Origin of the sequence: Teichococcus vastitatis (assembly GCF_003604215.1) — a bacterium.
In the GTDB taxonomy this organism is placed as follows: Bacteria; Pseudomonadota; Alphaproteobacteria; order Acetobacterales; family Acetobacteraceae; genus Pseudoroseomonas; species Pseudoroseomonas vastitatis.
In genome coordinates, this window is sequence record NZ_QXGS01000010.1 from 1 (window position 1) to 55,954 (window position 55,954).

Genomic DNA, 55,954 nt, shown 5'->3' on the forward strand with positions numbered 1-55,954 from the left:
CGACCGCCGATGGCGTGCGCGAGCCGCAGAACCGCCGCGTCGAGATCGTGCTGCGCTAAGCCGCATCACCTCCTCGCTGGACCTCAAGGAAAGGGCGCCGCAAGGCGCCCTTTCTGCATTCAGGCGGCGGATCGTTCAATCCGCCAGTTCCCGACAGAAGCTTACATCCTGGCGGGAGGCATGCCCGGAGGGTCGCCGATCGGCGGAATGTCGGGCGTATCGGGTGTCGGATCGCCGGGTGACGGAGGGTCCTGGATCGGCGGCTCCGGCAGGTCTGGGCCTGGCGGCTCATGGGGCGGCGGCGGAATCGGCTGGGGCGGATCGCTTGGCGGCAATGGAAGCTGAGCCAGCCATCCTGCAGTCGCCGCATCTGAATCGGGTGGGCTGATCGGGCGCATGGCACATCCTTCGGTTCGGCTCCTGATCCAACGGTACCTTTCCCATCGGGTTGCCGAGATCGGCCGGCATCCCGGGCGTCAATATGGCCCAACTCATGTTGCAGTGCACAATGGATCTGGCTAGGTTGGTTCCAGGAAACAGCTGCTCGCGGCCCAGAGGCATGAGGGTCTGATGCGACGTCGAGAGATCTTGCTTCAACTGTCCACGGGTGTGCTGGCGGCGCCAGCCCTGTTATCCGCACGGCGCGCGAGCGCCATCGAGCCTGTGGACGTGGAACTGGTGCTGGCGGTAGATGTCAGCCGTTCGGTGGATCCCGCGGAACAGGAACTCCAGTTCCGCGGCTATGCGGCGGCTTTTCGTGATCCGAGATTGATCGACGGCATCCGCAACGGTCCGCTGGGTTCCATCGCCGTCAGCTTCTTCACCTGGTCCGACTGGAACATCCAGGAATTACTGGTGCCCTGGATCCGGATTGACGGCACCGCCAGCGCCGCGCGCTTGTCCGATGCGCTGGATGCGGCTCCGCGCCGGACGCACCTCTACACCTCGATCTCGGGTGCCATTGATTACGCAGCCGGGCTGTTCGGTCGGAGCTACGAGGGCACGCGCCAAGTGGTGGATATCTCGGGCGACGGGGTGAACAATTCCGGCCGTCCGGTGGCGCAGGCTCGGGCCGAAGCCCTCCGCCGAGGCATTGTCCTGAACGGTCTGGTTGTGCTGGACCGCACGCCGCCTCCGCCGCAATTCGCCGCTTTGCAGCAGCCGCTCGATGATTACTACATGGACGAGGTTATTGGCGGCCCTGGCTCCTTCCTGATGGTGGCGGAAGGCTTCCAGGCCTTTGAAGGGGCCGTGCGGCGCAAGATCATCCGCGAGATCGCCAGCAAGCCTCCGGCAGGTCCGCCCGCGGAACGCGCCACCGCCTGACGCCATGCGCGGTGCGGGGTGCCACCCCGCTTCAACGCCATAACAAAAATGGCGGGCCGCCCTGGCGCAGCCTGCGTCGACGGCGCAGTTTTCTTCCACGCCGATGGAGGATGCAGCGCAGCATGCAGCAACAGGATCAGGATGGGCTTCCTCCCGGCCAGCGCCGCGGCGCCGTGGCGGCTATCGCGGTCGCCATCGCCCTCGCCGTGATCGACAGTTCGATCGCCAACGTGGCCCTGCCCGCCATCGCCAGCGACCTCCACGTGCCGCCCGCCGATGCCATCCTGGTGGTCAACGCCTACCAGATCGCCGTTATCATGTCCCTGCTGCCCCTGGCCTCGCTGGGGGAGAAGCTGGGCTACGAGCGCATCTACCGCTGCGGCCTGATCCTGTTCATCATCAGTTCGTTCTTTTGCGCCATGGCCGACTCCCTCACCGGCCTCACCCTGGCGCGGATCGCGCAGGGCTTCGGCGCGGCCGGACTGATGAGCGTCAACACGGCGCTGGTGCGGCTGATCTATCCGCAAAGCCTGCTCGGGCGCGGCATGGGCATCAATGCGCTGGTGGTGGCGAGTTCCTCGGTCCTCGGCCCCGGCGTCGCCTCGGCGGTGCTGAGCGTGGCACATTGGCCGTGGATCTTCGCCCTGAATATTCCGGTCGGCCTTCTGGCCCTGGCGCTGGCGTTGCGCTTCCTGCCTTCGACGCCGCGTGCCAGCCGGCGCTTCGATGCGTTCAGCGCGATTCTCAGCGCCGGGACCTTCGGGCTGCTGATGACGGGCGCGGAGCAACTGGCACGCGGCGCGTCCGGTTTGGCTGCCGTGCTGTTGATGGCCGCCGGGCTGGTCTGCGGCGCCCTGCTCTGGCGCCGGCAGAGTGGACGGGCAGCGCCGCTGCTTCCGGTGGACCTGCTCCGCATCCCGATCTTCGCCCTGTCCATCGCCACCTCCGTCGGCTCCTTCGCGGCGCAGATGATGACCTTTGTCGCGCTGCCCTTCTTTTTCCAGCATGACCTGGGTCGCACCCAGGTTGAAACCGGCCTGCTGATGATGCCATGGCCCCTGGCGCTCATCGTGATGTCGCCCCTGGCGGGCCGCGTGTCCGACCGCGTTCCGGCCGGGCTGCTCGGCGGGGTCGGGCTGGCCGGAATGGCGATGGGGTTGGGCTTGTTGGCGTTCCTGCCACCTGCTCCGGATGCCGTTGACATCGGGTGGCGCATGGCGTTGTGCGGCCTGGGCTTCGGCTTGTTCCAGACGCCCAACAACCGGACCCTGCTGACGGCGGCGCCGCGCGAGCGAAGCGGGGGCGCCAGCGGCATGTTGTCGACGGCGCGGCTGACGGGCCAGACGCTCGGTGCCGCCATGGCCGCGCTCTGCCTCAGAACCGTCCAAGGCGGGCCGCAATTCGCGTTGCTCGTCGCCGCCTGCATCGCCGCTGCGGCCGCGCTGATCAGCTTCACCCGACTGCGCGCTGCACCGCGCTGAACCTCATCCCGGCCAACAGGACCTGCTGCATGACCCCGCCTTTCGCGCGCCCCTCCCCCGAGGCGCTGACCGCTGAAATTCTGCGCCGCACCGCCGAGACCGGATCCGACAAATCGATCTGCCCCAGCGAGGTGGCGCGCGCCCTGGCACCCGAGGAACACTGGCGCAGCCTGATGGGCCCGGTGCGGGATGCCGCGCTGGCGCTGCTGCGCGAAGGCCGGATCGAGATCCTGCGAAAGGGCAAGCCCGTGTCCGCGGATGCTGTTCGTGGCGTCATCCGCCTGCGGGCCGCCGGAACCGGCGCGCCCCGGGAGCCTGATGAGGCATGAGCGAGGCGCCGCCGCCGCGCCCGGGCCGCCGCAGCGCCGCACCCTTCCTGAACGAGGCCTGGACGCTGATCCGCCCCTATTGGAACAGCGAGGAGCGCTGGAAAGCACGCGGGCTCCTCGCCGTGGTCGTGGTGCTGAACCTGGCGCTGGTCGGCATGGGCGTGCTGCTCACCTACTGGCAACGCGCATTCTACAACGCCCTGGAGGCGAAGGATTTCCCCGCCTTCACGGGGCTGATCCTGTGGGGCCGCAGCGATGCCGATGGCTTCATGCCAGGCTTCACCCTGGTCGCGGCCATCTACATCCTGGTGGGCGTGTACGCGCTGTATCTGCAGCAGGCGCTGGAGATGCGCTGGCGGAGCTGGCTGACGGAGCGGCTGCTATCCGGCTGGCTGGAAGGCCGCGCCTATTACCGCATTGCCCTGACCGACCGCGGTACCGACAATCCCGACCAGCGCATCGCCGACGATACCCGCTTGTTTGTCCAGGATAGCCTCGGCCTGGGACTCGGCCTGATGAATGCGGCGGTGACGCTGGCTTCCTTTATCGTGGTGCTGTGGGGCCTATCGGGGCCGATGGAGATCCTGGGCGTCTCGATCCCCGGCTACATGGTCTGGGTGGCCCTGATCTACTCGGTTCTCGGAACCTGGCTGGCTCACCTCATCGGACGCAAGCTGATCGGCCTGAACTTCCTCCGCCAACGAGTGGAAGCCGATTTCCGATACGCCCTGGTGCGGTTCCGCGAGAACATGGAAGGAGTCGCCCTGCATGGCGGCGAACCGGAGGAACGGCGCGGGCTGCTCAACCGCTTCGGCGCAGTGATCCAGAACTGGTGGGGCATCATGCGCGCCACCAAGCAGCTGACCTTCTTCACCTACGGCTATGACCAGCTCGCGACGATCTTTCCCCTCGTGGTCGCGGCCCCGGCCTTTTTCGCGGGCCGGATCCAGCTGGGGGGCTTGATCCAGACCACCTCGGCCTTCCGGGAGGTCCAGGGCTCCTTGTCCTGGTTTGTCACCAACTATGCCCGCCTCACCGAATGGCGGGCCACGGTGGAGCGGCTAACAGGCTTCCAGACGGCGCTTGCGGGCGCGCAGGCCGCGTCCGGCGCGGGCGCCCGGCGCCAGGCGGCACCTGACGGGCCGCTCCGTGCCGAGAAGCTGACGATCGCGCTGCCGGACGGGCGTGTCCTGGCGCAGGAGACGGGGCTTGAGCTGCAGCCGGGCGAGGCGGTGGTGATCACCGGCGCATCCGGCAGCGGCAAATCCACCTTGTTCCGGGTGCTGGCCGGCATCTGGCCGTTCGCCACTGGAACCATCGAGGTTCCTGACGGCGAAGCCTTGTTTCTCCCCCAGCGGCCATACCTTCCCCTGGGAACACTTCGGCACGCTCTCGCCTACCCACATGATGCGTCCGAGTTCAGCGATGCGGCACTCCTCTCGGCCCTGGAGAAGGCTGGGCTGACGAGCCTGCACAGCCGGCTGGATGACCAGGACGCCTGGGACAAGCGGCTGTCGGGCGGTGAACAGCAAAGGCTGGCGATTGCGCGCGCCCTGCTGCTCAAGCCGGCCTGGCTGTTTCTGGACGAGGCGACCGCCAGCTTGGATCCGGACAGCGAGGAAGCCGTGTACCGGGCGCTGCGGCAGGAACTGCCTGCCACCGCCATCCTGTCGATCGCCCATCGGCCCGCCGTGGCGCGGTACCATGACCGGGTGTTGCGCTTCGCTGGCGGCAGTCTTCATCCCGCCTGACGATCAGGCGGCGTCGGCCGCGAAATAGCCGGGATAGGCAGCCCGGATCTCGGAAAGATGGGCCAGGGTATCCGTGAGGTGCCGCCGCAGCACCGCCTCGGCATGATCCGCCCGGCCCGCCAGGATCGCTCCGGCCAGGGCCTGGTGGTCCTCCAGGATGGCGGCTGCCTTGCCCGGGCTCGGCAGGTGCAGACGCCGCAGGCGGTCGAGATGGCCGCTGCGGCTGCTCACCAGCGTCCAGAGGCTGCCGATCCCGCCGGCCTGGTAGAGCAGCACATGGAACAGCGCATCGGCATCCACCAGGCCATCATGGTCGCCGGAGGCAACAAGCAGGCCCTGCTGCTCCAGGCTGTCATGCAGGTCGTGCCTCAATGTGGCGGATGGATCCTGCGCGAGGCTGCGCACCAGCTCCAGCTCGACGGCGCGGCGCAGGAACAAGGCTTCCCGTGCGTTGCGCAGGTCGATCAGCGCCACCCGCGTGGAGGCACTCGGCACAACCTCCACGAGGCCTTCCGACTCAAGCCGGATCAGCGCCTCCCGGACCGGCGTCTGGCTGATGCCGAGCCGGGCGGCGAGCAAGGCGCGCGACAATGACGCGCCCGGGCTCAGCTCGAGCGCCAGGATCGCCGCGCGAAGCGCCTCATAGGCGAAGCCGGCGGCACTCTGCCGCCGTCCGATCGGCTGCAGCAGCGAGGTGGCCTTGGACGACAGGGGCACGGTCATACCCCACCCTAGCACCACACCGCGAAATCCGAAATATCGGTCGCTTGTCAGATGACGCGACATGGCCTAGCGTCGCTCCACAGCCAGCCCAAGAGCTGCGGCAAGGGAGGAACGATCAAGGCCGCGTTGGCCTGCTCTCCCGCCGCCCGGAGAGTCCATTGAACGCTTCCCCGCCGCGCATCCTTGTTGCCCGTCGCCTCACGCCCGCTGCCACGGAACGCGCCCGCCGCGACTTCGACGCGCAGATCGTCGAGCATGACCTCGACACGGCGGAGGTCATGGATGCGCTACGACAGCGCCCGGTTGAGGCCATCCTGATCGGCCCCAAGGTGCGGCTCGACGCCGCCGCCGTGGCCGCATTGCCCGATGGTCTGAAACTCATTGCCAATTCCTCCGTCGGTTACGACCACATGGATGCCGAGGCTGCCAGGGCGCGCGGACTGATCGTCACCAACACGCCCGACGTGCTGACGGATTGCACCGCCGACCTCGCCTTTCTGCTGCTGCTCGGGGCCTGCCGCAGGGCCCATGAATACGAGGCGATCATGCGCAAGGGCTGGCGGCAGGGCTTCGGCATGCCGGACATGCTGGGCGTCCGGCCCAGCGGCAAGACCCTCGGCATCGTCGGGATGGGCCGCATCGGGCGAGCCATGGCGGAGCGCGCCCGCGGGTTCGGAATGCGCATCCTCTATCACAACCGTTCGCGCCTGCCGGCCGATCTGGAGCAGGGTGCCGAATACTTTGCGGACCTGCACAGCATGTTGCCGCATTGCCAGATCCTGTCGCTGCACCTGCCGGGCGGCCAGGCCGGGACGCTGATGGATGCGGCGGCGTTCGCTGCGCTGCCCAAGGGGGCAGTGTTTGTCAACACGGCGCGCGGTTCCCTGGTGGATGAGGACGCATTGATCGAGGCGCTGACCCATGGGCAGCTCTTCGCCGCCGGTCACGATGTGTTCCGCAAGGAACCCGATTACGACATGCGCTTCGCGGCCCTGCCCAATGTCTTCATGGCACCGCACATGGCCAGCGCGACCCGTGAAACGCGCGACGCGATGGCGATGCGCGCCCTCGACAACATCGCCGCCGTTGCTGCCGGCCGCGGCCCCATCGACCCCGTCTGATCCGAAGGTCCCATCATGTCAGCTTCACCCCTGCCCCGCGTCAAAACGGTTGAGGAGTTCCGCAGCCGCCGCTGGTTCGGACCCGCGGATCTGCGCTCCTTCGGCCACCGCTCCCGTGCCATGCAGATGGGCTACGCGCCGGAGGAATGGACCGGCAAGCCGGTCATCGCCATCATCAACACTTGGTCCGACCTCAACCCGTGCCACACGCATTTCAAGCAGCGCGTGGAGGATGTGAAGCGCGGCATCCTGATGGCCGGCGGCTTCCCGGTCGAGCTGCCGGCGATCTCGGTCTCGGAAAGCTTCGTCAAGCCCACCACCATGATGTATCGCAACATGCTGGCCATGGAGACGGAGGAGCTGCTGCGCTCCCACCCCATCGACGGCGCGGTGCTGATGGGCGGCTGCGACAAGACCACGCCGGGCCTGCTGCTGGGCGCCACCAGCATGAACATCCCCGCCATCTTTCTGCCCGCCGGCCCGATGCTGCGCGGCAACTGGCAGGGCAAGTTCCTCGGCTCCGGCTCGGATTCGTGGAAGTACTGGGATGAGCTGCGCGCCGGCAAGATCACGGACCAGGACTGGCTGGCGGTGGAAGGCGGCATCGCGCGCTCCTACGGCACCTGCATGACCATGGGAACGGCCTCCACCATGACGGCCATCGCCGAGGCGGTGGGCATGGTGCTTCCGGGCGGGTCCTCGATGCTGGCGGCCGATGCCGGGCACATCCGCCTCGCGTCTGAAAGCGGGCGGCGCATTGTGGACATGGTCTGGGAAGACCTGACGCCGCAGAAGATCCAGACGCGCCCGGCCTTCGAGAACGCGATTGCCGTCGCCATGGCGATGGGCTGCTCCACCAACGCCATCATCCACCTGATCGCCATGGCCCGCCGCGCCGGCCAGGATATTGGTCTGGAGGATTTCGAGCACTACAGCCGCAAGGTTCCCGTCATCGGCAATGTCCGGCCCTCCGGCAATGCCTATCTGATGGAGGATTTCTATTACGCCGGCGGCATCAAGGCGCTGATGAACCAGATCACGGAACATCTCGACCTGTCCTGTCTGACCTGCACCGGCCGCACGCTCGGCGAGAACATCGAAGGCGCCAAGGTCCACAACGACGACGTCATCCGCACCACAAGCAATCCGATCTACGGCGAAGGCTCGCTCGCCGTGCTGAAGGGCAACCTCGCGCCGGATGGTTGCGTCATCAAGCCCGCCGCCATGGACCAGCGCTTCCTGAAGCATTCCGGCCCGGCCGTGGTGTTCGACGATTACCCGTCCATGAAGAAGGCGGTGGACGACGAAAGCTTCCCCTTCACTCCGGACACGGTGATGGTGCTGCGCAATGCCGGCCCGCAGGGCGGCCCGGGCATGCCAGAATGGGGCATGCTCCCGATGCCGAAGAAGCTGCTGAAGATGGGCCTGCGCGACATGCTGCGCATCTCCGATGCCCGCATGAGCGGCACCTCCTACGGCGCCTGCGTGCTGCATGTCGCGCCGGAAAGCTGGATCGGCGGCGCGCTGGCACTGCTCAGGACGGGCGACGTCGTCGACCTCGACGTGGATGCGCGCACCATCAACATGCGCGTCTCCGACGAGGAGCTGGCGGCGCGCCGGGCCGAGTGGAAGGCGCCGCCGGAGCGTTTCGGCCGCGGCTATGGCTGGATGTTCACCAAGCACATCCAGCAGGCCCATGAAGGCTGCGACTTCGACTTCCTGAAAACCGAATTCGGCCGCCCGGTCGAAGAACCCGTCATCTACTGAGCCGGAGCGACCCATGAGCCTGTCTCCCGAGACCTGCGCCAAGCTGAAGACCATCAGCACCGCCACCCTGGCCACCGCGCTCTACAAGCGCGGCTTCCGCAGCCAGATGATCCAGGGCGTGCAGCCCGTGGGCGGCCGGATCAGGGCTGAGTCCATGGTCGGCGAGGCCTTCACCCTGCGCTACATGCCCGCGCGCGAGGATCTGAACCAGCTGACGGTGTTCCGCGACCGCGGCCATCCACAGCGCAAGGCGGTGGAGGAATGCCCGCCCGGCGCCGTGATGGTGATGGACAGCCGCAAGGACGCGCGCGCCGCATCGGCCGGCGGCATCCTGATCACCCGCCTGCAACAGCGCGGCGTTGCCGGCGTGGTTACCGACGGGGGCTTCCGGGACAGCGCCGAGATCGGCCAGCTGGACATGCCGGCCTATCACGCGCGCCCCTCAGCACCGACCAATCTGACGCTGCACCAGGCTATCGACATCAATGTGCCGATCGGTTGCGGTGACGCGCCGGTGTTTCCCGGAGACGTCATCGTCGGCGATGCCGATGGCGTCATCGTCATCCCGGCGCATCTGGCCGACGAGATCGCGGCGGAAGCGGTGGAGATGACCGCGTTCGAGGATTTCGTCACGGAGGAAGTGCGCGGAGGTCGCTCGATCCTCGGCCTCTACCCGGCGACGGACGAGCAGACCCTGACCGATTTCGCCGCCTGGCGGCAGCGCAACGGGCGCTGACCGGGCTTCCGGTTCATCAATGCATGGGGCGGCGCCGGATGGTGCCGCCTCCAGAGGAACGCACAAGAATGAAGCTGACCAAGACCGCCGCGGTGGCCTGCGCGCTGTCGCTCACCGCCCTGCCCGCGCTGGCACAGAACACCTACCCCACCCAGCCGATCCGCCTCATCGTGCCGTTCTCAGCCGGCACGTCCGACACGGTTGCCCGGCTCGTCGGCCAGGAGATGAGCAAGGCGCTGGGCCAGCCCATCGTGGTCGAGAACCGCGCCGGCGCCGGCGGCAACATCGGCAGCGAGGCCTGCGCCCGCGCACCGGCGGATGGCTACACCCTGTGCCTCGGCACGATCAGCAGCCACGCCATCAACCCGGCCATCTACCCGAAGATTCCCTACAACAACCTGCGTGACTTCGCGCCGGTCTCGCAACTCGCGTCGCAGCCCAACGCGCTGGTGGTGACGCAGGACTTCCCGGCGAAGGACGTCAAGGGGCTGGTCGAGACTTTGAAGGCGAAGCCCGGCACCTACAATTATGGCAGTTCCGGCGTCGGCACCTCGATTCACTTGGCAGGATCTCTGTTCGCGCAGCTGACCGGCACAGAGATGGAGCATGTCCCCTATCGCGGCAGCGGACAGGTGATGACGGCGTTGCTGACCGGCGAATTGCCGGTCGCGTTTGACAATTTCTCCTCTGCCTGGCCGTTCGCTCGCGAAGGCAAGATGCGCATCCTGGGCGTCACCTCGCTGACGCGCAGCGCGACGGCACCCGACATCCCGACGGTGGCGGAAACCGTGCCGGGCTTCGAAAGCCTGTCCTGGCATGGCTTGTTCGTCCCGGCCGGCACGCCGCCCGCGATCGTGGAGCGCCTGCACAAGGAGGCGGTGGCGGCGCTCGCACAGCCTTCCGTGCAGTCACGCTTCAAGGATCTGGGCATCACTCCCGTCGGCAACACGCCTGAGCAGTTCAGCGCCTTCATCGCCAGCGAAACCAAGCGCTGGGGCGAGGTCGCACAGAAGGCCAAGATCGAGATCGACTAACTAGCGCCGGCCGAGTGTTGCACCCCCGAGGAGACAACCGCATGAAGCGACGCATTCTGTTGCAGGCCGGTGCGCTAAGCATGCCGGCGCTGGCGCTGGGCCGCATGGCCCTGGCGCAGTCCTGGCCAAGCCGGCCGGTCACCATGATGGTGCCCTTTGCGCCGGGTGGCTCCTCCGATATCATCGGGCGGGCCGTGGCTCAGCGGATGAGCTTGACCTTGCCGAAGCCGGTGGTGGTGGAGAATCGCCCCGGCGCCGCCGGCGAGGTCGGCGCGCGGCTGCTGGCACGGGCGGAGCCGGATGGCCACCTGCTTATGGCCGCACCGATCAGCACCTTTGCCATCAACAAGGCGCTGCGGCCGCAGCTGGGCTATGATCCGGTGACCGACTTCACCAACCTGACCCTCTCGGTCACCACGCCCAACGTGCTGGTGGTCAATCCGGCCCAGGTGAAGGCCGGCACGCTGCAGGAATTCATCGCCTGGCTGAAGCGCACAGGCGCGCAGGATTCGTATTCGTCCAGCGGCGTTGGCTCCTCGGACCACCTGACGGCGGAGCTGTTCAACCAGCGCACCGGATCGCGCGTGGCGCATATTCCCTATGCGGGTGGAGCGCCGGCCACCACGGACCTGATCTCCGGCACGGTGCAGATGTCGTTCCAGAACCTCGGCTTCATCACGCCCTTCATCCGCGACAAGCAGGTGAAGCCGCTGATCGTTACTTCCGAGGAGCGGCACCCCCTGCTGCCTGACGTACCAACAGCCGCCGAGGCAGGGCTGGAGGATTTCGTGGTGTATTCCTGGCAGGCCATGGCGGCGCCGCCGAAGATGAACCCCGCTCTGGTGCAGCAGATCCATGGCTCGATCATCGAGGCCCTGCGGCAGCCGGAGGTGGTGAAGCAGATGGATCTCATCGGTTTCAGCATCGTCGGCAACAGCCCGGAAGAATTCCAGGCCTTCCAGACGAAGGAGATCGAGCGCTGGACGCAGGTTGTGCGGGCCGGAAACATCCGGCCTGAATAAAGCGGAACGGCGGGCGCGCCGGCCGGCGCGCCCGCCTTCACGGTCAGTCGAAGCTGAGAAAGCCGGGCATGCCGCTGATCGGCCCGGCCGCACGGAGTTTCGCCAGATCCGGCACCGGCCGCGCCAGGGTGGCGTCGCCGGCCACCGCAGCCTCGATGGCGCCGGCCACCGCGATCACCAGCGCATCGCCGCCGCGGGGCCCGACGATCTGCAGGCCGAACGGCATCCCGGCGCGGTCGACGCCCAGCGGCAGGCTGATGGCAGGATGCCCCGGCAGGGTGACCGCATAAGCGAGCGCTAGCCAATGGAAGTAGCTCTTGGTCGGCTGGCCGTCGATCTCGGCCGGGTACAGCTCGCTCCATGGACGCGGCGACAGGGTGATGGCGGGCGAGATCACCACGTCGACGCCCGCCTCGAAGAAGGCCTGCCAGCGGCGGTAGATCTGTGTCTGCAGCACCGAGGCACGCGCCACGTCGGAGGCGCTGTAGTTCAACCCCTCCTCCACGTTGGCGCGTACGTTCGGACCGACCATGTCCGGGCTGCGGCGAACCTTCTCCTCGTGCGACGCCAGGAAACTCAGGGCTCGAAGGATGGCGAAAGCCTCATCGGCGCCGCTGCAATCCGGGTGCTTCTCCTCCACGCCGCCGAACAACGACATCAGCGCCGCGACGCGCTCGGCGAACACCTCGCGGATGTGGCGCTCGGTCGGCGCGAAGCCGAAATCCGCCGTCGCCGCGACGCGCAGGGTCGACAGGTCGATGCTTTCGTTGAACGCCAGGCCGTGCCGCACATCGGTGTCCGGCAGGGTATAGGCCAGCGGGTCCAGCGCATGGTCCGCCGCCATGGCCGCCATCATCAGCGACAGATCGCCGACGTCGCGGGCCATCGGGCCGAGCACCGGCAGGTTCGACCAGCCGAGCAGGCGACGCTCTGCCGGCACCAGGCCGGGGCTGGGCCGAAAGCCGACGATGCCATTGAACGCGGCCGGATTGCGCAGGCTGCCGCCCGTGTCGGAGCCACTGGCCAGAGGCACCATGGAGCAGGCCAGCGCCACCCCGGAACCGCCGGAGGACCCGGCGGCCGACCGGCTCGGGTCGAACGGATTGCCGGTGGCGCCGTAAACGGCATTCCGCGTGTTGGCTCCGGCGCCAAATTCCGGCGTGTTGGTCTTGCCCAGCACGATGCCGCCCGAGGCACGAAGATCGGCCACCATGCGGCTGTCGCTCGCCGCGACGTTGTCGCGGAACAGCGGACTGCCGAAGGTGGTCTTCAGCCCCGCCGCATCGTCGAGATCCTTGATGCCGAGGGGAAGGCCGTGCAGCAGGCCGAGCGTCTCCCCCGCCATCACGTCCGCTTCAGCCTGCCGCGCGGCGGCGCGCGCACCCTCCTCATCCAGCGCCACCATGGCGTTGACGGCGTGGTTCACCTCGCCGATCCGCCTGAGACAGGAGTCGAGCAGCTCGACCGGCGACAGCTTCTTGGTGCCGATCAGGCGGCGCGCCTCGACGGCGGACAGGTCGCAGGCTTCAGTCACGGAAGAAGATCCTTTCAACACGGCTCAGTAGCCCAACGCACAGCCATCCTTGCGCGGATCGGAGCCGCCGATGAGCACTCCGCGCGCATGGTCGATGAGAATGGCCTGGCCGCCGCCATGGGGCTTGTCGATCAGCTCGCAATCGTGGCCCATGCGGTTCAGGCGGTCCACCACGGCGGAGGGGATGCCGCGCTCCACCTGCAGCTTGCCGCCGTAGGGGAACAGGCGCGGAAAATCGAGGGCCGCCTGCACATCCATGCCGAACTCGAAATGGTTGCTCAGAACCAGCGTCTGGCCCATTGGCTGGAAGTGCCCGCCCATCACACCGTAGGGCATGATGGCGCGGCCATCCTTCACCACCATGCCGGGGATGATGGTGTGCATCGGCCGCTTGTTGGGGGCGATGCAGTTCGGATGGCCTTCCTGCAGCCGGAAGCCGAAACCGCGGTTCTGCAGCATCACGCCGCTCTTCTCGGCCAGGATGCCGGAACCGAAACCCTCGAATAGCGAGTTGATGAAGGAGCATGCGTTGCCATCCGCGTCGACGACGCAGAGATAGACCGTGTCCTTGTGCCGTACCCAGTCCGCCGTGCCTGCTTCCGGCAGCTGCTTCATCGCAACATCGTCACGGATGATCCCGCGCAGCGCGGTGGCGTATTCGGCGCTGGTCAGCCGCGCGACCGGAACGTCGACCAGCGCGGGATCGGCCAGGAACGCGTCACGGTCGCGATACGCCAGGCGGGCTGTCTCGACGTGGCGATGCAGGCGTTCCACCGAGAGCGGCCCGGCTTCCGGCGTTTCGAAACCGCCGAGGACCCCCAGCATGGACAGCACCAGCAGGCCGGAGCCATTGGGCGGGCACTGAAAGATGTCCAGGCCGCGCCACCGGCTCTGGATGGGCGTCACGAACTCGGCGACATCCAGGCCGGCGGCGAAATCCGCCTCGGTGTGGCTGCCCCCGGCCGCCTGCAGGGCGGCCACCATGTCGGCCGCGATCTCGCCCTCATAGAAGGCCTTGGCCCCGCGCTCACCGATCGCCCGCAAGGTGCGGCCCAGCGCTGGCTGGCGGAACATGTCGCTCGCGGCGAAAGCTTGGCCGTCCTTCAGGAAATGGCGCGCCGTGGCTTCCTGGAGGGACAGCTTGTGGACGCTGGCCGCCCAGTCGCTGGCCACGCGGGCATGCACCGGGTGCCCTTCCTCGGCCACTTTGGCGGCAGGCGCCAGGATCTCGGCCAGCGACAACTTGCCATGCGCCTCATTCAGCTTGGCCCAGGCGGAAATGGCGCCCGGAACCGTCACCGAATGGGCGGAGGTGCTGACCATGGCCGTCAGGCCATCGGCACGGAGGCGCTCCGGCGTGGCACCCGCGGGTGCGCGGCCGGAGCCGTTCATCGCCACCACCTGGCCACTGCCGGCGGGTGCGTAGAGGCAGAAGCAGTCGCCGCCGATGCCGGTGGATTGCGGCTCCACCACCGCCAGCATGGCAGCCGCCGCGATGGCGGCATCCATCGCATTGCCGCCCTGGCGCAGGATGTCGATGGCCGTCAGCGTGGCGATCGGCATGGATGTCGCCGCCATGGCATGGGTGGCATGAACGGCGCTGCGGCCGGGAATATGGAAGTCGCGCATGGTATGAAGCCCTCCGCAGGCTGAGTCGGATTGGGAACGCTGCCACGGACCGGCCCCGGCATCAATGCGGCCACTTCCGCATCGGCCCGGGCTGCGCTATCCGGAACCGATGCAAGGCACCGCAACGATCGACGATTTCGACCGCCTCGACATCCGTGTCGGCACCGTGCTCGATGCGGAGCCGCTGGAAGGCGCCCGGAAACCCGCCCTCAAGCTGGTGATCGATTTGGGCCAGGAGATCGGTACCCGCCACTCCTCCGCCCAGCTTACGGCACATTATACGCCGGACAAGCTGATCGGGCGGCAGGTGCTTTGCGTGGTGAATTTCCCGCCCCGCCGCATCGCCGGCTTCCAGAGCGAGGTCCTGACCTTGGGCCTGCCGGATGCCGATGGCGCGGTGGTTCTGCTTCGACCCGATTTCGCCGTCCCCAATGGCGGCAGGATGTTCTGACGCCATGGCGCAGCGCTACTACACCGTGAGCTGGGACCAGCTTCATCGCGACAGCAAGGCCCTGGCCTGGCGGCTGGTCGAGAAAGGCCCCTGGAGGGGCATCGTCGCCATCACGCGCGGCGGGCTGATCCCGGCGGCGATCATCGCGCGCGAGCTGGATTGCCGCATGATCGAGAGCGTATCGGTCATCACCTATGACGAGGAAAAGCTCGGCAAGCCGGAGGTGGCCAAGCCTCCGACGGCGGCCGGCGACGGCGAAGGCTGGCTGGTGCTGGACGATCTGGTGGACACCGGCAGCACGGCCAAGGTGGTGCGCGCCATGCTGCCCAAGGCCCACATGGCCACCGTCTACGCCAAGCCGGCCGGCAAGCCGCTGGTTGATACCTTCGTCATGGAAGTGAGCCAGGACACCTGGATCCTGTTCCCCTGGGACACGGAACAGCAATTCGTGCCGCCGATCGCCCGTTCCGCCCAGCCCAAATAGGGTTCAGCCCGGCGCTGCCGCGCCGGGCGCCTCCTCAATAGCCGCGGTCCGGACGAATCAGGTTCGGCAGTTCCTGCCCTGCCCGCTCCGCACGGATATTCTCCAGCAGGATGTCCAGGCTGCGGTCGTTATAGGTGCCCGGGTCGTCGGCCGACATGTGCGGCGTGACCAGCAGGTTGGGCGTGCGCCAGGCGCGATGGTCCGGCGGCAGCGGTTCCGGCACGGTGACATCCGTGACCGCGGCGCCGAGATGCCCCGCTTCCAGCAGGTCGCACAGCGCGTCCTGGTCCCACAGCGGCCCGCGTCCGATGTTGAACAGCTTGGCGTCTTTCGGCAGCAATCCGAAGCGGCGGCGATCCATCAGGTTCTGGGTCTCCGGCGTCAGCGGGCAGGCCAGAACCAGAAACTCGGCCTCCGGCAGGATGCTGTCCAGCTCCTGCTGCGGAACCACCTTCTCGCAGGCCGGGTGCGGCGTGTTGCCGTGGCGCACGCCGATCACCCGCATGCCGAAGTGCCGCGCGTGCTCGGCGATGGCGCCGCCGAGCGAGCCCAGCCCGACCACCACCGCCGTTCGCCCTGCCAGGACGCTGCCGAAGCGGGGTTGCCACTGCGCCTCGCGCTGGCGGTCGGCGAAGAAGGGCACATGATTGGCCAGCATCAGCAGCGCCATGATGCCGAACTCGCCCGCCTTGCGGGCATGGGTACCGCGATTGTTCAGCAGCACCACCCCGGGCGGCAACCAGTCCAGCGGCAGCAGGCGGTCGATGCCGGCGGAGGTGCAGAACACCATGCGCAGCTTCGGAGCCCGGCCGCCCAGATCGCCGCCCATCATCTGGGCATGAACGATTTTGGTCCAGGTGACGACCACCTCGGCCTCGGCCAGTGCCGGATCCAGCCCGGCCGGATCGCTGCTGAAGCTGACCTGGAGGTCATCCAGGTCGGGATACCGCGACAGGGCGGCGTCCCACTGCTCGGGCGTGATGGGAAACAGGACTTCATCCGGGGGATTCTGCACATGGATACGCATGCGCGGACCCTCGCATGGCGGGCCGCGTCGTCAAGCCCGCATGCGCGTCAACGCGGCCTCAGCCCTGGCTCTTTTTCCGTTCGCCGTTGCGGTGCAGCAGGAATTCGCGACCCAGCTTGACCCGCGCCACGCCATCATAGGCCACGATATCGGCGGTGGCGTAGGTTTCGCTCCAGGTGTTGGGGATGAAGCTGCCGGTGCCGACCACGTCGATCGGCGCCTTGGCCTCGGCCATCACGCGGCACTTGCTGACGCCGAAGCCCGAGGAGGCGACGATGCGCACCTTGGGGAAACCGGCCTCGTTCAGCGCCTCGCGCATGCGCCAGATGGCAGCGGCGGACACGCCGGTACCGACCAGGTGGCGCAGCTCGGTTTCCGAGCGGTAGCGCCGGATGGCCCCCGGCACGTGGCGCTCCAGCACGGCGTAGGATTCGGCCGGATCGAGCCCCTGCAGGAAGCGGCCGCCATGGGTGTCCAGCCGCACCCCCAGCTTGCCGGCGGCGGCCAGTTCCGGGAAGCGCTCGCACACGGCCAGGCTGTCCGTCACCTCCCGGCCGAAATAATCCACTAGAACGGTCAGCGGCTCGTCCGGATAGGTCTCGTGAAACATCTCGGCGGCCCGGACCGTGCTGCCGGCATAGCCGATCAGGGCATGCGGCATGGTGCCGTAGCCATGGTCCTTGCCGAACCAATGGGCCGTGGCGTCATTGGCGCCGCCGGTGAAACCCTTGGCCCCTTCCCGCTGCGCGGCCGCACCGCCGACCGCCGCCGCGTAGGACATCATCTCCTGCATCTCGGCGCCAGCGCAGTGCCGCGCCTCCATGGCCAGGAAGGCCGATTGCGGCAGCTCCACGCACATCTGGAAGGCGTTGTGCGCCGCGACACAGGGCGGCCCGAGCTTCTGCAGGTACAGGGTTTCGAGGTCGGTCAGCTGCGTAAAGGAACCGGTCAGGTAGACGATCGGATCGCCCGCACCCACCCACTCGCCTTCCTGGTGCATCAATTCGACCTCGAATCGCGTGTTCCGTGCTTCGGCAACGCGAGCCAGCCAGTCCAGCATCAGGCGCGGCGCGGACACCACGGGCCGGCGCATGAACACGGCGTAGGTCACAGTGGCATCGCCGAACCGGCTGACGATCGCCTTGGTGCGGTTGAAATACGCGTCCGTCCGGGCAGCAATGAACGAATCGGCGTCCGGGCGGTCTCCTTCCACGCCCCCACTCATTGCGCGGCGATCAGCGGGGCGGCGACGGGCTGGCGACGGGCCTTCAGCTCCTCGGCCACCAGGAAGGCCAGTTCCAGCGCCTGCTCGGCGTTCAGCCGCGGATCGCAGAAGGTGGCATAGTTGGCGGACAGGTCGGCCTCGGTCAGCTGATGGGCGCCGCCGACGCATTCCGTCACGTCGGTGCCGGTCATCTCCACATGCACGCCGCCGGGCCAGGTTCCCTCGGCGGCATGGGCATCGAAGAAGCCGCGCAGCTCGGCGAGGATGGCATCGAAGGAGCGGGTCTTGTAACCGCCCGCCGTGTGGGTGTTGCCGTGCATCGGGTCGGAGATCCAGACCACCTCGCGTCCCGCCTGCTTCACCGCGCGCAACAAGGGCGGCAGCTTCTCGGCAATCTTCTGGGCACCCATGCGGCTGATCAGTGTCAGCCGGCCGGGCTGGTTCTGCGGGTTCAGGATCTCGGTCAGGCGCACCAGTTCATCAGGGTCGGTGGTCGGGCCGACCTTGAGGCCCAGCGGGTTCTTCACGCCGCGCAGGAATTCCACATGCGCGCCGTCGGGCTGCCGCGTGCGGTCCCCGATCCACAGGAAGTGGGCGGAACAGGCGTACCACTCCCCCGTGGTCGAATCGACGCGGGTCAGCGCCTGCTCATAGGGGAGCAGCAACGCTTCGTGGCTGGTGTAGAACTCGGTTTCGCGGACCTGCGGCAGGTTGGACATGCCACAGGCGCCCATAAAGCGCAGGGTCTCGTCAATGCGGGCAGCCAAGTCCTGGTAACGGTCCGCCAGGGGCGAGCGCGCCACGAAGCCGAGGTTCCATCGATGCACCTCGTGCAGGTCGGCATAGCCGCCAGTGGCGAAGGCGCGCAGCAGGTTCAGCGTTCCCGCCGACTGCATGTAGGCGAATTCCATCCGCGCCGGATCGGCCAGCCGGGCCTCGGGCGTGAAATCCGATCCGTTGATGATGTCACCACGGTAGGATGGCAGCGTCACCTCGCCCTGCGTTTCGGTGTCCGAGGAGCGCGGCTTGGCGAACTGGCCCGCCATGCGTCCCAGCTTCACCACCGGGAGGGAGGAACCGAAGGTCAGCACCACCGCCATCTGCAGCAGTACCCGGAAGGTGTCGCGGATCGGATTGGCGCGGAAATCGGCAAAGCTCTCGGCGCAGTCACCGCCCTGCAGGACGAAGCCCTGCCCTTGCCCGGCCTGTGCCAGCGACTGCTGCAACCGGCGTGCCTCGCCGGCGAAGACCAGCGGCGGATAGCTTGCGAGCCGCGCTTCCATGGCCTCCAGCTTGGCCTGTTCGGGATAATCCGGCACCTGCCGGACCGGCATCTCCCGCCAGCTTCCCGGCTGCCAACCACGCACCGTCATGACACTCAGCGTCCTCAACACAGTTCCTAGCCGGCCACACTAGACCGAGGCCGGGGCGCAGGGCTACGCCCCATCCGCCCCGAAGCCGCATGGCAGCCCAAGGCTGGGGGCTGGCGGTGTTCCGGTGGACCGGAGCAACACGCGCCTCCCCGTCAGCGGTTGCGCGTCACCAGGCGGCCGGGCTTCTCGCCGGTTTCCTTGCCGCCGGCGAAGGTTGCCACCCCATTGGCCCAGACCTGCTCGATGCCGACGCTCATCTGGATCGGGTCCTCGAAGGTGGCATTGTCGATCACCGTGGCCGGATCGAACAGCACCAGGTCGGCATAGGCGCCTTCGCGGATCACGCCGCGATCCACCATGCCGAAGATCTGCGCCGCTCGGCCGGTCATCTTGTGCACCGCCGTTTCCATGTCGAACAGGCCAAGCTGCCGGGCATAGAAACCCAGCACGCGCGGAAAGGTGCCCCAGAGCCGCGGATGCGGCTTGGCATCGTGCGGAATGCCGTCCGAGCCGATGATCGACAGCGGGTGGCGCATGATGCGGCGCACATCCTCCTCGTCCATCTGGAACATCACGCATCCCGCCGGCAGCAGCCGCTCGGCCGCGGCGCGCACATCCGTGTTCCAGCCCCGCGCGATCTCCGACAGGTCGCGCCCGGCCATCTCCGGATACGGTACCGACCAGGTGATCACGGTGCGGATGTCGTCGCGCATTCGGTCCGGCATCAGCACGGTGGAGCCGGCCGGATAGGGATACATGTCGAAGGCCACTTCCTGCATCGAGGCAGCCGCCTCGATCAGCGCCAGCGTCTGCACGCTGCGGCCATAATTCTCCGGCATCGAGCATTTGTGGTGGCTGATGTGCACCGGCATGCCAAGCCGCGTGCCGATGCGCAGCGTTTCCTCGATCGAGGCCAGGACGTGATCCGCTTCGTCGCGCATGTGGCTGGTGTAGAGGCCGTCGGTGGTGCGCAGCGCCTCGCCTACCGCGATTACCTCCTCCGTCGTGGCCGCCTTGTTGAGAGGGTAGAACAGCCCCGTGGAGAAGCCCGAGGCACCTTCCAGCAGCGACTGCTTCAGCCGCGCGTGCATGCGGTGGATCTCATGGTCCCGGGCCGGGCGGTGAACGTCGCCCGCCATGGCCTCGACACGCAGCGTCTGGTGGCCGACCAGGGCGTAGGTGTTGACCTCGCTGCCCCGCGTCTTGAGGGCGTGGGCGTAGTCGCCGAAGCTGTCGAAAGTCCACCACTGCTCGTCGCCCAGCAGATCGAGCGGCGCCGGCGGGCGCTTGTCCGTGTGGCGCATCGGCGCCAGCGACACGCCGCAATTGCCAACCACCACCGTGGTGACGCCCTGGCTGATCTTGCACAGGGTGCATTGCGGGCCGCAGAGCACGGCGCGGTCATCATGGGTGTGAGCATCGATGAAGCCGGGCGCGATCGCCTTGCCGGTACCGATCACCTCCCGGTCGGCACTGGCACCGCCGAGGTCGCCGACCCCGACGATTCGGTCCCCGGTGACGCCCACATCGCCGATGCGGCGCGGCATGCCGGTGCCGTCGAAAATGGTGGCATCACGGATGATCAGGTCGCAGCGCAGCGCCATGGGCTTGTCCTTCGGTCATGCAGCCTCAGCTCGGGCGTGATCATGCGCCCGGTCCGCCCGGTGTTCCAGGGCAAGCCGGAGGTTTTCTGCGCGGCACCAGACGCGGCAACAGAGAGGCCCGGCCGCATTGCCGTGCGACCGCACCGCTTCTAGCTTCCAAAGCCAGCCAAAGCAGAAAGACCCCCCGATGACCCAGACCGCGCCCCGCGACGAGTTTCTCACGGTGGAAGGGCTGCGGCAGCCCGCCTCCATCTCGGTCGATCGTTGGGGAGTCGCGCATCTGCGGGCGGAGGGCGAGCACGACCTGTTCTTCACCCAGGGCTTCAACGCGGCGCGGGACCGGCTGTGGCAGATCGACCTCTGGAGGAAGCGGGGCCTCGGCCAGCTCGCCGCCGATTTCGGACCGGGCTATCTGGCGCAGGACTACGCATCGCGCCTGTTCCTTTATCGCGGCGACATGCAGGCGGAATTCGAGAGCTACGCGCCCGATGCACGGGCCATCTGCGAGGCCTTCGTTGCCGGCATCAACGCCTATGTGGCGCTGGTGGAGGCGGATCCCCGCCGGATGCCGCCGGAGTTCACCGCCCTTGGCACGCATCCGGCGCGGTGGGCGGCGGACGATGTGGTGCGCATCCGCAGCCATTGCCTGACCCGGAACGCCTTGTCGGAGATCCTTCGCGCCGCCGTGCTGTCGCGCGCCGACCTGGCCACCGACCTGCTGCGGAAGAACCTGGAGCCGATGCGCCAGCCGGTGCGGCCGGACGGGCTGGACCTGTCAGCCCTCGGGACCGAATGCCTCGAAACCTTCAAGCTGGCCACCGCCGCCGTGACCTTCTCGCGCGCGCGGCTGCAGGCGCCGCTCGACGAATGGCGGCGCTGGTCGCGGCTGGACGACCAGGGCGCCGTGATCGAAGGGGCTGAGATGGAAGGCTCCAACAACTGGGCCATCCATGGCAGCCGCACGGAAAGCGGGCGGCCGATCCTGGCCAGCGACCCGCACCGGGCCCATGCCGCACCCTCCCTGCGCTACCTGGTGCACCTGGACAGCCCCGGCTTCAACGCCGTCGGCGCCGGCGAGCCGGCGGTTCCCGGCATCTCGATCGGGCACAATGGCACCGCTGCCTTCGCCCTGACCATCCATGGCGCGGACCAGGAGGACGTCTACGTCTACGAGAGCACCGGCGATTCCTACCGCTACGGCAACGGTTCTGAGGCGATGCAGGTGATCGAGGAATCCTTCGCGGTGAAGGGGCATGCGTCGCAAACGCTGAGCCTGCGCTTCACCCGGCACGGGCCGGTGGTCGCGCGGGACGTAACGGGCGGCCGGGCGGTCGCCATCCGCACCGTCTGGTCACTCCCCGGCGCGGCGCCTTACCTGGCCAGCCTTTCCGCGATGCGGTCCCGCTCATTGGATGAGTTCCGGGCCGCGCTGCGGCGCTGGGGCACGCCCTCGGTGAACATGGTCTACGCGGACTTGGCCGGCACCGTGGCCTGGAGTCCGGCCGGCTACGCGCCGCAGCGGCCGAACTGGGACGGGCTGCTGCCGGTGCCGGGCGATGGGCGCTACGAATGGTCGGGGGTGCTCGACCCGGCCGAGCATCCCTGGCGCGTCGACCCCCTCCAGGGCTTCGTGCACAGCGCCAACGAGCAGAACCTGCCGGAGGATTGGCCGCACGAGCACAAGACCTATGGCTACGAATGGACCGAAGCTTCCCGCGCCCGTCGGATCCGGGAAGCACTGACCCGCGGGCCGCTGCTGACACTGGAGGACTGCACCGCGCTGCAGACCGACGTCACCTCCCTGCCCGCGCGGCGCCTTTGCAGGCTCATTGAGGCGTTGCCGCGTGGAACCGAGCCGGAACTCTGGGCCGCCCAGACGCTGCTGGAAGATTGGAACCATCGCCTGGAGGCCGGCAGCGCCGCCGCCGCGCTGTTCGAGGTGTTCCTGGCCAAGCACCTGAAGCCACAGCTGCTGGCGGCGCTGGTGCGGGACGCGGCGCTGCGCCCGCTGCTGTTGCCGCAGGATACCGAGAGCCTGCTGCGGGCCGTGGAACAACCCGATCCACGCCTCGGCGTGGATCCTGCGGCGGCCCGGGACTCGCTGCTGGCGCGGTGCCTGGTGGCGGCATTCCGCGACTGCGGGGAGCGCATGGGGCTGTCGCCATCGGAATGGTCCTGGGGGCGCCTGCATCACGGCCACTTCAGCCATGCCTTGAGCGGGTTGAGCCCGGAGAATGCGCATCTGGATGTCGGCGAGTTCCCGATCGGCGGCAGTGCCAATACCCCCATGCACACGGGCTACCGCCCTTCCGACTTCCGCTGCAACTGGGGCGCCTCGGTGCGGATGGTGATGGATGTGGGGGAGTGGGACAACAGCCTATGCATCAACGCGCCCGGCCAGTCGGGCGATCCCGGCTCTCCGCATTACGCGGATCTGGCGCCGCACTGGGCCCGCGGCGAATACGTTCCCCTGCTCTACTCGCGGGCGGCGGTCGATGCCGGTGTGACCCATCGCATCCTGCTGCGCCCGGCCGGCTGAGACAGGCAGCCCGGCGCCCCGCCCGCGCGTTCACCGCGCACCGGCATCACAAGGAGACAGGCATGCCAGAGCAACGTTTCGCACCACCCGGCCCGCTGGGCTTCGGCGGCGCGCCCCTCGGCGACATGTTCCAGAAGGTCAGCGAGGCCGAGGCCGCCGCCACGCTGCAGGCCGCATGGGACAGCGGCGTGCGCTACTACGACACCGCGCCGCATTACGGCGCCGGCCTGTCCGAGCACCGCTTCGGCGCCGTGCTGCGCGACAAGCCGCGCGACGAATACGTGATCTCCACCAAGGTCGGCCGCACCCTGGTGCCGGACCTGCCGGGCGAAATCGCCCATCCCTTTCTCAGCGCCCTGCCGTTCCGCCGGGTGCAGGATTATTCCGCCGCCGCAGCGCGCCGCTCAGTGGAGGACAGCCTGCAGCGCATGGCGATCGGCCGCATCGATATCGTCTACGTCCACGATGTGGCCGCCGACCACCTGGGCGACGCCTGGGAGGAAGCCTTCGCCACGGCCCGCGACGGCGCCTTCCGCGAGTTGATCAGGATGCGCGAGGAAGGGCTGATCCGCGGCTGGGGCCTCGGCGTCAATCTGACCGAGCCCTGCATCCGCGCCCTCAGGCAATCCGATCCGGACGTGTTCCTGCTCGCCGGGCGTTACAGCCTGCTCGACCTCGCCGGGCTGGAGGAGTTGTTTCCGCTCTGCGCCCAGCGAGGCGCCCATGTGGTGATCGGCGGGCCGTACAATTCCGGTCTGCTGGCCGGCGGCAACACCTTCAACTACGTGGACGCACCGTCCGAGCTGGTGGCGCGACGCGATGCCATGGCGGCCATCGCGCAGCGGCACCAGGTGGACCTGAAGGCGGCGGCGCTGCAATTCTGTGCCGCGCACCCGGTGGTGGCCTCGGTGATCCCTGGTGCCAAGCATCCCGACCGCGTCCGCCAGAACGTGGCGCTGATGGCGCAGCCCATTCCGGCTGACTTCTGGCAGGAACTGAAATCCGCGGGCCACCTGCCGGCGGATGTGCCGGTCCCGGCCTAATCTTCGTCCAGCGGCCGCCACAGCCGGATCACCGGCGTGGTGGCGGCCCGCAGGGCGGCCTGCACCTCCGCCTCCAGCGCCGACAGGAAGCGCGATCGGTCGGAGCCACCCATCGGCGCCGGGCCGCGCGTAGTGGCGCCGATTTCCCGCAGGTGGCGCGCTACCTCCCGCCCGGCCAGCGCGCTGCCGATGTTGTCGGTGGTCCAGACGCGCCCGTTCGGCGCCAGGGCACGTGCGCCCTGTTGCAGGCAGCGCGACGCCAGCGGGATGTCGGCGGTGATGCACACGTCGTGGCGCCGGATGTGCTCGGCGATCCAGTCATCGGCGGCATCTGGCCCTTCCGGCACGATGACGCGGCGGATCCAGTTGGCCTCCGGCAGGCGGATGCCTCGGGCGCCATTGGACACCACATGCACCACGAGGGACATGCGTCCCGCAACGCGGAACACCTCCTCCCGCACGGGGCAGGCATCGGCATCGATCCAAAGCTCGGGGCGGCTCTCGGTCTGTCTCATCCCGGCGGAATAGTTCATCCGCCGGGCCCTGCCCAGCAGCGGCACCGTTCTTGCAACCGTTGGTGCATCCCAACGGAGACCAACATGCGGATTTCCACTTTCCGGCTGGCACTCGCCACCCTCATGGTTCTCGCGCCTGCCTGGTCCATCCGGGCGCAGCCTGCTCCGCCGGGCCCGACGCTCGCGGCCGTGAAGCAGAAGGGATTGCTGGATTGCAGCGCCAATCAGGGCAGCCCGGGCTTCGGAGTTCCGGACAGCCGTGGCGAGCAGCAGGGCCTCGACCCCGATATCTGCCGTGCCATCGCCGCCGCCGTGCTCGGGCCGGATGCGCGCATCCGCTGGACCGTGCTGACCAGCCAGGCACGTATTCCGGCGCTGCAATCCGGGCAGGTGGATCTGGTCGCGCGCACCTTTACCTGGACCCACTCGCGCGAGATCAACGCCGGACTGCAGTTCGGCCCGGTGGCCTTTTATGACGGCCAGGGCTTCCTGGTGCATAAATCGAGTGGCGTCACCGCCGCCGCACAGCTGGAGGGCGCGGCGATCTGCGTCACCGCCGGCTCCACCAACGAGCTGAACCTCGCCGACTGGGCCCGCACCAACAGAATGGATGTCCGCCCCGTGGTGTTCGAGAACAATGAGGACACCCGCAAGGCCTACATCTCCAGCCGCTGCGACGCCTATACGCTGGATGCCAGCCAGCTGGCCGGCTTCATCACCAGTCTGCCGAGAGGCGAGAACGTCATCCTGCCCGACATCATCAGCAAGGAGCCGCTGACGCCCGCCGTGCGCAAGGGCGATCCGCAATGGTTCGACATCGTGCGCTGGACCTTCCACGCCCTGGTGCTGGCCGAGGAACTGGGCGTCACCCGCTCCAATGTGGACAGCATGCTGGGCAGCGCCAACCCGGATGTGCGCCGGCTGCTGGGTGTCAGCGGCGATCACGGGCCGGCCATGGGCCTCGACAAGCGCTGGGCGTACAACGCCATCAAGGCCGTCGGCAATTATGGCGAAATCTTCCGGCGCCACCTGGGCGAGGATTCCGCCCTGGGCCTGCCGCGCGGGCTGAATGCGCTGTGGAACAAGGGCGGACTGATGTACGCGCCGCCGATGCGGTGAGAACGGGCGGGGGAGGCTGCCTCCCCCGCCCGGATCAGCCCGCCACCCGGGAAAGCCAGCGGGTCACCACGGCGCAGCCGGCGGCGAAATCCTCCATCCGCATCGCCTCATGCGGATTGTGGCTGCCGTTCTGGTTGCGCACGAACAGCATGGCGGAAGGAATGCCGGCGGCGGCGAAGGCCGCCGCATCATGCCCGCCCCCCGAGGCCATCTCCAGGTAAGGAATGCCGAGCGCGGTCGCCGCCTCGGCGAGGCTGTGGCGGATTCCGGCGTCCATGGGCGATGCGAGGGAGCCGGTTTCCGGGCCAAGCTCGAACCGCACGCCGCGCCTTGCCTCGATCGCCGGCACCTGCCGGGCGATTTCGGCGAACACCGCATCCACGCTGGCCGGGTTCACGCTGCGCACGTCCAGCATGAAGGTCGCCTCGCCCGGGATCTTGGTGAAGCCAGCTTCGGCCGTGGTGGCCAGGGTGCAGAAGGTGCAGACCAGCCGGTGACCAAGGGTTTCCAGCCGCGCCCATTCCTCGTCCAGCGCCACGGCCAGCTCGGCCAGGGCCATGGCGGCATCGCGGCGGAAGCGGCGCGGCGTGCCGCCGGAATGGTTGTATTCTCCGAGTACCCGCCCCTGCCGCAAGCGGCGGCTGCCAGGAATGCCGGTGACGATGCCGACCGGTACCGCCTCCGCATCCAGCACGGGCCCCTGCTCGATATGCAGTTCCAGAAAGGCAGCGGTGTTGGCCGGCGTCACCACCGCTTCGCCCCGCGCCGCGAAGTTGGGATCGAACCCTTCTTCCCGCATGTGCTCCGCCAAGCTACGGCCGGTATCCTGGCGGAGAACCTGCAATTCCTCCGGCTTCAGCCGCCCCAATGCGCCACGGCTGCCGGGATAGGAGGTCGGGAACCAGGCGCCCGCCTCCTCGGCCCGTGTCGCGATCACGGTGATGTCGCGCGCCGGGGCGAAGCCCGCCCGGCGCAGACCCGCCACCGCCGCGAGACCGGCCAGCACGCCGGCGGCGCCGTCGAAATTGCCGCCATTTGGCACCGAATCGAGATGGCTGCCCAGCAGCACCCGCTTCGCCGTCCGGTCGGCACCCGGCAGGGTCATGTGCAGATTGCCCACCGGGTCGACACTGACCTCCAGCCCCAGCGCCTCCGCTTCCCGCCGGGCGAGCGCATGGGCCATGCGCTCACCGGGGCCGTAAGCCTCCCGGGTGATGCCGACGCCGTCGAAGCTCCGCTCCCGCAACTCGCCGAACAGGCGCCCGGCGAGCGCCACATCCGGCTGCAGGTTGGGCCGCAGCCCGGCGGCGTCAGACGCCACGAACCACTCCGCCGTCGATCAGGTGCACGCGGCCGGTGGTGTAGGCCGCCTTGTCGGAGGCCAGGAAGGCGCCCATCGGCCCGAATTCGCGCGGCTCGCCGTAGCGGCCGACCGGGATGGTGGCGGAGCGCTCGGCCACCAGCGCCTCAATGCTCTTGCCGCTCTTCTGCGAGACGGCAGCCAAGGTTTCCTTGGTGCGGTCGGTGTTGAAGGCGCCCGGGCCGATGATGTTGCAGGTGATGCCGTCGCCGGCGACCTCGCTGGCGAGGGTCTTGTTCCAGCCCACGATGGCCGAGCGCAGCGTGTTCGACAGTGCCAAGCCCGGCAGCGGCTGCGCCACGCCGGTGGAGGCGATGGTGATCAGCCGGCCCCATTTCTGCTGCTGCATGGCTGGCAACAGCCGGTTGGCGATGCGAATCGGCGACAGCACGATGCGCTGGAACCAGGTGACGAGGTCTTCCTGCTTCATCTCCAGCGCCGTGCAGGTCGGCGGGCCACCATGGTTCAGCACCAGGATGTCCACGCCGCCGAGCGCCGCGACGGCGGCATCGGCCAGGCGGTCCATCTGCGTGCCTTCCGCCACGTCGGCTACGATGCCGATGGCCTTGGGCGCTCCCAGCGCCTGCAATTCACCGGCAGCGCGGTCGAGGCTGTCCTGGTTGCGGCCGGAGATGGCCAATGCCACGCCTTCCTCGGCCAGCGCATCGGCGACCGAGCGCCCCAGCCCCTTGGAGGCTCCCATCACCAGGGCGCGGCGCCCCTTCAGACCCAGATCCATTCGCGTATTCCCCTTGGCCGGATTTATTGCCGGAAGGTGATCCGAACCAACGGCCGTGGCAACCTCCCCCGGCCGACCTTCGGCCGGATACTGGCCCTGGCACCCGGGCCGGGAGCAGCTAAGCTGGCGGATGGCTGAGGAGGACAGCCAGGCCCGGCGCGGCGCGCCGGCATGCCTCCGCGCCACCGATGTCCCTTCCCGGCCCCGGAGTTGTTGCATGCCGAAGCCCACCCTGCTGCTGACCCGCCGCTTCCCCGACGCCGTCGAGGCCCGGGCGCAACGTGACTACATCACCGTGCCGAATCCGGCTGACACGCCACTGGACGGCCCCGCCCTCGCGGCGGCAGCGGCCGACGGCACGGTTCAGGGCATCCTCTGCGCCGCCGGTGACGCGCTGGACGGCGACACCATCGGGGCGCTGCCGGACAGCGTGCGGATCATCGCCACCTTCAGCGTTGGCACCGACCATATCGATCTCGCCGCCGCCCGGGCGCGCGGCATCGTTGTCACCAACACGCCGGATGTGCTCAGCGTCGCCACCGCCGAGATCGCCATGCTGCTGATCCTCACCGCGGCCCGCCGCGGCGGCGAGGCGGAGCGCATGCTGCGGGCCCGTGAATGGACCGGCTGGGCGCCAACCCAGCTGATGGGCGTCACGCTGGAGAACAAGGTACTGGGCATCCTGGGGATGGGACGCATCGGGCAGGCGCTGGCGCGCATGGCGCGCGGCTTCGGCATGCAGGTGCATTACCGCAACCGCAATCGCCTTCCGGAAGCCGAGGAAGCTGGCGCCACCTACCACCAGGATGACACCACGTTTCTTGGGGCCATCGACGTGCTGTCGATGCACATCCCCGGTGGTGCCGCCACCCGGCACTGGCTGGATACGCGCCGCATCGCGCAGCTGCGACCCGGCGCCATCGTGGTGAACACCGGGCGCGGCACCACAGTGGATGATGCCGCGCTCTGCGCGGCGTTGCAGAATGGCCACCTGCGCGCGGCCGGACTTGACGTGTTCGCCGGCGAGCCGACGATCTTCGAGGGCTACTACACGACGCCGAACCTGGTGCTGCTGCCGCATCTCGGCAGTGCCACGGTGGAAACCCGGGACGCGATGGGCTTCCGCTGCCTGGACAACCTCGATGCCGTGCTGATCCGCGGCGCAGCGCCGCTGCATCCGGTGGGCTGAACCCGGACTTCAGCCAGGCTGCCGATGGGCCCGGATCAGGCGGCGGGCCGCATCGGCCACCTGCCGGGCCGGGCCGTCGGCACCGAAGATTTGACCGGAGGCGAAACAGCCTTCGATCAGCAGCAGCAGGGCATCGGCCAGCGCTTCCGGCTCCAGCACGTCCATGCCGGCCGCCATATCCCACAGCCGCATCCTCAGCGCGCGCTTGTGGTCTTCCGAGACCCGGCGGGCCGGGTGTCCTGGCGCCGGATACTCGACCACGGCATTGGTCAGGCCACAGCCGCGATAGCCCTCCCGCTCGGCCCGCTCGCCCAGCCTCGACAGAAACAACAGCAGCTGCGCCTCCGAATCGCCCGGGTGCGCCGCCACTGCCTCCTCAAAGCGGGACCAGAACAGCGCTTCGTAGTCGCGCAGATAGCAGGCGGCTAGCTCATCCTTGGACGAGAAGCTGCGGTACAGGCTGGGCTTCGTGACCCCGGCCTTGGCCACGATCTCATCGACGCCCACGGCGCGGATACCCCGCTTGTAGAACAGGTCACGCGCCGTTTCCCGGATGCGGGCGGCGGCACGGGGTGGCTTGATGCCGTCCGCATCGTCCATGGATTGCTTCTTGACCCTGTTACAGATCGGTACGTAAGGTGCCGATGAAACGTACCGGTCAGTAACATGAACATAGTCCGTCCGAGGCTGTTTGGCCAGAACTATGCCTTCGTCGTGGTGGCGGCGATCTTTCTCACCTTGCTGGCGGCGGCCGGAGCGCGCTCGGCACCCGGAGTGCTGATCCTGCCGCTGGAGGAGCATTTCGGCTGGGGCCGCAGCACCACCGCCCTTTCGGCCGGCATCGGTATCTTCCTGTACGGCATGGTCGGGCCGTTTGCGGCGGCGCTGATGAACACGCTGGGCCTGCGGCGCACCGTGCTCGGCGCATTAGCACTGATGTCCGCGTCGGCGGCGGTCAGCGCCTTCATGAGCGAGCCCTGGCACCTGATACTGAGCTGGGGCGTGTTTTCGGGCCTGGGCTCCGGCGCCGTGGCGCTGGTGCTCGCGGCCACCATCGTGAATCGCTGGTTTGTCCGCAACCGCAGCCTGATGATGGGCCTGCTGACGGCCAGCACCGCCACCGGGACCCTGGTTTTCCTGCCGGTGCTGGCTTGGCTGTCGCAGACTGGCGGCTGGCAACCGGTGGTGATCGCCGTAGCCTTGGTGTTGGCGGCGATGATCCCGGTGGTCTGGCTGCTGTTGCCGGAACGTCCGGCCGCGGTCGGGCTTCTGCCCTACGGCGCCACCACGGCACCGGTCGAGGCGCCGCACGCCGGCATGGTCTCGGCAGCCATTGGGACGCTGAAGCGGGCGGCACGGACGCGCAGCTTCTGGTACCTGTTCGCAACTTTTTTTATCTGCGGCTTCACCACCAACGGTTTGGTCGGCACGCATCTGATCGCCCTGTGCGGCGACATGGGCATTCCGGCGGTGCAGGCGGCCGGGCTGCTCATGGTGATGGGCATCTTCGACTTGGTGGGCACGACGCTGTCCGGCTGGCTGACCGACCGCTACGATCCCCGCAAGCTGCTGTTCCTGTATTACGCGCTGCGCGGGCTGTCGCTGATCTACCTGCCCTTCTCTGATTTCTCGTATTACAGCCTGGCGGTATTCGCCGTGTTCTACGGACTCGATTGGATTGCCACCGTGCCGCCGACGCTGCGCCTGGCCACAGAGGCCTTCGGCGAGCGCGATGCCCCGGTGGTGTTCGGCTGGATCGCGGCCGGCCACCAGATGGGCGCCGCCAGCGCCGCCTATCTGGGCGGGGCGCTGCGGGACAGCCAGGGCGACTATCTCACCATGTTCCTGCTGGCCGGCAGCACCGGCCTCGTCGCAGCCGGGTTGTCGGTGATGATCCGCCGCGGCCAGACCGCCGGGGCTCCGGCCTGAAGCCATGAAAAAGCCGCCGCCGGCCCGGAGGCCAGCAGCGGCGGAACAGAGCCTGGATCAGCCGGCGACGGCGCGCAGCTGCGGCTTGCCCCTGGCGGCGATCAGGTCCTGGTACACCGACACATAGTCTTCCGCCATGCGGCGGGCGGTGAAGCGCTGCTCGAACCGGGTCCGCACCTGGGCGCGATCCAGGTCCGGGATGCGTGCCACGGCCGCCACGGCCTCATCCTCGTTATTCACCACGAAACCGGTCAGCCCGTCCTCCATGACTTCGGGTACCGAACCGCGCTCAAAGGCGATCACCGGGGTGCCGCAGGCCATCGCCTCTATCATGACCAAGCCGAACGGCTCCGGCCAATCGATCGGGAACAGCAGGCCATGCGCGCCGGACAGGAAGCCGGGCTTCTGGCTGTCATTGATCTCGCCCACATACTCCACATGCCCCTGGCTGATCAGGGGCGCGATCTCGCGGTCGTAATAAGCGCGATCGGCGGCGTCGATCTTGGCCGCGACCTTCAGCTTCACGCCCGCGCGGGCCGCGATGCGGATGGCCTTGTCCAGCCCCTTCTCGGGCGAGACCCGGCCCAGAAAAGCGAAATAGGACTGCTCCACCGGCTGCGGCGTCAGGCGGTCCCTGGGCATCCCGTGCAGCACGGTGCGCACCCAGTTCAGGGAAGGGATCGGCTTGCGCTGATGATCCGAAATCGAGACGAATGGCGTCCGTCCGTAGGTCTCGTAGATCATCTTGAATTCGGGCAGGTCGAGCCGCCCGTGCAGGGTCGTCAGGAATGGCGTGTTCTGCCGCTCCAGCAGACCCAGCGGAAAATAGTCGATGTGGGAGTGGATGATATCGAACTCGCCGGCGCGACGCGCCACCATCTCCACCATCCGGTGGTAATGCGCCACCCAGTCCTTGACCGTGGGATCAAGCCGGAGCGCCTGTTCGCGCATCGCGGCCAGTTTGGCTGCCGTGACGGAATCGCCGCTGGCGAACAACGTCACGTCGTGGCCCATGGCCACCAATTCCTCAGTCAAGGATGAAACAACGCGCTCCGTGCCACCATATAACTTCGGCGGGACGGCTTCAAACAATGGCGCGATTTGCGCGATACGCATCAAAACAATCCCTCTTCACAAGCAAGCTGGTGCCACTACTTGCAAGGAACCGGTCTTGATCACGGCTCAACTTGTTTCCAGCTCTGTCAGTCAACAAGATAGGATTTGAATATGGCGAAAGCGAGGCTGGCATGACTGCGGTTGACACCGCCACGCCATCGCCCTGGCGCTTCCTGCTGCACCATGCCAAGCCGCGCCTCGCCACCCATGCCGCGGTGTTCGCGGGCGTACTGGTCGCCGTGCTGTGCGGCGTGGGTGCGCAATACGGGTTGAAGCAGTTGATCGACCTGATCGCGGCGGGGCCAGCGGCCGCCCCATCGGCGGCGGTATGGCATGCCTTCCTGGTGCTGTGCGGCTTCATCGCCGCCGACAACCTGTTGTGGCGGGCCGCCGGCTACGCAGCCACGCACGGCTTCACCGCCACGGCCGGCCAGATCCGGGAAGCGCTGTTCGCCCATCTGCTCGGCCACAGCCCGGCCTTCTTCGCCGACCGCCTGCCGGGAGCGCTCGCCGCGCGCGTTTCCACCACCGCCGTATCGTCGTTCGGAATCGGCAACATCCTGGCCTGGGGCGTGCTGCCGCCGGCGGCCGCCGGCCTGGGTGCCATCGCCATCACCGCCCATGTGCATGTCGGGCTGGCAGCCTGCCTCGTCGGCAGCGCCCTGTGCATCGGATGGGTGATGTTCCGCATGGCGCGCCGCACCGCGCCGCTGCACCGCCTGCATGCGCAGCGCGCCGCGGCCCTGGACGGCGACACCGTCGATGTGGTCGGCAACATCGCCATGGTGCGCGTCTTCGGCGCCACCATGCGGGAACGGCGGCGCATCGCCGCGGCGGTGGAGGACGAGATCTCGGCGCATCGTCGCAGTCTGTGGTCGATGGAATGGCTGCGCCTGATCCATGCCGTGCTCACCGTCCTGCTGGTGGCCGCAACGCTGGCGGCCGGGCTCTGGCTCTGGCGCCAGGGCCGCGCCTCGGTGGGGGACGTGGCGCTGCTGGCAACGTTGTCCCTGACCATCCTCAACGCGACGCGCGACCTGGCCGTCGCCCTGGTGGAGTTCACACAGCTTTCCGCCCGGCTGGAGGAGGCGTTGCGGGCCCTGCTGGTGCCGCACGGCCTCCGGGACCGTCCTGGTGCCGTTCCGCTGAAGCCCGGGGCCGGCGGCATCCATGTGCAGGGCGTCTGCTTCGCCTATCCGGACCGCATGCCGGTGCTCCGGAACCTTGATCTGGTGGTTCCCTCGGGGCAGAAGCTGGGCATCATCGGCCCCTCCGGCTCGGGCAAATCGACCCTGCTGGCACTGCTGCAGCGCTTTCATGAGCCGACCGGAGGCCGCATCCTGATCGACGGCCAGGATCTCGCCGCCGTCACGCTGGACAGCCTGCACCATGCATTGGCGGTGGTGCCGCAGGACACCGCCCTGTTCCATCGCTCGGTTATCGAGAATATCCGCTATGCCCGGCCGGAGGCCTCCCTCGAGGAGATCCGCCGCGCCGCCCGGCTGGCGCAGTGCGGCGCCATGATCGACGAACTTCCGGACGGGCTGGACACGGTGGTGGGCAATCGCGGCGTCAAGCTGTCGGGCGGGCAGCGCCAGCGCTTGGCCATTGCGCGGGCCCTGCTCAGCCCGGCGCCGATCCTGTTGCTGGACGAGGCCACCAGCGCGCTGGACAGCGACAGCGAGCGGGCGGTGCGCGACGGCTTGGCGGAGCTGGTGCGCGATCGCACCGTGATCGCCGTGGCGCACCGGCTCTCCACCCTGCAAAATTTCGACAGAATCATCGTGCTGGATCAGGGCCGGATCGTGGAGGACGGCACGCCGGCCGAGCTGGCCAGCCGCTGCGGACCGTATCGCGCAATGCTGCGCCAGCAGCAGGGTGGCCTGGAGCCGCACCTGCCGGAGGCAGCCTAGAAGGAACGGCCCCGATGTCGAGACTGGTGGTGGTGTCCAACCGGGTGGCCCCGATCAATGAGGGTGAGGCCACGGCCGGTGGTCTGGCCGCCGGCGTGATGGATGCGCTGCGGCATTCCGGCGGGTTGTGGTTCGGATGGTCCGGGCAAACGGTGCCCGATGCCGTGGTGCCGCCCGACAGCCTGGCGCCCGGCCTGCCCCCCGCGGTGGCGCGCAGCGGACCCGTGACGCTGTACACCACCGATCTCACCCAGCGCGACTACAACGACTATTATCGGGGCTTCGCCAACGGCACGTTGTGGCCCACCCTGCACTACCAGACCGGCCTGGCCCGGTTCGAGCGCCGGGAATTCGAGGGCTACCGGCGGGTCAACCGGCACTTCGCCCGCCATCTTGCGGCGCTGGTGACACCGGGCGACGTGATCTGGGCGCATGACTACCACCTGATGGGGCTGGCGGCTGGCCTGCGGGAACTCGGGCTTCGCAACCGCATCGGGTTGTTCCTGCACATTCCCTTTCCGGCGCCTGCCGTGCTGACCACCATCCCGGTGCATGCGGAGTTGATGCGGGCACTGTGCCAATATGACCTGATCGGCTTCCAGACCGAGGCGGACCGCCGCGCCTTCGCGGATTACCTGCGGCAGGAGGCGGAGGGCCAGGAGCTTCCGGACGGTACCCTGCAGGCCTTCGGCCGGAGCCTGCGCACCGGGGTCTATCCCATCGGGGTCGATGTCGACGCCATTCGCGCGGAGGCCGCCCTGGCCGACGCCCCCCACCTGACCGCATTGCGGGCGGGTCTCGGCGGCCGTGCCCTGGTGATGAGCGTCGAGAGGCTGGATTATTCCAAGGGGCTGCGGCAGCGTTTCGCCGCCTATGAGCGCTTCCTGGCGGAGCAGCCGGATTGGCACCGCCGCGTCGAATACCTGCAGATCGCGCCGCCATCCCGGTCCGATGTCGAGGCCTACCAAGCCATCCGGCGCGAATTGGAGGGGGAAGCCGGTCGCATCAATGGGCGCTTCGCCGAGCTGGATTGGACGCCGCTGCGCTACCTTAATCGTTCCTTCCCGCGCCGGCAGTTGATGCCGCTCTACGCCGCCGCGCAGGTCGGGCTGGTGACGCCGCTGCGGGACGGCATGAATCTGGTCGCCAAGGAGTATGCGGCGGCGCAGAACCCGGAGGATCCCGGCGTGCTGGTGCTGTCGCAATTCGCCGGCGCCGCCCGCGAACTGGATGCCGCCCTCCTCGTCAACCCGCATGACGAGGCCGGTATGGCCATGGCGCTGAAACAGGCGCTCGGCATGGCGGTGGAGGAGCGACGCGAACGCCACGCCGCCATGCTGCGCGTGATGCGCCACAACAGCCTTGAGCGCTGGCGCGACCGCTTCGTCGGCGATCTGAGGCAGCTTCCCAGCCTGGTCGCCAGCACGGGTTGAACGCCTGAGGCTGGGCTTTCCGGCCGCGTCGGGGCAGATTGCGAAGCATGCGCATCTATCTCGCTGGTCCCGATGTTTTCCTGCCCGACGCCACCGCCATGGCCGCGGCCAAGAAGAAGATTTGCGATCGTCATGGTGCCGTTGGCGTGTTTCCGACCGATCCGGTCGAGGACGCGGCTGCCGATGCCGCCGCGACGCGCTTTCTGGAGATCTCGCTGCGCAACGAGGCCCATATCCGCGGCTGCGACGGCCTGATCGCCAATCTGACGCCATTCCGCGGCCCATCGGCGGATGCCGGAACCATCTATGAGCTCGGTCTGATGCGCGGGTTGGGTCGGCCGATCGCCGGCTACACCAATGATGCCCGCGACTTCGCCGCCCGGACCCGCGAAATCCTGGGAGCCTCTGCGCGCGAAACGGCTGCGGGATGGACCGATGGCGAGGGGCTGAGCCTGGAGGATTTCGGCTGCCACGATAATCTGATGATCGACGGCGGCATCCTGGCGGCAGGCGGCGTGTTCGTGGCCCGGGACCTGCCGCCCACCCTCCGCTGGAGTGACCTGCAGGGCTTCGAGGCCTGCGTCGTGGCCCTGATGCGCGGCTCGGCAACGGGCTACTGATGTCGCGAAGCGCGGCGAAAGTCACGCTTGCGGTGAAACCGCCCGGAAGGCCATGCGCTAATCCAGCAGTTTTCGCGCACCGCCGGGTTGCGGTCTTGCCACCCCACGGTCCGCGATGTCTGGTCACGGTTCCGAGGAGATAGAAGATGGCCCTGCGTCCCACCCGAAATGATTTGGGCGAGAACGCCAAGAAGGTTTCCATCACGGTACTGAACGGCACGCTGGTCGACATGATCGATCTGACCAACGCTGTTCGCATGGCGCACTGGACGCTGCGCGGCCCGAACTTCATCGGCCTGCACGAGATGCTGGAAACCTTCTACAATGACCTCTTCGCCACCGGGGACGAGGTCGCGGAGCGTCTGGTGCAGCTGGGCGGCACGCCGGACGGCACCAGCCAACTGGTCGCCGAGAAGTCGCGCCTGACGCCCTACTCGCAGTCCACCGTCTACACGCTGGACCATGTCCGCGAACTGGCGGACCGCTTCTCCAACCTGGCGAAGTCGGTTCGCGAAGGCATCGACAGCACGGATGATTCCGGCGATGCCGACACGGCGGACCTGCTGACCGGAGTGTCGCGCGACCTGGACAAGAAGCTGTGGATGCTGGAATCGCACCTCGATAAGTAGGCATCCCCCTGCGTCGCACATCTCCGATGGGGTTGCGGCGCAGGCACCGCCTTCGCTAGGTTGCACGGCGAAGGTGTGAACAAGACATGAACGATCTGTTTGGCGGCCGTGGCAGCAAGGCGCAGCCCGGCAAGGCGGAAACCGCCGCATCCTATTCTGCCAAGGACATCGAGGTCCTGGAGGGGCTGGAGCCTGTCCGCCGCCGTCCTGGCATGTATATCGGCGGCACCGACGAGAACGCCCTGCACCATTTGGCCGCGGAAGTCCTGGACAATGCCATGGACGAGGCAGTGGCCGGCCACGCCGATCGGATCGAGGTGACGCTGGAGCCGCAGAACTGGCTCACCATCCGAGACAATGGCCGCGGCATTCCCACCGACCCTCACCCGAAATTTCCCAAGCTTTCGGCGCTGGAGGTGATCCTCACCACCCTCCACTCCGGTGGCAAGTTTTCCGGCAAGGCATACGACACCTCGGGCGGCCTGCACGGCGTCGGCTCCTCGGTGGTGAATGCGCTGTCGGAGCGCCTGGAGGTCGAGGTGGCGCGCGACCGCACGCTGTTCACCCAGGCCTATTCCCGCGGCAAGTCCCTGGGCAAGCTGAAGAACGCTGGCACCATCCACAACCGGCGCGGCACAACCATTCGCTTCCGGCCGGATCCCGAGATCTTCGGCGAGTTGCAGTTCTCCGCCGCCCGGCTGTTCCGGCTTTGTCGCTCCAAGGCCTATCTGTTCCGCGGCGTCGAGATCCGCTGGTCCTGTGACCCTGCCCTGGTGCCCAAGGGTCAGGAAGCCGAAATCCCGTCCCAGGCGGTGCTGCACTTCCCGGGCGGCCTGTCGGACTTCCTGGCCGTGGCGATCGAGGGCCGCAGCGCCGTGATCCCGGCGCCCTGGGCCGGCGAGACCAACTTTCCGCAATCGGCCGGCAGGGCCGAATGGGCGGTCACCTGGCTCGAGCAGGGCGACGGCTTCCTGCACACCTACGCCAACACCATCCCAACGCCCCAGGGCGGCACCCACGAGGCCGGCCTGCGCAGCGCCCTTGTGAAGGGCCTGCGAGCCTATGGCGAGTTGAAGAAGGAGCGCCGCGCGGCCAACATCACCGCCGAGGACGTGTTCGGCGGCCTGGCCGGCATGCTGTCGGTGTTCATCCGTGAGCCGCAGTTCCAGGGCCAGACCAAGGACAAGCTGACCAGCCCCGAAGCGGCACGGCTGGTGGAAACCGGCCTGCGCGATCAATTCGATCATTGGCTCGCCGGGGATCCCGCCAATGCGGACAACCTGCTGGCCTATGCCGTTGAGCGGGCAGAGGACCGCATCCGGCGCCGGGAACAGAAGGACACGCCGCGCAAGACGGCGACGCGGCGCCTTCGCCTGCCGGGCAAATTGGCGGATTGCTCGCGCGAATCGGCCGAAGGCACCGAACTGTTCCTCGTGGAGGGCGATTCGGCTGGCGGCTCCGCCAAACAGGCCCGGGACCGCGAAACCCAGGCCGTACTGCCGCTGCGGGGCAAGATCCTGAACGTCGCCTCGGCTTCCGCCGATAAGCTGCGGCAGAACCAGGAGCTGAAGGATCTGATCGAGGCGCTGGGCTGCGGCGCCGGTGACCGCTTCGAGGCCAAGCGCCTCCGCTACGGCCGGATCGTGATCATGACCGATGCCGACGTCGATGGCGCCCATATCGCCGCCTTGCTGATGACCTTCTTCTACAAGGAATTGCCGGAGCTGGTGCGGCAGGGCCGGGTTTATCTGGCGCAGCCGCCGTTGTACCGCCTCGCGACGGCCGGCAAGACGCTCTACGCCATGGACGATTCGGAGCGGGAGAAGCTGCTGAAACGGGCCTTCAAGCCCAATCAGCGGGTCGAGGTCAGCCGGTTCAAGGGGCTGGGGGAGATGCCGCCCGCCTCCCTCAAGGAAACCACCATGGATCCGCGCAAGCGAACCCTGCTGAGGGTGGTGCTGCCCCCTGAGGAGCGTGCCGCGACCTCGGAGCTCATCGAGGCCCTGATGGGCCGCAAGCCCGAGCTGCGCTTCCGCTTCATCCAGGAGAATGCTGCGCGGCTGGAAGTGGAAGCGCTGGACGCCTGAGCGCGCGTCAGGCGTTGCCGGTGACCAGACTCAGCCGGGGCGGCGCCCCGCCCGCCAGCGGCGCGGGCGCCGCGATACGGGCGGATGGCAGCAGCGCCGGTCGCTTGTGCAGGTGTTCGGTGACCACGGTACGGCCGATGGCATGGGCCAATCGGTGCGCCAGGTAGCGGCCCGACACGCCGGCCCCGGGCAAGCCCAGGATGTGGATGCGCGCCGCATCCGCCAAGCTGGCACCAAGCCTGTGCAGGGCATTGCCGGCAGGCGACAGGGACGTGGCATCCAGCACGCTATGGCCCAGCAGCAGCAAGCCCGGGCTGCCATGGCCAACCAGGGTGATCCCCGTCAAAGGCGCGTAGTTCGCGGCAACGTCGTTCACCTGCTGCAGCCCGTCCCGATTGTGATCCAGGATCAGTACCGCCGCGTTGGGGCCGGCGGCGATCAGGTGGGACGGCCAGCCTGTCACTCGCGGGTCGATCACCAGCAGATGGTCGGGACGCAGGGCGTTGTCGGACATGGAGGGATCGGTTCCTTCTGGATGCCGCATTCTCGTTCCGCACCGTTGAAGAAACCGTTGACGCCCGCCGCTTTCCGCATTGCCGGACGCGGATTACGCTGCGCCGGGAGAAAGCCGCCAGGCTCCTGAGGAGATCCGATCCATGCAACGCCGCCTTTTTCTGGGGGCCGCCGCAGGCGCGCTCGCCATGCCGACCCTGCTTCGCGCCCAGGCAATGCCTAGGATCACCATCGGAATGTCGGGCTGGACCGGCTTCGCGCCGCTCACGCTGGCCGAGCAGGCCGGGCTGTTCAAGGCCAATGGCGTCGAAGTGGAAACCCGCTTTGTGCCGCAGCGCGAGCGCAACCTCGCCCTCGCCGCCGGGGCGCTGAACTGCGTGGTGACCACGGTGGACACCATGATCCTGTGGGGCAGCACCATGCCGCTGGTGCAGGTGCTGGTGCTCGACCGCTCACGCGGCGGCGATGGCGTGGCAGTGCGGCCCTCGATCGCGGACTGGGCCGGGCTGAAGGGCAAGACCGTAGCGGTGGATGGTGCCGGCACCACCCCTTATTTCGTGCTGGCCTACATGTTGCGGGAGAACGGCCTCTCGGTCCGCGATGTTCGAACCGCAGCGCTGGCGCCACAACCGGCGGCCCAGGCCTTCGTGGCCGGCCAGTTCGATGCCTGCTCCACCTACGAGCCTTATCTGTCGCAAGTGCGCAGCATGGGCGCCGACAAAGGCAGGATCCTGGCCACCACCCTCGACCATGCCTGCGTGGTCGATACGCTGGCCTTCTCGCCGGATTTCGTGGCGCAGAACGGCGCGGCCGTGCAGGCGGTGGTGAAGAGCTGGTTCGATGCGCTGGCCATGATCGAGCGCGAACCCGATCGATCCTTTGAGATCATGGGCAAGCGCGTGAACCAGTCCGCCGAGGCGTTCAAGGCCAGCGCAGCCTTTATCGAGTGGATGGATGCCGGCAAGAACCGGTCCTATGTGGCGGAGGGGCTGCCCGCCTTCATGAACAAGGCGCTGGATGTGCAGCGTGAAGCCGGGGTGGTCCGGCAGTCGCCGGATCTCGGCAAGCTGCTGAACCCCGGCTTTCTCGCCTGAACGGCACCTGCCCGGCCGTCCCGCCGGGCAGGCGTGCTTCCGTCAGAAGGCGAAGGACAGGCCGACGTGCAGCGCGTCATACCCGCGCCGGCCATCCAGGTAGGTCAGGGTCAGGCGCGCCGGAGAAGTTGCGCCCATCGTGGCGCTGATGCCGTATTCCTGCCAGGAGCTGACCGCCAGATCATCTCCCGCCAGACGGGTGTCGGTGAAGGACGCACCCAGCAACAGCGGCAGGCCGCCCACCGTGCCGAAGGGGCGTGAGATCCAGGCACCATTGCGGTAATAGGCGTTCTGCAGGTCGTAGCGGAGGTCGTAATCGCCGACCTTCACCGGCTTGGTTTCGTAATAGCCCACCGTGTTGCCGATGCCGAGCACCAGCCCGGCTGGCAGGCCGACGCGCAGGTCGCTGGTCAGCGAAGCACCATAGGCCGACCCGACCGAGCCGACCTCCGAGGAGCCTGCCGCGCCGGCGCGCACCGCCGGAGTCAGCGCCCAACGGAGTTCGGGCGTCACCACTACCGGAATGCGCAGGCCAAGACCGGCGGAGCCGATATAGGACTGGGCGCCGGCGCTGTCGGTCAGCATCAGGGGCACGCTCAAGAACAGTTCAGGTCCGTCCTGGCGGAAAGCGTAGGACACCGCCAGCGGCAGGCTGTAGGCCTGGGTATCGAAATCCTCCGCCTGCTGGTCCGTGAAGCTCAGGCCGGCCGCGAAATGCCAGCCGGCTTCGCGGCTGTCCAACCGGCCGGTATCGCCCGGCAACGCCGTACCAGCGGCGTAATCCGCGATCACCGACTGCCCCTGGAGCGAGGATGGATTGCCGGCCACGGGATCGATCGTGCTGGTGGCCACGATGGCGTCATAGATGCTGCGCAGTTCGTCCGAGGCGACTTCGCCCGTGGCGAAGGCGGCGAGCTGGCCGGCCGCTTCGGCCGCGGTGGCGCCATCGAAGGTCCGCTGCAGCCCGGCGCCCGGCACCGTCAGCACGAGCGCGTTGCTGCCGGCCTGGCGCGTGACGGTGGCCGGCACGCCACGGATGCTGACCTGAGCCGTGACTTGTGAGGCCGCGGTGTAGTTCGGCGCGATGCTGCGGATGTCGCCGCGACGCAGCACATCCAACGCCGCATCGATGCTGGAGAAGCTGCGGGTGTAGGTCTGGCCGTCCACCGTCAGTGTGGCTTAATAAGCCTCTGCGGCCCGCCCTTGTTCGGGCGCCAGGACCGCACCCAGCAGCATCAGGCCAGCAATAGCTCGCTTGTCACGCATTGTCATGCAGAGGAGTTCTTCTTCTCCGGGTAAGGGGTATCTCCTATCATGATTGGTAAGTAATCCACGAGTAATTTCATCTCATAGTTGTATCCTGATCGCGACGGGCTGTGCATGACGGACGAAAGCTTGTCAGGAGGTGGCATGCTCCGCGGGTTACGGCAGAATGGTTGCCGCAATCAGTCGGGCGGCGAATCCTTGGAACCCTTGAAGCCCATCTCTCCCCTTGCCCGCGTCGCACTCGGCATCGCCTTCTTCGTCGTGTTTCTGGGCACCTGGGCGTGGGTCACCGGCAGCGGGTTGGTGCAGCCGCTGTTTCTGGCCTCCCCGTTGCGGGCCCTGTCCGCCGGCTGGTCGCTGTTCGCCGAGTACAACTTCATCGGCGACATCGGCATGACGGTGTGGCGCGTCCTCGGCGGCTTCCTGATCGCGGCAGCCATCGCCGTTCCTCTGGGCCTGTTGATGGGTGCCTACAAAGGCATCGAGGCTTTCTTTGAGCCGTTTATATCCTTCGCCCGGTACCTTCCGGCCTCCGCCTTTATTCCCCTGCTGATCCTGTGGGCGGGCGTCGGCGAGGCGCAGAAACTGGCAGTCATCATCCTCGGCTCGGTGTTTCAGATCGTGATCATGGTCGCGGTGATCGCCGGCGGCACGCGCATGGATCTGGTGGAAGCTGCGTATACACTCGGATCGCGCGGTCGCGGCATTCTGCGGCGGGTCATCATCCCGGCCGCCGCGCCGCAGGTGATGGAGGCGCTTCGCCTCGTGCTCGGATGGGCCTGGACCTACGTTATCGTGGCCGAGTTGATCGGCGCCCAGAGCGGCATCGGCCACATGATCATGGACAGCCAGCGCCTGCTGGACACCGGGCAGATGATCTTCGGCATCGTCGTGATCGGCGTGATCGGACTGGTCACGGATTACCTGTTCAAGAGCCTGAACCGGCGCCTGTTCCGTTGGACGGCGCTGTGAACGGGCTCAGCATCCGGGGACTGACCCGGTCCTTTCCGGGCCAGGGGCGCGCCGCGCCGACGCTGGCGCTGCAGCCTACCGATCTCGACGTGCGGCCGGGTGAGTTCGTGTCGATTCTTGGCCCCTCCGGCTGCGGCAAATCCACCATGCTGCGCATTGTGGCCGGGCTGGACCGCCCCACCACCGGCAGCATCCACTGGAATGGCCAGAGCGTGACCCGTCCCGGTCGTGAGCGCGGCATGGTGTTTCAGTCCTACACGCTGTTTCCCTGGCTGACGGTGGAGCAGAACATCGAGTTCGGCCCGCGCGAGCGCGGCGCTTCGGCCGCCGAGGCGCGCGACATCGCGGCGACCTTTATCGCCCGCACCGGGCTCCGCGGCTTTGAGCGGCACTGGCCCCGGCAATTGTCGGGCGGCATGCAGCAACGCACTGCGCTGGCACGGGCACTGGCCAACGATCCCGAGATCCTGTTGCTGGACGAGCCGTTCGGCGCGCTGGATCACCAGACCCGCGAATTGATGCAGGAGCTGCTTCTGGAAGTTTGGGGCGCGGACCGGCCGGAGCAGCGCAAAACCGTGCTGTTCGTTACGCATGACATCGACGAGGCGGTATTTCTGGCCAACCGCGTGCTGGTGATGTCCGCCCGGCCAGGGCGGATCAAGACGGAACTGTCGGTTCCGCTGTCCTATCCCCGAGACTGGATGGTGAAGACCAGCCCGGAATTCGCCGCCATGAAGGCACGCTTGATGAGCGACATCCGCGAGGAGGTGCGCAGGGCTGCGCTCGGTTGAGCGACCTCAGCCCGGCTCCAGCAGCGCGTGGACGCGCGCCGCCAGATCGTCCATGGCGAAGGGCTTCACCACCATCTCCATGCCTTTCTGCAGGAAGCCCTCGCCGCGCGCAGCGGCCTCGGCATAGCCCGTCATGAACAGGATGCGCGCCTCGGGCTGGCGCTGCCGCACCAGGGCCGCCAGCTGCAGGCCGTCAGGTCCAGGCAAGCCGATATCGGTAACCAGCAGATCCAGCCGCGACAGCTTCTCGATCAGCCGCTGGCCGGCATGGCCATCCTCGGCCTGCAGCACCGCGTAACCCTGCTCGCCCAGCACCTCGACCACGAGCTGCCGCACCACCGGATCATCCTCCACCACCACCACCACCTCGCCCGTGGAACGGCGGGGCGGCTCCGGTGCCGTCATGTCGCGCGGCGGCGCTGTATCCGCCCTGTCATGCCGCGGCAGGTACAACTCCACGGTGGTTCCTTCCCCGGACGCGGAAAGGATGCGCACGGTGCCCTTCGACTGCCGGGCGAAGCCGTAGATCATCGACAGGCCGAGGCCGGTACCCTGGCCGGCCGGCTTGGTGGTGAAAAAGGGCTCGAAGGCGCGTTCCACCACCGAAGCGGGCATGCCATGCCCCGTGTCGCGGACGCGGATCACCACGTAGTCACCGGCGTCCAGATCGCGCAGCGCGGGATCACGGCCGGCATGCCGGAAGCCTGCCGTCGTGATCAACAGCCCGCCGCCATCCGGCATCGCGTCACGGGCATTGATGGCCAGATTCAGCAGCGCGTTCTCGAGCTGGTTCGAATCGCACAACGTGCCCCACAGCCCCTGCTCCAGGCCCAGTTCGAGCTGAACAGCCTCGCCGCAGCTGCGCCGCAGCAGGCTGCGCAGATTCTCGATCAGACCATTCACCTGGACCGGGCGCGGATCGATCGGCTGTCGGCGCGCGAAAGCCAGCAGGCGGTGCGTCAGCGCCGTGGCCCGGGTCGCCGACGCGGAGGCGCTTTTCAGGAACGGCCCGACGGCGGCCAAGCGGCCCTGCGCGATGCGTGTCTGGATCAGGTCCAGGGAGCCGCTGATCCCCTGCAACAGGTTGTTGAAGTCATGCGCGATGCCGCCGGTGAGTTGACCGATGGCCTCCATCTTCTGCGCCTGCCGTAAGGCATCCTCGGTCCGTTCCAGCTCCGCAGTGCGCTCGACCATGCGGTGCCGCAGCATGGCTTCCCGGGCGCGGCGTTGCTCGGCCGAATGGAGCTGACGGGCCATCGCCTCGACCAATGCCAGCTCGTCGCTCTGCCAGTTCCGCGTTGCCTCGGCGTGCAGGAACAGGAGGGTGCGCGGCTCGTCACCCTCGCCCAGGGTCACGGTCAGCGCCGCCCGCATCTCCGCGGTCCCGCCGCTGTCGTGTGACGCCAGAACCGCGCCTTCCGCCCCGCTCCAGAGCTTGTCGCCGAACAAGCACATGTCGTGCTGCCCTGCCAAGCTCGGCAAGGAGCCCGCGGTCCAATCCGCCTCGACCTCGATCCGCAGCTTCCCTTCCAGCCGACGGCCATGGCCGATGCGGCTGACGCCGAGCAAGGGGCCGAGCCGTGGGGCCACCGCCCGTAACGCATCGGTCGGGCCCTGCCGCCGCAACTCCTCCTCCAGTTCCAGCAGCAGGCTCTGGTGCTGCTCGCGCAGGATGCGCGTCGTGATGTCCGCGGCCGTGCAGAGCAGGCCCAGCACAACACCGGCGGGCGACAGGATCGGCATCACGCTGACGGTGAGCACGCGATGGCCGCCTCCGGGGCCCGGCAGCGTCACCTCCGGCAACAGCACCGGTTGCCCTTCAAAGCCGCGCGCCAGGGCGGCCGCATCGGGACCGAAGTCACGACCGCAGCGGAAGCGCGGGTCCGGCGACGGGCGCGGACCTTGTTGGGTCAGGGCCAGATAGGCATCATTGCCAAAGAGGCGCTGTTCCTTGCCCCAGATGACGAAGCAGGGGCCGGCAGCGGCCAGCATCAGCCGCACCGCGTTCTGCAAGGCCCTGGCAAGGTCCGGCGCTTGATCGTCCCGACAGTCTTCGCGACCGAAGCGCAGGAGGTCAGGGGCAGAGCCCTGGCCGCTGGCGGTGAGGATCAGGCCGGACTGGCCCATTGCTTGGTCCATGGCTGCCGGGCAGCACCTTCTGCGCCACCGATGTTGTGCAGGCTGCCCCGGGGCCAGGCAGTCCTGGGCGCGAACGCCGCATTTTGCGGGGTCCGCTCGCCTCACGACATTGTGCGTTTTCCGACAATCAAAATAAAGTGTATTTCAGTTAAGGCGTTGCTTTCTTCTTTCCGGCAGCGGCACCTGTCGCATGGCCGGCAGCGGCACCTGTCGCATGGCCGGCCGCGGCGAGGGCCACGAGGCGCGGCTCCAGATTGGCCAAGATCGCGCTGCGGTATTCGGGCGCTTTCTTCCAGCTCTTCTTCTCCGGCTTCGTCATGCCGCAGCCGAAACACCAGCCGGTGTGGTCTTCATATCGGCAGATCTTGATGCAGGGTCGTTCCATCGGCCTGAAATGGTCGCTGCCGGGGGCGTTGCACACCCGCTGGACGCCGCGATCACCAGCCCGCACCATTCGGGGCATGGAGTCGCATCTTTCCCCTGCCCTGCCGCGAACCGCCCTGGTCACCGGCGCATCGCGTCGGCTGGGCCGCGCGATCGCCTGCCGCCTGGCCGAAGCCGGCTTCGATCTCGCCCTCCACTACGGCCAGAGCGCCGCGGAAGCACAGCAGCTTGCGCAGGAATTGCGGCAGCGAGGACGGCGCGTGGTGACGCTGCAAGCGGCGCTGGAGCGTGAGGCCGAGGTGGAGGCCCTGTTTCCCGCCGCCATGGACGCGCTGGGTCCGATCGGGGTGCTCGTCAACAATGCCGCCACCTTCCGGCGCGACGAATGGAACGATGCCAGCCGAGCCAGTTGGGATCACCACCTGGAGCCCAATCTTCGCGCACCCTTCGTGCTGGCCCAGGCCCTGGCCCGGGCTTTGCCGCCGACAGCGGAGGGTGTGATCATCAACATGCTTGACCAACGGGTCTGGTCGCTGACGCCGCACTTCGTCAGCTACAGTGTTTCCAAGGCCGGCCTGTGGGCGCTGACGCAAAGCCTGGCGCTCGCCCTGGCGCCGCGGATCCGGGTCAATGGGATCGGCCCCGGGCCGGCGCTGCCCAGTCCGGGCCAAACGGAGGCGCAGTTTGCCGCCCAGGCCGCCGCCACCCCGCTGCAGCATGGCACAAGCCCTGACGAGGTGGCCCGTGCGGTGATGGCGATCCTGGCGCTTCCGGCCATGACGGGCCAGATGATCGCCCTGGACGGAGGCCAGCACCTGCAATGGTCGGCGCCGAGGCGGGCGGAGGACCGCTGATGCTTGTCCCCGATTCCGCCCGCGGCCTGCGCCGCGTTTTCGTGCGCCGGCTCGATCTGCAGGCCCGATTGGGTGTTTACCCGGCGGAACAGGAGGCGGCTCAGCGCGTCTTCGTGGATCTGGAGATGCTGGCGTCGGAAGGCGCCTGGGCCGGTACCGTTGGGCCGGATACATTGGAACGGGTGGTGGACTACGCGGCCGCCGCCGAGATCGCCTGTCACATCGCCGCCGAGGGACACGTCTTCCTGGCGGAAACCCTGGCAGAACGGATCGCCATGGCTCTGCTAAAGCATGACGAACGGGTGGTGCAGGTACGGGTCACGGTAGAGAAACCTGACATTCTTCCCGACGCCGCCGGCGTCGGCGTCACGGTCGAGCGTCGGCGTATCTGAGCGCGGGCGCATTTGCCTGTCATTTCAGCAAACCGACAAGAGCTCGCCTTCAGGAGGCCTGGAGTGGCGATTCTCTCCATGCAACGCGATCATCCAGCAATCATCTCTCATGCATCTTGTTATGCTTCCAAGTCATGCCAGGAATGCTTCCAGAGAATGTCCTGGGAGCCCCTTCATTGACCCGCTGGCGCTGGGCGACAAGGTGGGGCCGCATGAGTCCTGCCCGCGGCACAGTCCAATAGACGGAATTGTTGAGACGGCGGAAAGCGCTGCGCCGGCCTTGTTGCAGAACAGCACGCCGCCTGCTTCCTGCAGCTGCATTTCTCTAGCCTTCCGCTTCACAGCGATGTGATCACCGCGCGAATTGCGTACGACGAATTCATCCACTGGCCGGACCGAGACGCCCAGCCGCCCCATTGCGTCAACTCGATTGTTGATCTTGACGGCTTCGCTGCGGACGTAAATTTCATTTTATAAGTAAATTCAATTGCTTGAGGAATTGCCTAAGCCTTGGGCAAGGTCGTGTAACGCCTGTATGACAGCGCTTTAGCAGACTTTCTCCCCGTAGCTTCCACAGACTTATCCACAGCTTCGGTGGACAATTCAAGGAAGGGCGACAAGCGCCCAAGCCATCGCTTGAGATGGCATCACAAGCATGGTTGATCCCGCCGCATGACCGAAGACGCCGCCCCGACTGATCTTGAGCTTGTCCCTGTCATGGAAGGCGTCGCGGTGATCGAGGCGGCGCTGGCCACCATGCCATTCGCCCCCGGCGTTTACCGCATGCTCGATGCGAAGGGCGACGCGCTGTATGTCGGCAAGGCTCGCAGCCTGAAGAAGCGAGTGGTGGCCTACACCCAGATCGCCCGCCTGCCAGAGCGGCTGCGCCGGATGGTGCATGCCACCCGCCGCATGGAGATCATCACCACGGGTAGCGAGGCCGAGGCGCTGCTGCTGGAAGCCAACCTGATCAAGAAGCTCAGGCCGCGCTTCAACATCGTTCTGCGGGATGACAAATCCTATCCCTGGCTGGTGCTGACCGAGGATCATGAGTTTCCGCAGATCACCAAGCATCGCGGCGACCGACGCAAGGGCGCCAGCTACTGGGGTCCATTCGCCAGCGCCTGGGCGGTGAACCAGACCATCACTGCGTTGGAAAAGGTGTTCCTGCTGCGGTCCTGCCGGGACACCGTGTTCGAGAGCCGGGACCGGCCCTGCCTGCTGCACCAGATCAAGCGCTGCTCCGCACCGTGCGTCGAGCGCATCAGCCGGGAGGATTATGCCGGACTGGTGAAGGACGCCAAGAAGTTCCTGTCCGGCGAGACGCCCTCCATCCAGAAGCGCCTCGCGCGGGAGATGGAGGAAGCATCCATGGCCATGGAGTTCGAGCGCGCCGCCGCGATCCGCGACCGGATCCGGGGCCTGACCCATATCCAGGGGCAGAACAGCATCAACCTGGAAGGCGTGGGGGACGCCGACGTGGTGGCATTGCACCAGATCGCCGGGCAATCCTGCGTGCAGGTGTTCTTCTTCCGCGGCGGCCGCAATAACGGCAACCGCTCCTTCTTTCCCACGCACCTGAAGGACGACGCCGCGGCGGAGGAGGTGCTGTCCGCCTTTCTGACCCAGCTTTATGACGACCTGCCGCCGCCGCCCCTGGTGTTGCTGTCGCACGACCTGCCCGATGCGGGGTTGATTGCCGAAGCGCTGACCCTGAAGGCCGGGCGCAAGGTGGAGCTGCACCGGCCTCAGCGCGGTGAGAAGCGGTCGGCCATCGACCACGCCGCGACCAATGCGCGGGAAGCGCTGGAGCGCAGATTGGCGGAAGGCACGGCGCAGGCCGCGCTGCTGGAAGGCGTGGCCCGGCTGTTCGACCTGTCGGAAACGCCGCGCCGCATCGAGATCTACGACAACAGCCACATCCAGGGCAGCCACGCCTATGGCGTTATGGTGGTGGCCGGGCCCGAGGGCTTCCTGAAGAATGCCTATCGGAAATACGCGATCCAGGGCGCGGTGGCGCCACGGATCCCGGCGTCGGTGGCGGCGGAGGTGCCGGGCGGATTGGCGGCCACCCGCCGCGCCGGCGGGGGTGACCGGATCGCCAGCGGCGGCGGCGACGACTTCGCCATGATGCGAGAGGTCTTCGAGCGCCGCTTCGGCCGCGCACTGAAGGAAGATCCGGAGCGGCAGGGTGAGGGTTGGCCCGACCTGGTACTGATCGATGGCGGCGCGGGCCAGCTATCCGCGGCGCAGGAGGTGATGGCCGAGCTCGGCCTCGGCGACCTGCCCCTGGTCGCGGTAGCCAAGGGCCCGGACCGTGACGCCGGTCGCGAATGGTTCCATCGCACCGGCGCGGCGCCGTTCCAGCTGCCTCCGCGCGACCCGGTCCTGTATTACCTGCAGCGCCTGCGGGACGAGGCCCATCGCTTCGCCATCACCACCCACCGAGCCGGGCGCTCCAAGGCGATCACCCGCTCGGAACTGGACGAGGTGCCCGGCGTCGGCTCGGCCATCAAGCGGCGGCTGCTGCACCATTTCGGCTCGGCACGGGGCGTCCGGCAGGCCGGGCTGGAGGATCTCCGGAACTGCCCCGGCATCGGTCCGTCGATGGCATCGCGCATCCACGGGCATTTCCACCCTGGCGCCGCCGGAGCTAATTTGGGAAAGGGTTGACTGCCCGCCGGGAAGAACGCGCTTTGCCAACCGATCTGCCGAACATCCTGACCCTTTCGCGCATCGCCGCGGTGCCGCTGCTGGTGCTGCTGGCAGCATTGCGGCTGCCCTGGGCGGATGTGGCGGCCTGTGCCGTGTTCTCGATCGCGGCGATCACCGACTACTTCGATGGCAAGATCGCCCGAGACCGCCAGCTGGTCTCCGCCTTCGGCCGAATGCTCGACCCGATCGCCGACAAGCTGCTGGTGGCGGCGGCGCTGATGCTGCTGGCGGGGCTGGCGCGGCTCTCGCTCTGGGGGCTGCTGCCTGCCATCGTGATCATGCTGCGGGAGATCCTGGTCTCGGGGCTTCGGGAATACTTGGCCGGGCTGTCCGTGGGCCTGCCGGTGACCCGTCTGGCCAAGTGGAAGACCGGCGTGCAGATGACCGCGCTGGGTGTGCTGCTGGCCGGCGACAGCGGCGCGGCCGTGCTCGGCCTGTCATTCCTGCCGATCTCCGCGCTCGGCGAGCTGCTGCTCTGGCTGGCCGCCACCCTGACGCTGCTGACCGGCTGGGACTACCTGACCGCCGGGCTGCGGCATGCCGAGGCGCAGGACACCGCCACCACCACCGACGCCGCCGGCAAGCCATTCTCCAGCCCTTGAGCCGGACGCGGCGCGGCCGCATCTTGCAGCCAGCCACACGCGGGAGCATCGCCATGAGCCGGTTGTCCATTCCTTTCCTGCCGGCTGGTGCGCAGCGCGCGGCCAGCCTCGCAGCGCTGCTGGCATTGGGGGCCTGCGCGTCGTCCCTCACCGGTCCCCGCAGCGAAGCGCCGCCGGAGAGCCTGACGGTGCAGCGCATCGAGGGCCGTGCCCCCGAGGTACCGCCGCTGCTGCCGGCCGTCGGCAATGTTTGGCCGGAAGGCGAGCTGGAAGGGCAGCGCGCCACCCTCGGCAGCCGTGACCTGATGGAACGTGCGCCGACCGACAATCCGCCCCCGGCCAACCGCCCGATCCCTGGTCCGCGCGGCAGCTCGACCCCGCCCGATCTGCTGGACCGCCGCACCAGCAGCGACCTGTCGCTGCGCCCGCAGGAGCCTCCGCCGCCGCCCTCCACGCTGCCGCGGAGCCAAGATCTGGGGCGGCCGGGCCGCATCATTCCCACTCCGGAAGGTTCGGTGGTGACCACAGGCGGCAATTCCGGCCACTCCACCTATTCCGGCCCGAATGGCCGCACCGGCACCGCCATCCAGCAGGGCAACACCATCATCCTGATGGATGCGGATGGCCGGGTGCAGCAAGTGCCGGCACCGCGTTGACCGCCATGCGCGTGATGTATTTCGCCTGGGTGCGGCACAAGATCGGCATCAGCCAGGAGGAGGTCTCGCCCCCTGCCGACGTGACCGATGTGGCGTCGCTGATGCGCTGGCTCGCCGGCCGCTCCCCCGGCCATGCCGAGGCGTTCGCCCAGCCGGCGCATGTGCGGGCCGCGGTGAACCATGCCTTCTGCCAGCCGGACCATCCGGTAGGGCCGGATGACGAGATCGCGTTCTTTCCGCCCGTGACCGGGGGCTGACGTCGTGGCGACGATCCGGGTGCAAGAGGCGCCGTTCGACCAGCAGGCCGAGCACGCCGCGCTGATGGCGGGTCGTGCGGATGTCGGCGGCATCGCCGCCTTCACGGGAATCTGCCGAGCCGATGACGGGCTGGCGGCGCTGGTGCTGGAACATTACCCCGGCATGACCGAGCGCGCCCTGGCCGAGATCGCGGCCGAGGCGGAACGGCGCTGGTCGCTCACCGGCTGCACCGTGATCCACAGGTTCGGCCGCATCGGCCCGGGCGAGCCGATCGTGCTGGTGCTCACCGCCAGCGCGCATCGCCAGGCGGCGCTGGAATCCTGCGCCTTCCTGATCGACTGGCTGAAGACCGGCGCGCCGTTCTGGAAGCGCGAGGAGTTCCCCGACGGCACCGGCCGCTGGGTGGATGCCAAGGCGGAAGATGATGCTGCGGCGGAGCGGTGGCGCCGGGCCTGAGGCCGCGCTTCGCGACAATGCGATGAACAAGGGCAACTCCGCCGGCCAGGGGAAGCTTGAGCGGCTGTTGCACGCCCTCGGGAGTTCCGTCATGCATCGCCTGGTTTTGTCGCTGGCTGCCGCCCTGCTGGGCGCCTCCTCCACCGCCCTGGCACAGGATGGATTCTCCTGGCGATCCGGCGCCCCCGAACTGAGCCTGGGCGATGGTGCCGTTCGGCTCACGCCGGTGCTGCGCCTCGATGCCGACGCCGGCTCCTACTGGGATCAGGACACGGCGGAGGGCTTCCGTTCCGGAACCAATATCCGCCGCGGTCGCGTCGGGCTGGAAGCCACGCTGCCGCAGGATTTCGAGGCGGCGGTGGTGTGGGATTTCGGCTCATCGCGGCCCGGAAACGCCGGCAGCCTGTATGAGGCGCAGTTTGCCTGGAGCGGCCTCGGCTGGGGCACCATCCGGGTGGGCGCGTTCCAGCCGGCCCATATGCTGGAGCGCGCCGGCTCCTCCATGGACCTGCTGTTCATGGAACGCGCCGCCATGACCAACCTGGCAACCAGCGTGGCCAGCGGCGACCGCCGCCTGGCTGTCGGGCTGGAAGCCCATGGCGCACGCTGGACCGCCGCCGGATACCTGACCGGCGGCGACATCAACGTGCCGCAGGAATGGGGACAGCGCGGCGTGGCCGCCCGCGTCACGGCGCTGCCGCTGGACGGCGCCGTACAGGCCCAGCTCGGCGGCAATGTCGCGTGGCAGTTCCGCCCTGGTTCGAAAGGAAGCTACAACGAGGCCGGCTTCGGCGATTCGCCGGAACTCCGGGTGGATTCCCGCGAGTTCCTCGACACCGGCACGGTGGATGCCGACAATGTCTGGGCGGCCGGGCCGGAACTGGCGGCCGGGGCCGGTCGCTTCTATGGCCAGGCCGAATACCAGTGGCTGTTCCTCGATACCCCGGATGGTACCCGCAACGGCGAGGCCTGGTATGGTGCCGTCTCCTACACCCTGTTGGGAGAGCCGCGGAAACGCGATGCCAAGGCCGGCGTCTGGAAGCGCCCTGCCCCCGCCAATGGGTTCAACCCGGCACGCGGTGAATGGGGCGCGCTGGAGGTCGCTGGCCGGTTCAGCAGCGCCGATCTGCGCGACGGCCCGGTGCAGGGCGGCGCCCAGCGCATCTGGACGGCCGGGTTGAACTGGTACCCGGCCGGATGGATGAAGGTGATGCTGAACTATCAAAATGGCCGCATCGAGCTGGCGGACGAGAACCGCGACTTCCAGGCTCTCGGGCTGCGGCTGACCTTCAACCTGTAGCGGAGCCGAAGGTGGCAGCGAGGCCCTGCGCCAGCGGCCGTGGCGTGACGCCGAGACGTTCGCGCATGGGACCGATGTCGAAGGCCTTGTCCTCGGTCAGGCGTCGGATCTCGTCGGCGCCGATGCTGGGTAGCCCCGGGATCAAGCGGGTCAGCGGCGCCAGCAGCCGCAGCGGCGCCGCAGGTACCGGCACCACGGGCGGCGGCCGCAGGCCGGCGGCGCGGGCGACGGTGGCGAGGAAATCGCGATAGGCCAAGGGTTCAGGCCCCGCCACTACCAGGGTTTCCGGCCTGGTCCAGGACGCCCCGAGCGCCGCCAGCAGGCTGGCTGTGACATCCGCCTGGTGGATCGGCTGCACCAGCGCATGGCCGCCGCCGGGCAGCGGCGCCACCGGTAGGCGGCGCATCAGCGCGGCCAGACGCTGCACATTGTTCTCGCCCTCGGCACCGTAGATCATGGTCGGGTGGAGCATGACGCCGGGATGTTGCCCGGCCAGGAAAGCCGCCTCCCCGGCCCTGACGCCGTTGCCGTGCGCGTCCGGCCAGCGCGAGAAGCGACGGGTGGAACCCATCAGCACCAGCGTCGCCCCCGGCTCCGCCGCGGCCAGAATGGCCGGTGCCCAGCGCGCATGGGCGCAGGACACCACGCGGCCGCATCCCTCGAGTGCACGGCGCAGCGCCTCGGGGTCGCGCAGATCGGCGCGTCGCGCCGTGCCGGGCAGGTTGAGCGCTGCCCAGGCGTCCGGCCGTCGCACCACGGGGATGAAGCTTTCGCTGCGCGCCGCCAAGGCCCGGCACAGCGCCGCGCCGGACCGCCCGGCGGCACCGATCACGGCAAGCCCGCTCATGCGCCGGCGGCGCGCGCCAGCCTGTCCGCCGCGCGGGTGCGGCCGATCTGCGGCAGGAACAGCCGCATCTCGGGGCCATGATCCTCGCCGGTGAGTGCGAGGCGCAGCGGCAGAAACAAGGCGCGGCCCTTGCGGCCGCTGGCGACGCCGAGCGGCTTGACCCAGTTGTTCCAGGTATCCGCGTCCCACGGCTCGGGCGGCAGGCTGGCCAGCGCCTCGCGCAGAAAGGCGGCATCCTCCGGCTGCGACGGCACGGCGATATTACTGCGGGCGATCTCCCACCAGTCGCGCGCCTCGGCCAGCAGGTCGAGATTGCCGCGCACGGCCAGCCAGAAGGCTTCGTCCGCGCCATCCGGCAGGCGGTCGCGCACCATGGCGAAGTCGAGCCCGTGCAGGTAGCGCCGGTTCAGGCCCAGCAGCTGCGCCGGATCGAACCGTGCCGCGCTGTGCGACACGTGGCCGAGGTCGTACACCGGCGCCAGTTCGGCCGGTGCTGCCGCCACCGGATCGCGCGACGAGCCTAGTGCCGAGAGGTAGCCCACCAGGGCCGCCGGCTCGATCCCGTCACGCCGCAACTGCCGCAGACCCATGGAGCCGAGGCGCTTGGACAATGGGCCGCCATCGGCATCGGTCAGCAGCGGCAAGTGGGCGAAGCGGATGGCACCCGGCCGCCCCTGCGCCCGGCCGCCCAACGCCTCCAGGATGTCGATCTGCACGCCCGTGTTGGTGACGTGGTCCTCGCCGCGCACGATGTCGGTGATACCGGTCTCCAGGTCGTCCACCACGGAGGTGAAGGTGTAGAGGAAGGAGCCGTCGGCGCGGATCAGCACGGGATCGGAGATCGGCGGCAGCTTCACCTGACGGCGGCCGAGCACCCCGTCCCGCCATTCCACCGTGCGGGTCGCCAGCTTGAAGCGCCAATAGGGCTGCTTGCCGTTGTCGAGGGCACGCTGCAGCTGCTCCGGCGTCATCTTCAGCGCGGCCCGGTCGTAAACGGGGGGACGGCCCTGCTTTTGGCGCTGCTCGCGCTTGAAGCGCAGCTCCTCCTCGCTTTCCAGGCAGGGATAAAGATGGCCGCTCCGCTTCAGTCGCTCCGCTGCCGCCGCGTAGCGGTCGAGGCGCTCGCTTTGCCGGAAGCTTTCATCCCAATCGAGGCCGAGCCAGCGCAGATCCTCCTCGATGCCGGCGGCGAATTCGGGCTTGCTGCGCTCCGCGTCGGTGTCGTCGAAGCGCAGGATGAAGCGGCCGCCATGGCGACGTGCCAGCAACCAATTGGCCACGGCGACGCGGGCATTGCCGACATGGAGGTATCCGGTCGGGCTGGGAGCGAAGCGCAGCTTCATGCCGCGTCCTCCGGGTCGGCGCCGCCGTCCTCCTCGTCATCGTCCTCGTGCCGGCGCGGATCGAGGACGCGCCAGTTGCGCTCCTCCGCGTCGCCGCAGGGCCGGGCTGCGAAGTCGCGGATCTCGTTGGCGCTGCGCCAGCCCTGTTCCACGGCGGTGCCGTCGGGCCCGACCACGTCGGCGTCCTCGCCGAAGGCGAACCAGGCGTTCAGCACCTCCTCCGGCGTCAGGCGCGGGGCGCGGCAGCGCTCCAGGCTGTCGCGCACGTAGCGGCGGGCAAAGGCATTGGCCTGCACCAGCGTCGGGAAGCCCCGCACGGTTTCCAGCGGCTCAGATCCGTTGGCGCCCGACAGGTCGCGAAGATGCACCTGGAAGCCGCCCTGTGGTGCGAAAAGGGTTTCGTCGGAATCGCCACTCATGACCGGTCGCTCACCATTCCTGTGACTGAGGGGGCGCGCGCCGGACCGGAGCCGGCGGCTTTGCCGGGGTCCTAGCCCCGCCGGGCGGGAGCGTCCACCATTCCC

Annotated in this window: 52 protein-coding genes (1 of these 52 cut by a window edge); 32 read left to right on the forward strand and 20 right to left on the reverse strand. The window is 68.1% G+C overall.

What is annotated here, in order from left to right:
- Positions 1 to 570 precede the first annotated feature (570 nt).
- The 4 genes from D2K64_RS13570 (at position 571) to D2K64_RS13585 (ending at position 4,887) form a co-directional block, all read left to right on the forward strand.
- Complete coding sequence (locus D2K64_RS13570; protein ID WP_120008918.1) at positions 571 to 1,326, forward strand: DUF1194 domain-containing protein; 756 nt, start codon at positions 571 to 573, stop codon at positions 1,324 to 1,326.
- Between the two features lie 122 nt (positions 1,327 to 1,448).
- Positions 1,449 to 2,807, forward strand: coding sequence for an MFS transporter (locus tag D2K64_RS13575; RefSeq protein ID WP_120008919.1), 1,359 nt, complete (start codon positions 1,449 to 1,451; stop codon positions 2,805 to 2,807).
- 29 nt (positions 2,808 to 2,836) lie between these two features.
- The gene (locus tag D2K64_RS13580) at positions 2,837 to 3,136 is read left to right on the forward strand and encodes a DUF3253 domain-containing protein (protein ID WP_120008920.1); all 300 of its coding nucleotides are present in this window, start codon (positions 2,837 to 2,839) and stop codon (positions 3,134 to 3,136) included.
- Positions 3,133 to 4,887: an ABC transporter ATP-binding protein/permease gene (locus D2K64_RS13585; protein ID WP_120008921.1), complete on the forward strand. Its 1,755-nt coding sequence runs from the start codon at positions 3,133 to 3,135 to the stop codon at positions 4,885 to 4,887. The genes D2K64_RS13580 and D2K64_RS13585 overlap by 4 nt, the downstream gene beginning before the upstream one ends.
- A 3-nt stretch (positions 4,888 to 4,890) precedes the next feature.
- Here D2K64_RS13585 and D2K64_RS13590 read toward each other — a convergent pair whose 3' ends face one another.
- Complete coding sequence (locus D2K64_RS13590; protein WP_120008922.1) at positions 4,891 to 5,610, reverse strand: GntR family transcriptional regulator; 720 nt, start codon at positions 5,608 to 5,610, stop codon at positions 4,891 to 4,893.
- Positions 5,611 to 5,768: 158 nt separating this feature from the next.
- Between D2K64_RS13590 and D2K64_RS13595 the strand changes: the two genes are divergently transcribed.
- From D2K64_RS13595 to D2K64_RS13615, 5 genes are all read left to right on the forward strand, one after another.
- Positions 5,769 to 6,731 (forward strand): 2-hydroxyacid dehydrogenase, encoded by a 963-nt coding sequence (locus D2K64_RS13595; protein WP_120008923.1) that lies wholly within the window; start codon positions 5,769 to 5,771, stop codon positions 6,729 to 6,731.
- A gap of 15 nt (positions 6,732 to 6,746) precedes the next feature.
- Positions 6,747 to 8,498, forward strand: coding sequence for an L-arabinonate dehydratase (gene araD, locus D2K64_RS13600; RefSeq protein ID WP_120008924.1), 1,752 nt, complete (start codon positions 6,747 to 6,749; stop codon positions 8,496 to 8,498).
- Between the two features lie 13 nt (positions 8,499 to 8,511).
- Positions 8,512 to 9,234 (forward strand): ribonuclease activity regulator RraA, encoded by a 723-nt coding sequence (locus D2K64_RS13605; protein ID WP_120008925.1) that lies wholly within the window; start codon positions 8,512 to 8,514, stop codon positions 9,232 to 9,234.
- Positions 9,235 to 9,302: 68 nt separating this feature from the next.
- On the forward strand, positions 9,303 to 10,268 hold the full coding sequence (locus D2K64_RS13610) for a Bug family tripartite tricarboxylate transporter substrate binding protein (protein ID WP_120008926.1): 966 nt from the start codon (positions 9,303 to 9,305) through the stop codon (positions 10,266 to 10,268).
- A 41-nt stretch (positions 10,269 to 10,309) separates the two neighbouring features.
- Positions 10,310 to 11,290, forward strand: a complete 981-nt coding sequence (locus tag D2K64_RS13615) for a Bug family tripartite tricarboxylate transporter substrate binding protein (protein WP_120008927.1) — start codon at positions 10,310 to 10,312, stop codon at positions 11,288 to 11,290.
- 43 nt (positions 11,291 to 11,333) lie between these two features.
- Here the strand turns inward: D2K64_RS13615 and D2K64_RS13620 are convergent, their stop codons facing one another.
- Both D2K64_RS13620 and ggt read right to left on the reverse strand, forming a co-directional pair.
- Positions 11,334 to 12,824 carry an amidase gene (locus D2K64_RS13620; protein WP_120008928.1) on the reverse strand — a complete coding sequence of 497 codons (1,491 nt, stop codon included), beginning with the start codon at positions 12,822 to 12,824 and terminating at the stop codon, positions 11,334 to 11,336.
- 24 nt (positions 12,825 to 12,848) lie between these two features.
- Positions 12,849 to 14,453: a gamma-glutamyltransferase gene (ggt, locus tag D2K64_RS13625; RefSeq protein WP_120008929.1), complete on the reverse strand. Its 1,605-nt coding sequence runs from the start codon at positions 14,451 to 14,453 to the stop codon at positions 12,849 to 12,851.
- Positions 14,454 to 14,562: 109 nt separating this feature from the next.
- Here ggt and D2K64_RS13630 point away from each other — a divergent pair, with 109 nt between their 5' ends.
- A complete protein-coding gene (locus D2K64_RS13630) occupies positions 14,563 to 14,904 on the forward strand; it encodes a tRNA-binding protein (RefSeq protein WP_120009014.1) in 342 nt (113 codons plus the stop codon).
- Positions 14,905 to 14,908: 4 nt separating this feature from the next.
- Positions 14,909 to 15,388, forward strand: a complete 480-nt coding sequence (gene gpt / locus D2K64_RS13635) for a xanthine phosphoribosyltransferase (protein ID WP_120008930.1) — start codon at positions 14,909 to 14,911, stop codon at positions 15,386 to 15,388.
- Between the two features lie 34 nt (positions 15,389 to 15,422).
- Here gpt and D2K64_RS13640 read toward each other — a convergent pair whose 3' ends face one another.
- From D2K64_RS13640 to D2K64_RS13655, 4 genes are all read right to left on the reverse strand, one after another.
- Positions 15,423 to 16,415 carry a D-2-hydroxyacid dehydrogenase gene (locus tag D2K64_RS13640; protein WP_120008931.1) on the reverse strand — a complete coding sequence of 331 codons (993 nt, stop codon included), beginning with the start codon at positions 16,413 to 16,415 and terminating at the stop codon, positions 15,423 to 15,425.
- 58 nt (positions 16,416 to 16,473) lie between these two features.
- A complete protein-coding gene (locus D2K64_RS13645) occupies positions 16,474 to 17,640 on the reverse strand; it encodes a nicotinate phosphoribosyltransferase (RefSeq protein ID WP_120008932.1) in 1,167 nt (388 codons plus the stop codon).
- Positions 17,637 to 19,013, reverse strand: a complete 1,377-nt coding sequence (locus D2K64_RS13650) for a class II 3-deoxy-7-phosphoheptulonate synthase (RefSeq protein ID WP_120008933.1) — start codon at positions 19,011 to 19,013, stop codon at positions 17,637 to 17,639. The genes D2K64_RS13645 and D2K64_RS13650 overlap by 4 nt, the downstream gene beginning before the upstream one ends.
- A gap of 152 nt (positions 19,014 to 19,165) precedes the next feature.
- Positions 19,166 to 20,617, reverse strand: coding sequence for an N-acyl-D-amino-acid deacylase family protein (locus tag D2K64_RS13655; RefSeq protein WP_120008934.1), 1,452 nt, complete (start codon positions 20,615 to 20,617; stop codon positions 19,166 to 19,168).
- A 187-nt stretch (positions 20,618 to 20,804) separates the two neighbouring features.
- On the opposite strand from D2K64_RS13655, the gene D2K64_RS13660 reads away from it, so the two are divergent.
- Complete coding sequence (locus tag D2K64_RS13660) at positions 20,805 to 23,156, forward strand: penicillin acylase family protein (protein WP_120008935.1); 2,352 nt, start codon at positions 20,805 to 20,807, stop codon at positions 23,154 to 23,156.
- Between the two features lie 62 nt (positions 23,157 to 23,218).
- The gene (locus tag D2K64_RS13665; RefSeq protein WP_120008936.1) at positions 23,219 to 24,199 is read left to right on the forward strand and encodes an aldo/keto reductase; all 981 of its coding nucleotides are present in this window, start codon (positions 23,219 to 23,221) and stop codon (positions 24,197 to 24,199) included.
- On the opposite strand, the gene D2K64_RS13670 is transcribed toward D2K64_RS13665, so the two are convergent.
- Positions 24,196 to 24,714, reverse strand: a complete 519-nt coding sequence (locus tag D2K64_RS13670) for a YaiI/YqxD family protein (protein WP_120009015.1) — start codon at positions 24,712 to 24,714, stop codon at positions 24,196 to 24,198. The genes D2K64_RS13665 and D2K64_RS13670 overlap by 4 nt on opposite strands.
- A gap of 84 nt (positions 24,715 to 24,798) precedes the next feature.
- On the opposite strand from D2K64_RS13670, the gene D2K64_RS13675 reads away from it, so the two are divergent.
- A complete protein-coding gene (locus D2K64_RS13675) occupies positions 24,799 to 25,833 on the forward strand; it encodes an amino acid ABC transporter substrate-binding protein (RefSeq protein ID WP_120008937.1) in 1,035 nt (344 codons plus the stop codon).
- Positions 25,834 to 25,867: 34 nt separating this feature from the next.
- On the opposite strand, the gene D2K64_RS13680 is transcribed toward D2K64_RS13675, so the two are convergent.
- Both D2K64_RS13680 and D2K64_RS13685 read right to left on the reverse strand, forming a co-directional pair.
- Complete coding sequence (locus D2K64_RS13680) at positions 25,868 to 27,154, reverse strand: hydantoinase/carbamoylase family amidase (protein WP_238384182.1); 1,287 nt, start codon at positions 27,152 to 27,154, stop codon at positions 25,868 to 25,870.
- A complete protein-coding gene (locus D2K64_RS13685) occupies positions 27,144 to 27,932 on the reverse strand; it encodes an SDR family oxidoreductase (protein WP_120008938.1) in 789 nt (262 codons plus the stop codon). Before D2K64_RS13685 ends, D2K64_RS13680 begins: the two co-directional genes overlap by 11 nt.
- A gap of 217 nt (positions 27,933 to 28,149) precedes the next feature.
- Here D2K64_RS13685 and D2K64_RS13690 point away from each other — a divergent pair, with 217 nt between their 5' ends.
- A complete protein-coding gene (locus D2K64_RS13690; RefSeq protein ID WP_120008939.1) occupies positions 28,150 to 29,121 on the forward strand; it encodes a 2-hydroxyacid dehydrogenase in 972 nt (323 codons plus the stop codon).
- A gap of 9 nt (positions 29,122 to 29,130) precedes the next feature.
- Here D2K64_RS13690 and D2K64_RS13695 read toward each other — a convergent pair whose 3' ends face one another.
- The gene (locus D2K64_RS13695) at positions 29,131 to 29,721 is read right to left on the reverse strand and encodes a TetR/AcrR family transcriptional regulator (protein ID WP_120008940.1); all 591 of its coding nucleotides are present in this window, start codon (positions 29,719 to 29,721) and stop codon (positions 29,131 to 29,133) included.
- A 66-nt stretch (positions 29,722 to 29,787) separates the two neighbouring features.
- Here D2K64_RS13695 and D2K64_RS13700 point away from each other — a divergent pair, with 66 nt between their 5' ends.
- Positions 29,788 to 31,050: an MFS transporter gene (locus tag D2K64_RS13700; RefSeq protein WP_120008941.1), complete on the forward strand. Its 1,263-nt coding sequence runs from the start codon at positions 29,788 to 29,790 to the stop codon at positions 31,048 to 31,050.
- 57 nt (positions 31,051 to 31,107) lie between these two features.
- Here the strand turns inward: D2K64_RS13700 and D2K64_RS13705 are convergent, their stop codons facing one another.
- A complete protein-coding gene (locus D2K64_RS13705; RefSeq protein WP_120008942.1) occupies positions 31,108 to 32,166 on the reverse strand; it encodes a glycosyltransferase family 4 protein in 1,059 nt (352 codons plus the stop codon).
- A gap of 131 nt (positions 32,167 to 32,297) precedes the next feature.
- On the opposite strand from D2K64_RS13705, the gene D2K64_RS13710 reads away from it, so the two are divergent.
- From D2K64_RS13710 to parE, 5 genes are all read left to right on the forward strand, one after another.
- Positions 32,298 to 34,079, forward strand: a complete 1,782-nt coding sequence (locus tag D2K64_RS13710) for an ABC transporter ATP-binding protein (RefSeq protein WP_120008943.1) — start codon at positions 32,298 to 32,300, stop codon at positions 34,077 to 34,079.
- Between the two features lie 14 nt (positions 34,080 to 34,093).
- The gene (gene otsA / locus D2K64_RS13715) at positions 34,094 to 35,512 is read left to right on the forward strand and encodes an alpha,alpha-trehalose-phosphate synthase (UDP-forming) (RefSeq protein WP_120008944.1); all 1,419 of its coding nucleotides are present in this window, start codon (positions 34,094 to 34,096) and stop codon (positions 35,510 to 35,512) included.
- A gap of 47 nt (positions 35,513 to 35,559) precedes the next feature.
- Entirely contained in the window at positions 35,560 to 36,132 is a 573-nt protein-coding gene (locus D2K64_RS13720; protein WP_120008945.1) for a nucleoside 2-deoxyribosyltransferase, read from the forward strand.
- A 146-nt stretch (positions 36,133 to 36,278) separates the two neighbouring features.
- On the forward strand, positions 36,279 to 36,761 hold the full coding sequence (gene dps, locus D2K64_RS13725; RefSeq protein WP_120008946.1) for a DNA starvation/stationary phase protection protein Dps: 483 nt from the start codon (positions 36,279 to 36,281) through the stop codon (positions 36,759 to 36,761).
- 86 nt (positions 36,762 to 36,847) lie between these two features.
- Complete coding sequence (gene parE, locus D2K64_RS13730) at positions 36,848 to 38,848, forward strand: DNA topoisomerase IV subunit B (protein ID WP_120008947.1); 2,001 nt, start codon at positions 36,848 to 36,850, stop codon at positions 38,846 to 38,848.
- Between the two features lie 7 nt (positions 38,849 to 38,855).
- Here the strand turns inward: parE and D2K64_RS13735 are convergent, their stop codons facing one another.
- Entirely contained in the window at positions 38,856 to 39,362 is a 507-nt protein-coding gene (locus D2K64_RS13735; protein WP_157985838.1) for a DUF4347 domain-containing protein, read from the reverse strand.
- Between the two features lie 142 nt (positions 39,363 to 39,504).
- On the opposite strand from D2K64_RS13735, the gene D2K64_RS13740 reads away from it, so the two are divergent.
- Positions 39,505 to 40,455 carry an ABC transporter substrate-binding protein gene (locus D2K64_RS13740; RefSeq protein ID WP_120008949.1) on the forward strand — a complete coding sequence of 317 codons (951 nt, stop codon included), beginning with the start codon at positions 39,505 to 39,507 and terminating at the stop codon, positions 40,453 to 40,455.
- 42 nt (positions 40,456 to 40,497) lie between these two features.
- Here D2K64_RS13740 and D2K64_RS13745 read toward each other — a convergent pair whose 3' ends face one another.
- Positions 40,498 to 41,622, reverse strand: a complete 1,125-nt coding sequence (locus tag D2K64_RS13745; protein WP_120008950.1) for a hypothetical protein — start codon at positions 41,620 to 41,622, stop codon at positions 40,498 to 40,500.
- Positions 41,623 to 41,928: 306 nt separating this feature from the next.
- Here D2K64_RS13745 and D2K64_RS13750 point away from each other — a divergent pair, with 306 nt between their 5' ends.
- Together D2K64_RS13750 and D2K64_RS13755 are read left to right on the forward strand one after the other, a co-directional pair.
- A complete protein-coding gene (locus D2K64_RS13750; protein WP_238384183.1) occupies positions 41,929 to 42,693 on the forward strand; it encodes an ABC transporter permease in 765 nt (254 codons plus the stop codon).
- On the forward strand, positions 42,678 to 43,484 hold the full coding sequence (locus D2K64_RS13755) for an ABC transporter ATP-binding protein (RefSeq protein ID WP_238384184.1): 807 nt from the start codon (positions 42,678 to 42,680) through the stop codon (positions 43,482 to 43,484). The genes D2K64_RS13750 and D2K64_RS13755 overlap by 16 nt, the downstream gene beginning before the upstream one ends.
- 6 nt (positions 43,485 to 43,490) lie before the next feature.
- Here D2K64_RS13755 and D2K64_RS13760 read toward each other — a convergent pair whose 3' ends face one another.
- Together D2K64_RS13760 and D2K64_RS13765 are read right to left on the reverse strand one after the other, a co-directional pair.
- The gene (locus D2K64_RS13760; RefSeq protein WP_120008952.1) at positions 43,491 to 45,623 is read right to left on the reverse strand and encodes a response regulator; all 2,133 of its coding nucleotides are present in this window, start codon (positions 45,621 to 45,623) and stop codon (positions 43,491 to 43,493) included.
- 148 nt (positions 45,624 to 45,771) lie between these two features.
- Positions 45,772 to 46,086, reverse strand: coding sequence for a DUF1289 domain-containing protein (locus tag D2K64_RS13765; protein WP_120008953.1), 315 nt, complete (start codon positions 46,084 to 46,086; stop codon positions 45,772 to 45,774).
- Between D2K64_RS13765 and D2K64_RS13770 the strand changes: the two genes are divergently transcribed.
- The 8 genes from D2K64_RS13770 to D2K64_RS13805 all read left to right on the forward strand — a co-directional run bounded on the left by D2K64_RS13770 (position 46,085) and on the right by D2K64_RS13805 (position 53,240).
- On the forward strand, positions 46,085 to 46,861 hold the full coding sequence (locus D2K64_RS13770) for an SDR family oxidoreductase (protein ID WP_120008954.1): 777 nt from the start codon (positions 46,085 to 46,087) through the stop codon (positions 46,859 to 46,861). The genes D2K64_RS13765 and D2K64_RS13770 overlap by 2 nt on opposite strands.
- Complete coding sequence (locus D2K64_RS13775) at positions 46,861 to 47,253, forward strand: dihydroneopterin aldolase (RefSeq protein WP_238384185.1); 393 nt, start codon at positions 46,861 to 46,863, stop codon at positions 47,251 to 47,253. Before D2K64_RS13770 ends, D2K64_RS13775 begins: the two co-directional genes overlap by 1 nt.
- 672 nt (positions 47,254 to 47,925) lie before the next feature.
- Positions 47,926 to 49,926: an excinuclease ABC subunit UvrC gene (uvrC, locus tag D2K64_RS13780; protein ID WP_120008956.1), complete on the forward strand. Its 2,001-nt coding sequence runs from the start codon at positions 47,926 to 47,928 to the stop codon at positions 49,924 to 49,926.
- 23 nt (positions 49,927 to 49,949) lie between these two features.
- Complete coding sequence (gene pgsA, locus D2K64_RS13785) at positions 49,950 to 50,570, forward strand: CDP-diacylglycerol--glycerol-3-phosphate 3-phosphatidyltransferase (protein WP_120008957.1); 621 nt, start codon at positions 49,950 to 49,952, stop codon at positions 50,568 to 50,570.
- 53 nt (positions 50,571 to 50,623) lie between these two features.
- A complete protein-coding gene (locus D2K64_RS13790) occupies positions 50,624 to 51,226 on the forward strand; it encodes a hypothetical protein (protein WP_120008958.1) in 603 nt (200 codons plus the stop codon).
- Between the two features lie 5 nt (positions 51,227 to 51,231).
- A complete protein-coding gene (gene moaD, locus D2K64_RS13795; RefSeq protein WP_120009018.1) occupies positions 51,232 to 51,483 on the forward strand; it encodes a molybdopterin converting factor subunit 1 in 252 nt (83 codons plus the stop codon).
- Between the two features lie 4 nt (positions 51,484 to 51,487).
- Complete coding sequence (locus tag D2K64_RS13800; protein WP_120008959.1) at positions 51,488 to 51,940, forward strand: molybdenum cofactor biosynthesis protein MoaE; 453 nt, start codon at positions 51,488 to 51,490, stop codon at positions 51,938 to 51,940.
- Positions 51,941 to 52,031: 91 nt separating this feature from the next.
- Positions 52,032 to 53,240 (forward strand): OprO/OprP family phosphate-selective porin, encoded by a 1,209-nt coding sequence (locus D2K64_RS13805; protein ID WP_157985839.1) that lies wholly within the window; start codon positions 52,032 to 52,034, stop codon positions 53,238 to 53,240.
- On the opposite strand, the gene D2K64_RS13810 is transcribed toward D2K64_RS13805, so the two are convergent.
- The 4 genes from D2K64_RS13810 to D2K64_RS13825 all read right to left on the reverse strand — a co-directional run.
- The gene (locus D2K64_RS13810; protein ID WP_120008961.1) at positions 53,230 to 54,087 is read right to left on the reverse strand and encodes an SDR family oxidoreductase; all 858 of its coding nucleotides are present in this window, start codon (positions 54,085 to 54,087) and stop codon (positions 53,230 to 53,232) included. The two genes, D2K64_RS13805 and D2K64_RS13810, sit on opposite strands and share 11 nt — an antisense overlap.
- Complete coding sequence (gene gltX, locus D2K64_RS13815; protein WP_120008962.1) at positions 54,084 to 55,430, reverse strand: glutamate--tRNA ligase; 1,347 nt, start codon at positions 55,428 to 55,430, stop codon at positions 54,084 to 54,086. The genes D2K64_RS13810 and gltX overlap by 4 nt, the downstream gene beginning before the upstream one ends.
- On the reverse strand, positions 55,427 to 55,849 hold the full coding sequence (locus D2K64_RS13820) for a hypothetical protein (protein WP_120008963.1): 423 nt from the start codon (positions 55,847 to 55,849) through the stop codon (positions 55,427 to 55,429). The genes gltX and D2K64_RS13820 overlap by 4 nt, the downstream gene beginning before the upstream one ends.
- 71 nt (positions 55,850 to 55,920) lie before the next feature.
- Positions 55,921 to 55,954, reverse strand: the final stretch of a protein-coding gene (locus tag D2K64_RS13825) for a DMT family transporter (protein WP_120009019.1). The gene runs 947 nt beyond the window's last position; 34 of the gene's 981 nt are visible here — the last part of the coding sequence; its start codon lies off the right edge, out of view — the gene reads right to left on this strand; the stop codon is at positions 55,921 to 55,923.

Bases quoted from the DNA above. Each gene is read 5' to 3' on its own strand.
- D2K64_RS13570 (WP_120008918.1), top strand. From the start codon at position 571: ATGCGACGTCGAGAGATCTTGCTTCAACTGTCCACGGGTGTGCTGGCG.
- D2K64_RS13575 (WP_120008919.1), top strand. From the start codon at position 1,449: ATGCAGCAACAGGATCAGGATGGGCTTCCTCCCGGCCAGCGCCGCGGC.
- D2K64_RS13580 (WP_120008920.1), top strand. From the start codon at position 2,837: ATGACCCCGCCTTTCGCGCGCCCCTCCCCCGAGGCGCTGACCGCTGAA.
- D2K64_RS13585 (WP_120008921.1), top strand. From the start codon at position 3,133: ATGAGCGAGGCGCCGCCGCCGCGCCCGGGCCGCCGCAGCGCCGCACCC.
- D2K64_RS13590 (WP_120008922.1), bottom strand. From the start codon at position 5,610: ATGACCGTGCCCCTGTCGTCCAAGGCCACCTCGCTGCTGCAGCCGATC.
- araD (WP_120008924.1), top strand. From the start codon at position 6,747: ATGTCAGCTTCACCCCTGCCCCGCGTCAAAACGGTTGAGGAGTTCCGC.
- D2K64_RS13605 (WP_120008925.1), top strand. From the start codon at position 8,512: ATGAGCCTGTCTCCCGAGACCTGCGCCAAGCTGAAGACCATCAGCACC.
- D2K64_RS13610 (WP_120008926.1), top strand. From the start codon at position 9,303: ATGAAGCTGACCAAGACCGCCGCGGTGGCCTGCGCGCTGTCGCTCACC.
- D2K64_RS13615 (WP_120008927.1), top strand. From the start codon at position 10,310: ATGAAGCGACGCATTCTGTTGCAGGCCGGTGCGCTAAGCATGCCGGCG.
- ggt (WP_120008929.1), bottom strand. From the start codon at position 14,453: ATGCGCGACTTCCATATTCCCGGCCGCAGCGCCGTTCATGCCACCCAT.
- D2K64_RS13630 (WP_120009014.1), top strand. From the start codon at position 14,563: ATGCAAGGCACCGCAACGATCGACGATTTCGACCGCCTCGACATCCGT.
- gpt (WP_120008930.1), top strand. From the start codon at position 14,909: ATGGCGCAGCGCTACTACACCGTGAGCTGGGACCAGCTTCATCGCGAC.
- D2K64_RS13640 (WP_120008931.1), bottom strand. From the start codon at position 16,415: ATGCGTATCCATGTGCAGAATCCCCCGGATGAAGTCCTGTTTCCCATC.
- D2K64_RS13645 (WP_120008932.1), bottom strand. From the start codon at position 17,640: ATGAGTGGGGGCGTGGAAGGAGACCGCCCGGACGCCGATTCGTTCATT.
- D2K64_RS13650 (WP_120008933.1), bottom strand. From the start codon at position 19,013: ATGACGGTGCGTGGTTGGCAGCCGGGAAGCTGGCGGGAGATGCCGGTC.
- D2K64_RS13655 (WP_120008934.1), bottom strand. From the start codon at position 20,617: ATGGCGCTGCGCTGCGACCTGATCATCCGTGATGCCACCATTTTCGAC.
- D2K64_RS13660 (WP_120008935.1), top strand. From the start codon at position 20,805: ATGACCCAGACCGCGCCCCGCGACGAGTTTCTCACGGTGGAAGGGCTG.
- D2K64_RS13665 (WP_120008936.1), top strand. From the start codon at position 23,219: ATGCCAGAGCAACGTTTCGCACCACCCGGCCCGCTGGGCTTCGGCGGC.
- D2K64_RS13670 (WP_120009015.1), bottom strand. From the start codon at position 24,714: ATGAGACAGACCGAGAGCCGCCCCGAGCTTTGGATCGATGCCGATGCC.
- D2K64_RS13675 (WP_120008937.1), top strand. From the start codon at position 24,799: ATGCGGATTTCCACTTTCCGGCTGGCACTCGCCACCCTCATGGTTCTC.
- D2K64_RS13685 (WP_120008938.1), bottom strand. From the start codon at position 27,932: ATGGATCTGGGTCTGAAGGGGCGCCGCGCCCTGGTGATGGGAGCCTCC.
- D2K64_RS13690 (WP_120008939.1), top strand. From the start codon at position 28,150: ATGCCGAAGCCCACCCTGCTGCTGACCCGCCGCTTCCCCGACGCCGTC.
- D2K64_RS13695 (WP_120008940.1), bottom strand. From the start codon at position 29,721: ATGGACGATGCGGACGGCATCAAGCCACCCCGTGCCGCCGCCCGCATC.
- D2K64_RS13700 (WP_120008941.1), top strand. From the start codon at position 29,788: ATGAACATAGTCCGTCCGAGGCTGTTTGGCCAGAACTATGCCTTCGTC.
- D2K64_RS13705 (WP_120008942.1), bottom strand. From the start codon at position 32,166: ATGCGTATCGCGCAAATCGCGCCATTGTTTGAAGCCGTCCCGCCGAAG.
- D2K64_RS13710 (WP_120008943.1), top strand. From the start codon at position 32,298: ATGACTGCGGTTGACACCGCCACGCCATCGCCCTGGCGCTTCCTGCTG.
- otsA (WP_120008944.1), top strand. From the start codon at position 34,094: ATGTCGAGACTGGTGGTGGTGTCCAACCGGGTGGCCCCGATCAATGAG.
- D2K64_RS13720 (WP_120008945.1), top strand. From the start codon at position 35,560: ATGCGCATCTATCTCGCTGGTCCCGATGTTTTCCTGCCCGACGCCACC.
- dps (WP_120008946.1), top strand. From the start codon at position 36,279: ATGGCCCTGCGTCCCACCCGAAATGATTTGGGCGAGAACGCCAAGAAG.
- parE (WP_120008947.1), top strand. From the start codon at position 36,848: ATGAACGATCTGTTTGGCGGCCGTGGCAGCAAGGCGCAGCCCGGCAAG.
- D2K64_RS13735 (WP_157985838.1), bottom strand. From the start codon at position 39,362: ATGTCCGACAACGCCCTGCGTCCCGACCATCTGCTGGTGATCGACCCG.
- D2K64_RS13740 (WP_120008949.1), top strand. From the start codon at position 39,505: ATGCAACGCCGCCTTTTTCTGGGGGCCGCCGCAGGCGCGCTCGCCATG.
- D2K64_RS13760 (WP_120008952.1), bottom strand. From the start codon at position 45,623: ATGGACCAAGCAATGGGCCAGTCCGGCCTGATCCTCACCGCCAGCGGC.
- D2K64_RS13770 (WP_120008954.1), top strand. From the start codon at position 46,085: ATGGAGTCGCATCTTTCCCCTGCCCTGCCGCGAACCGCCCTGGTCACC.
- D2K64_RS13765 (WP_120008953.1), bottom strand. From the start codon at position 46,086: ATGCCCCGAATGGTGCGGGCTGGTGATCGCGGCGTCCAGCGGGTGTGC.
- D2K64_RS13775 (WP_238384185.1), top strand. From the start codon at position 46,861: ATGCTTGTCCCCGATTCCGCCCGCGGCCTGCGCCGCGTTTTCGTGCGC.
- uvrC (WP_120008956.1), top strand. From the start codon at position 47,926: ATGACCGAAGACGCCGCCCCGACTGATCTTGAGCTTGTCCCTGTCATG.
- D2K64_RS13790 (WP_120008958.1), top strand. From the start codon at position 50,624: ATGAGCCGGTTGTCCATTCCTTTCCTGCCGGCTGGTGCGCAGCGCGCG.
- moaD (WP_120009018.1), top strand. From the start codon at position 51,232: ATGCGCGTGATGTATTTCGCCTGGGTGCGGCACAAGATCGGCATCAGC.
- D2K64_RS13805 (WP_157985839.1), top strand. From the start codon at position 52,032: ATGCATCGCCTGGTTTTGTCGCTGGCTGCCGCCCTGCTGGGCGCCTCC.
- D2K64_RS13810 (WP_120008961.1), bottom strand. From the start codon at position 54,087: ATGAGCGGGCTTGCCGTGATCGGTGCCGCCGGGCGGTCCGGCGCGGCG.
- gltX (WP_120008962.1), bottom strand. From the start codon at position 55,430: ATGAAGCTGCGCTTCGCTCCCAGCCCGACCGGATACCTCCATGTCGGC.
- D2K64_RS13820 (WP_120008963.1), bottom strand. From the start codon at position 55,849: ATGAGTGGCGATTCCGACGAAACCCTTTTCGCACCACAGGGCGGCTTC.